The organism is Pseudoalteromonas sp. APC 3358 (assembly GCF_030408075.1).
Classification (GTDB): domain Bacteria; phylum Pseudomonadota; class Gammaproteobacteria; order Enterobacterales; family Alteromonadaceae; genus Pseudoalteromonas; species Pseudoalteromonas arctica.
On record NZ_JASDCE010000009.1, the window covers coordinates 115,344 to 173,014 of the forward strand.

General features: G+C 40.8%; 50 protein-coding genes and 5 tRNA genes (2 of these 55 cut by a window edge). 17 read left to right on the plus strand and 38 right to left on the minus strand.

The features are described from left to right. From tilS to lpxB, 5 genes are all read right to left on the minus strand, one after another. Window positions 1-1,047: the 5' portion of a tRNA lysidine(34) synthetase TilS gene (tilS, locus tag QL995_RS14680; RefSeq protein ID WP_290294474.1), read on the minus strand. The gene continues 258 nt to the left of window position 1, outside the view; 1,047 of the gene's 1,305 nt are visible here — the first part of the coding sequence; the start codon lies at window positions 1,045-1,047; its stop codon lies beyond the left edge, outside the window. An 82-nt stretch (window positions 1,048-1,129) separates the two neighbouring features. Beyond that, entirely contained in the window at window positions 1,130-2,086 is a 957-nt protein-coding gene (gene accA, locus QL995_RS14685; RefSeq protein ID WP_007581016.1) for an acetyl-CoA carboxylase carboxyl transferase subunit alpha, read from the minus strand. A 16-nt stretch (window positions 2,087-2,102) separates the two neighbouring features. Then, window positions 2,103-5,594 carry a DNA polymerase III subunit alpha gene (dnaE, locus tag QL995_RS14690; protein ID WP_010553736.1) on the minus strand — a complete coding sequence of 1,164 codons (3,492 nt, stop codon included), beginning with the start codon at window positions 5,592-5,594 and terminating at the stop codon, window positions 2,103-2,105. Between the two features lie 2 nt (window positions 5,595-5,596). Beyond that, window positions 5,597-6,199 carry a ribonuclease HII gene (gene rnhB, locus QL995_RS14695; protein ID WP_010553737.1) on the minus strand — a complete coding sequence of 201 codons (603 nt, stop codon included), beginning with the start codon at window positions 6,197-6,199 and terminating at the stop codon, window positions 5,597-5,599. Next, window positions 6,189-7,346, minus strand: a complete 1,158-nt coding sequence (lpxB, locus tag QL995_RS14700; RefSeq protein WP_290294475.1) for a lipid-A-disaccharide synthase — start codon at window positions 7,344-7,346, stop codon at window positions 6,189-6,191. The genes rnhB and lpxB overlap by 11 nt, the downstream gene beginning before the upstream one ends. A gap of 301 nt (window positions 7,347-7,647) precedes the next feature. Here lpxB and QL995_RS14705 point away from each other — a divergent pair, with 301 nt between their 5' ends. The 5 genes from QL995_RS14705 to cydC are packed head-to-tail and all read left to right on the plus strand — an operon-like array spanning window position 7,648 to window position 14,065. Beyond that, window positions 7,648-9,231 carry a cytochrome ubiquinol oxidase subunit I gene (locus QL995_RS14705; protein WP_010553739.1) on the plus strand — a complete coding sequence of 528 codons (1,584 nt, stop codon included), beginning with the start codon at window positions 7,648-7,650 and terminating at the stop codon, window positions 9,229-9,231. Continuing rightward, the gene (gene cydB / locus QL995_RS14710) at window positions 9,228-10,367 is read left to right on the plus strand and encodes a cytochrome d ubiquinol oxidase subunit II (RefSeq protein WP_010553740.1); all 1,140 of its coding nucleotides are present in this window, start codon (window positions 9,228-9,230) and stop codon (window positions 10,365-10,367) included. Before QL995_RS14705 ends, cydB begins: the two co-directional genes overlap by 4 nt. Before the next feature lie 12 nt (window positions 10,368-10,379). Beyond that, window positions 10,380-10,544, plus strand: a complete 165-nt coding sequence (gene cydX, locus QL995_RS14715; protein WP_002958303.1) for a cytochrome bd-I oxidase subunit CydX — start codon at window positions 10,380-10,382, stop codon at window positions 10,542-10,544. Then, a complete protein-coding gene (gene cydD / locus QL995_RS14720; RefSeq protein WP_290294476.1) occupies window positions 10,534-12,327 on the plus strand; it encodes a thiol reductant ABC exporter subunit CydD in 1,794 nt (597 codons plus the stop codon). Before cydX ends, cydD begins: the two co-directional genes overlap by 11 nt. Next, window positions 12,320-14,065 carry a thiol reductant ABC exporter subunit CydC gene (gene cydC / locus QL995_RS14725; RefSeq protein WP_290294477.1) on the plus strand — a complete coding sequence of 582 codons (1,746 nt, stop codon included), beginning with the start codon at window positions 12,320-12,322 and terminating at the stop codon, window positions 14,063-14,065. The genes cydD and cydC overlap by 8 nt, the downstream gene beginning before the upstream one ends. Here cydC and QL995_RS14730 read toward each other — a convergent pair. From QL995_RS14730 to rpsB, 14 genes are all read right to left on the minus strand, one after another. Continuing rightward, on the minus strand, window positions 14,048-14,440 hold the full coding sequence (locus tag QL995_RS14730; protein WP_101217233.1) for a septal ring lytic transglycosylase RlpA family protein: 393 nt from the start codon (window positions 14,438-14,440) through the stop codon (window positions 14,048-14,050). The two genes, cydC and QL995_RS14730, sit on opposite strands and share 18 nt — an antisense overlap. 146 nt (window positions 14,441-14,586) lie before the next feature. Then, window positions 14,587-15,357: an acyl-ACP--UDP-N-acetylglucosamine O-acyltransferase gene (gene lpxA, locus QL995_RS14735; protein WP_007580998.1), complete on the minus strand. Its 771-nt coding sequence runs from the start codon at window positions 15,355-15,357 to the stop codon at window positions 14,587-14,589. A gap of 2 nt (window positions 15,358-15,359) precedes the next feature. Then, window positions 15,360-15,812 carry a 3-hydroxyacyl-ACP dehydratase FabZ gene (gene fabZ, locus QL995_RS14740; protein WP_007580997.1) on the minus strand — a complete coding sequence of 151 codons (453 nt, stop codon included), beginning with the start codon at window positions 15,810-15,812 and terminating at the stop codon, window positions 15,360-15,362. 26 nt (window positions 15,813-15,838) lie between these two features. Beyond that, on the minus strand, window positions 15,839-16,861 hold the full coding sequence (gene lpxD / locus QL995_RS14745; RefSeq protein WP_007580995.1) for a UDP-3-O-(3-hydroxymyristoyl)glucosamine N-acyltransferase: 1,023 nt from the start codon (window positions 16,859-16,861) through the stop codon (window positions 15,839-15,841). A 7-nt stretch (window positions 16,862-16,868) separates the two neighbouring features. Next, window positions 16,869-17,387 carry an OmpH family outer membrane protein gene (locus QL995_RS14750; RefSeq protein WP_007580993.1) on the minus strand — a complete coding sequence of 173 codons (519 nt, stop codon included), beginning with the start codon at window positions 17,385-17,387 and terminating at the stop codon, window positions 16,869-16,871. 11 nt (window positions 17,388-17,398) lie between these two features. After that, window positions 17,399-19,870 (minus strand): outer membrane protein assembly factor BamA, encoded by a 2,472-nt coding sequence (gene bamA / locus QL995_RS14755; protein WP_007580991.1) that lies wholly within the window; start codon window positions 19,868-19,870, stop codon window positions 17,399-17,401. Between the two features lie 96 nt (window positions 19,871-19,966). Next, a complete protein-coding gene (gene rseP, locus QL995_RS14760) occupies window positions 19,967-21,319 on the minus strand; it encodes a sigma E protease regulator RseP (RefSeq protein WP_290294478.1) in 1,353 nt (450 codons plus the stop codon). A 1-nt stretch (window position 21,320) separates the two neighbouring features. Beyond that, entirely contained in the window at window positions 21,321-22,526 is a 1,206-nt protein-coding gene (gene ispC, locus QL995_RS14765; RefSeq protein ID WP_024590724.1) for a 1-deoxy-D-xylulose-5-phosphate reductoisomerase, read from the minus strand. Next, the gene (locus QL995_RS14770) at window positions 22,523-23,389 is read right to left on the minus strand and encodes a phosphatidate cytidylyltransferase (protein ID WP_007580986.1); all 867 of its coding nucleotides are present in this window, start codon (window positions 23,387-23,389) and stop codon (window positions 22,523-22,525) included. The genes ispC and QL995_RS14770 overlap by 4 nt, the downstream gene beginning before the upstream one ends. A gap of 19 nt (window positions 23,390-23,408) precedes the next feature. Next, entirely contained in the window at window positions 23,409-24,188 is a 780-nt protein-coding gene (locus QL995_RS14775; protein ID WP_007580985.1) for an isoprenyl transferase, read from the minus strand. Between the two features lie 371 nt (window positions 24,189-24,559). Further along, entirely contained in the window at window positions 24,560-25,117 is a 558-nt protein-coding gene (gene frr, locus QL995_RS14780) for a ribosome recycling factor (protein WP_007580984.1), read from the minus strand. A 13-nt stretch (window positions 25,118-25,130) separates the two neighbouring features. Further along, complete coding sequence (pyrH, locus tag QL995_RS14785) at window positions 25,131-25,880, minus strand: UMP kinase (RefSeq protein WP_007580982.1); 750 nt, start codon at window positions 25,878-25,880, stop codon at window positions 25,131-25,133. A gap of 157 nt (window positions 25,881-26,037) precedes the next feature. After that, the gene (tsf, locus tag QL995_RS14790; RefSeq protein WP_007580981.1) at window positions 26,038-26,889 is read right to left on the minus strand and encodes a translation elongation factor Ts; all 852 of its coding nucleotides are present in this window, start codon (window positions 26,887-26,889) and stop codon (window positions 26,038-26,040) included. 103 nt (window positions 26,890-26,992) lie between these two features. Continuing rightward, window positions 26,993-27,721 carry a 30S ribosomal protein S2 gene (rpsB, locus tag QL995_RS14795; protein WP_007580978.1) on the minus strand — a complete coding sequence of 243 codons (729 nt, stop codon included), beginning with the start codon at window positions 27,719-27,721 and terminating at the stop codon, window positions 26,993-26,995. A 271-nt stretch (window positions 27,722-27,992) separates the two neighbouring features. Here rpsB and map point away from each other — a divergent pair, with 271 nt between their 5' ends. From map to QL995_RS14815, 4 genes are all read left to right on the plus strand, one after another. Further along, on the plus strand, window positions 27,993-28,778 hold the full coding sequence (gene map / locus QL995_RS14800; protein ID WP_007580976.1) for a type I methionyl aminopeptidase: 786 nt from the start codon (window positions 27,993-27,995) through the stop codon (window positions 28,776-28,778). Between the two features lie 66 nt (window positions 28,779-28,844). Beyond that, a complete protein-coding gene (gene glnD / locus QL995_RS14805; protein WP_007580974.1) occupies window positions 28,845-31,463 on the plus strand; it encodes a [protein-PII] uridylyltransferase in 2,619 nt (872 codons plus the stop codon). A gap of 9 nt (window positions 31,464-31,472) precedes the next feature. Continuing rightward, a complete protein-coding gene (gene dapD / locus QL995_RS14810; RefSeq protein ID WP_149606275.1) occupies window positions 31,473-32,300 on the plus strand; it encodes a 2,3,4,5-tetrahydropyridine-2,6-dicarboxylate N-succinyltransferase in 828 nt (275 codons plus the stop codon). Between the two features lie 217 nt (window positions 32,301-32,517). Further along, window positions 32,518-33,150 carry a hypothetical protein gene (locus QL995_RS14815; RefSeq protein ID WP_024590722.1) on the plus strand — a complete coding sequence of 211 codons (633 nt, stop codon included), beginning with the start codon at window positions 32,518-32,520 and terminating at the stop codon, window positions 33,148-33,150. Window positions 33,151-33,387: 237 nt separating this feature from the next. On the opposite strand, the gene QL995_RS14820 is transcribed toward QL995_RS14815, so the two are convergent. The 8 genes from QL995_RS14820 to pspA form a co-directional block, all read right to left on the minus strand. Further along, entirely contained in the window at window positions 33,388-33,732 is a 345-nt protein-coding gene (locus QL995_RS14820) for a 4a-hydroxytetrahydrobiopterin dehydratase (protein ID WP_002958326.1), read from the minus strand. Between the two features lie 37 nt (window positions 33,733-33,769). Next, window positions 33,770-34,567, minus strand: a complete 798-nt coding sequence (phhA, locus tag QL995_RS14825) for a phenylalanine 4-monooxygenase (protein WP_002958327.1) — start codon at window positions 34,565-34,567, stop codon at window positions 33,770-33,772. Window positions 34,568-34,798: 231 nt separating this feature from the next. Then, window positions 34,799-35,986, minus strand: coding sequence for a methionine gamma-lyase (gene megL, locus QL995_RS14830; protein ID WP_290294480.1), 1,188 nt, complete (start codon window positions 35,984-35,986; stop codon window positions 34,799-34,801). A 149-nt stretch (window positions 35,987-36,135) separates the two neighbouring features. Then, on the minus strand, window positions 36,136-37,161 hold the full coding sequence (locus QL995_RS14835) for a TIGR01620 family protein (RefSeq protein ID WP_165721615.1): 1,026 nt from the start codon (window positions 37,159-37,161) through the stop codon (window positions 36,136-36,138). After that, window positions 37,158-38,576 carry a YcjX family protein gene (locus QL995_RS14840; protein WP_290294483.1) on the minus strand — a complete coding sequence of 473 codons (1,419 nt, stop codon included), beginning with the start codon at window positions 38,574-38,576 and terminating at the stop codon, window positions 37,158-37,160. The genes QL995_RS14835 and QL995_RS14840 overlap by 4 nt, the downstream gene beginning before the upstream one ends. Window positions 38,577-38,639: 63 nt before the next feature. Continuing rightward, on the minus strand, window positions 38,640-39,041 hold the full coding sequence (pspC, locus tag QL995_RS14845; protein WP_165721613.1) for an envelope stress response membrane protein PspC: 402 nt from the start codon (window positions 39,039-39,041) through the stop codon (window positions 38,640-38,642). Next, a complete protein-coding gene (gene pspB / locus QL995_RS14850) occupies window positions 39,038-39,271 on the minus strand; it encodes an envelope stress response membrane protein PspB (protein WP_008168589.1) in 234 nt (77 codons plus the stop codon). The genes pspC and pspB overlap by 4 nt, the downstream gene beginning before the upstream one ends. Before the next feature lie 67 nt (window positions 39,272-39,338). Beyond that, window positions 39,339-39,998, minus strand: coding sequence for a phage shock protein PspA (gene pspA, locus QL995_RS14855; RefSeq protein WP_002958333.1), 660 nt, complete (start codon window positions 39,996-39,998; stop codon window positions 39,339-39,341). A 186-nt stretch (window positions 39,999-40,184) separates the two neighbouring features. On the opposite strand from pspA, the gene pspF reads away from it, so the two are divergent. The 7 genes from pspF (at window position 40,185) to QL995_RS14890 (ending at window position 47,117) form a co-directional block, all read left to right on the plus strand. Further along, window positions 40,185-41,249, plus strand: a complete 1,065-nt coding sequence (gene pspF / locus QL995_RS14860) for a phage shock protein operon transcriptional activator (protein WP_002958334.1) — start codon at window positions 40,185-40,187, stop codon at window positions 41,247-41,249. Between the two features lie 15 nt (window positions 41,250-41,264). Continuing rightward, complete coding sequence (locus QL995_RS14865; RefSeq protein ID WP_010553755.1) at window positions 41,265-42,872, plus strand: ABC transporter substrate-binding protein; 1,608 nt, start codon at window positions 41,265-41,267, stop codon at window positions 42,870-42,872. Then, on the plus strand, window positions 42,872-43,906 hold the full coding sequence (locus QL995_RS14870) for an ABC transporter permease (RefSeq protein ID WP_007580956.1): 1,035 nt from the start codon (window positions 42,872-42,874) through the stop codon (window positions 43,904-43,906). The genes QL995_RS14865 and QL995_RS14870 overlap by 1 nt, the downstream gene beginning before the upstream one ends. After that, complete coding sequence (locus tag QL995_RS14875; protein ID WP_007580954.1) at window positions 43,893-44,786, plus strand: ABC transporter permease subunit; 894 nt, start codon at window positions 43,893-43,895, stop codon at window positions 44,784-44,786. The genes QL995_RS14870 and QL995_RS14875 overlap by 14 nt, the downstream gene beginning before the upstream one ends. Then, window positions 44,787-45,779 carry an oligopeptide/dipeptide ABC transporter ATP-binding protein gene (locus QL995_RS14880; protein WP_007580952.1) on the plus strand — a complete coding sequence of 331 codons (993 nt, stop codon included), beginning with the start codon at window positions 44,787-44,789 and terminating at the stop codon, window positions 45,777-45,779. Next, a complete protein-coding gene (locus tag QL995_RS14885) occupies window positions 45,779-46,540 on the plus strand; it encodes an ABC transporter ATP-binding protein (RefSeq protein WP_010553756.1) in 762 nt (253 codons plus the stop codon). Before QL995_RS14880 ends, QL995_RS14885 begins: the two co-directional genes overlap by 1 nt. A gap of 85 nt (window positions 46,541-46,625) precedes the next feature. Next, a complete protein-coding gene (locus tag QL995_RS14890) occupies window positions 46,626-47,117 on the plus strand; it encodes a VOC family protein (protein WP_101217619.1) in 492 nt (163 codons plus the stop codon). A 67-nt stretch (window positions 47,118-47,184) separates the two neighbouring features. Here QL995_RS14890 and QL995_RS14895 read toward each other — a convergent pair whose 3' ends face one another. From QL995_RS14895 to QL995_RS14945, 11 genes are all read right to left on the minus strand, one after another. Beyond that, complete coding sequence (locus QL995_RS14895) at window positions 47,185-49,086, minus strand: SurA N-terminal domain-containing protein (protein WP_290294484.1); 1,902 nt, start codon at window positions 49,084-49,086, stop codon at window positions 47,185-47,187. 171 nt (window positions 49,087-49,257) lie between these two features. After that, complete coding sequence (locus QL995_RS14900; protein WP_157823336.1) at window positions 49,258-49,548, minus strand: HU family DNA-binding protein; 291 nt, start codon at window positions 49,546-49,548, stop codon at window positions 49,258-49,260. Between the two features lie 183 nt (window positions 49,549-49,731). Further along, window positions 49,732-52,101: an endopeptidase La gene (gene lon / locus QL995_RS14905; RefSeq protein WP_024590979.1), complete on the minus strand. Its 2,370-nt coding sequence runs from the start codon at window positions 52,099-52,101 to the stop codon at window positions 49,732-49,734. Between the two features lie 151 nt (window positions 52,102-52,252). After that, the gene (gene clpX / locus QL995_RS14910; RefSeq protein WP_002958344.1) at window positions 52,253-53,536 is read right to left on the minus strand and encodes an ATP-dependent protease ATP-binding subunit ClpX; all 1,284 of its coding nucleotides are present in this window, start codon (window positions 53,534-53,536) and stop codon (window positions 52,253-52,255) included. A gap of 135 nt (window positions 53,537-53,671) precedes the next feature. Next, window positions 53,672-54,289 carry an ATP-dependent Clp endopeptidase proteolytic subunit ClpP gene (gene clpP / locus QL995_RS14915; protein WP_007580937.1) on the minus strand — a complete coding sequence of 206 codons (618 nt, stop codon included), beginning with the start codon at window positions 54,287-54,289 and terminating at the stop codon, window positions 53,672-53,674. A 164-nt stretch (window positions 54,290-54,453) separates the two neighbouring features. Further along, complete coding sequence (gene tig / locus QL995_RS14920) at window positions 54,454-55,758, minus strand: trigger factor (protein WP_007580935.1); 1,305 nt, start codon at window positions 55,756-55,758, stop codon at window positions 54,454-54,456. A 378-nt stretch (window positions 55,759-56,136) separates the two neighbouring features. Further along, window positions 56,137-56,213 (minus strand) — tRNA-Pro (locus QL995_RS14925). Between the two features lie 70 nt (window positions 56,214-56,283). Next, window positions 56,284-56,360, minus strand: a tRNA-Pro gene (locus QL995_RS14930). Window positions 56,361-56,374: 14 nt separating this feature from the next. Continuing rightward, a tRNA-His gene (locus tag QL995_RS14935) sits at window positions 56,375-56,450 on the minus strand. Between the two features lie 23 nt (window positions 56,451-56,473). Beyond that, a tRNA-Arg gene (locus tag QL995_RS14940) sits at window positions 56,474-56,550 on the minus strand. A gap of 55 nt (window positions 56,551-56,605) precedes the next feature. Next, window positions 56,606-56,682 (minus strand) — tRNA-Pro (locus QL995_RS14945). A 352-nt stretch (window positions 56,683-57,034) separates the two neighbouring features. On the opposite strand from QL995_RS14945, the gene folD reads away from it, so the two are divergent. Next, window positions 57,035-57,671 carry the 5' portion of a bifunctional methylenetetrahydrofolate dehydrogenase/methenyltetrahydrofolate cyclohydrolase FolD gene (gene folD / locus QL995_RS14950; protein ID WP_002958348.1) on the plus strand. The gene runs 218 nt beyond the window's last position, so the window shows 637 of its 855 coding nt (coding positions 1-637); it begins with the start codon at window positions 57,035-57,037; its stop codon lies beyond the right edge, outside the window.

The window sequence follows — 57,671 nt, forward strand, 5'->3', positions numbered from 1 at the left end:
GCTTTTAATTAATAAGCGCCCGTCTGCCAGTTTTAGCTGTGAATGATCCAGCTCAATATCTGTTAATACTTCACTTGGTGTTACAAAATACAAATAACCTTGATGACGACGTATTTGCCCATCGAGCAAATCAATACGCATTTGTGCATCGTTTTTTGCGCACATTGCTTGATTAATAATTTGCTCGAGCTGCTTTTGCGATGGCATCACTTGTGTAAATAATGCAAGCCACGCACGTACTATATTTGCAATGCGCGCTGCGCTGTATTCGCTTATCTGGCCAATGCAAAGTGCTTGATGCTCGTTAATACACTTATTTAAATCAAGCTGAGTATATTCATCAAGTAATGTTTGTTGCTGCTGTAGTAGCTCAATACTTCGTGCAGTGCATTGTTCAAACCCATTAAAGCGCTCAGCTAACACAGGTACTATTTTTGAGCGTAAAAAGTTACGATCAAAACTTTCATCTGTATTAGAGTCATCGGTTATGTGGCTAATACTAAACTGCGTTGCAAACGCTTCTATATCGCTGCGAGCTACATTTAGTAATGGTCTAAAACATATACGCCCACTTTGCAGAAAGCGCTCTTTATACATAGAACCAAGCCCTTTTAAACCTGAGCCACGCTTTAAGCGCAATAAAAACGTTTCTACTTGATCGTTTAAGTGTTGGCCCAGTAAAATAATGCTGCCTTGTGGGCTTAGTTCATCAAGTGCTTTATAACGGGCGTCGCGTGCTTGGGCTTCAAGACTTGTGCGCGACTGCTGCTCAATTACAACTTTCGCAGCTTCAAAAGGCACATTAAGCTCAATGCATACGTTTTTGCAAAAGTGTTGCCAGTCATCAGCATACTGGCTCAAGCCATGGTGGACATAAATAGCCGATACATTAATTGCAGGGTTATCTACTTTTAAAGTGCGCATTAAATGCAACAACACCACAGAATCAACGCCACCAGAAAGCGCCACTGTAAAAGCAGTGTTACCTTGCTCAATATAGCTATTTAATGATTTTTTTAATTGCTGATAAATTGCTGATGTATGCATATGGGCGCACTTTTATATAAAAACTCTGAACATTTTAAAGCAAAAAAGCCGCATAAGCGGCTTTTTTTAACATTTAATGTGTTTAGCAATAACCAAACGACATTAAACGTTTGTAACGTTGATCAAGCATTTCTTCAAGCGTAAGCGCTTGTAGGTCTGCTAAGTCACGTTTAAGGCGAACTTTTAAGTTACGTGCCATAGCATCGTAATTGCGGTGCGCGCCACCTAGAGGTTCATCAATTAAGTTACTGATTAAATCTAGTTCTTTAACTCGCTCTGCGGTTACACCCATTGCTTCTGCTGCAAGTGGTGCTTTGTCGGCGCTTTTCCAAAGAATAGACGCACAACCTTCAGGCGAAATTACAGAGTAAGTGCTGTATTGCAACATGTTAACTCTGTCGCCAACACCAATCGCTAATGCACCACCTGAACCGCCTTCACCAATAACCGTACATATTGTCGGCACTTTAAGTGTCGCCATTACTTTTAAGTTACGCGCGATTGCTTCAGATTGACCACGTTCTTCAGCGCCAACACCTGGGTATGCACCCGGCGTGTCGATAAAGGTCATGATTGGCATTTTAAAACGCTCAGCCATTTCCATTAAGCGTAAAGCTTTACGGTAACCTTCTGGCTTTGGCATACCAAAGTTGCGTTTAATTTTTTCAGCAGTGTCACGGCCTTTTTGTTGGCCAATAACCATTACTGGTTCGCCATCTAAACGCGCAACGCCTCCTAAAATAGCCGGATCGTTAGCAAAAGTACGATCGCCAGCAAACTCGTCAAATTCCGTGAAAATGCGCTCGATATAATCTCGAGTGTAAGGACGCAACGGATGACGTGCTAACTGTGATACTTGCCAAGCGCCTAAATTAGAAAAAATCTCCTGTTTTTGTTTGGCACTTTTTTCTTTTAATTTGCTGACTTCCTCTTCTAACTCAAGGTCTAATTCGCCAGCGCGGCTTATATTTTGTAATTCTTCAATTTTTGCTTCTAATTCTGCAATTGGAAGCTCAAAATCAAGATAATTGAGGCTCATGCTCTAAACTACCTAATCAGTTAAATTCTAGTTCTACATCTTGCGCAGCCATTAGTGATAACTTATGAATTAAGTCGTCACTTGGCGTAACACACCATTCGATCCCAAGAGTTAATTGCGCCAACGCATCTGGACGTTGGTAATAAACCTTGATCGGACACGTTCCCATTTTATAGGGTTCGAGTACTTTTTGTAATTTATCGAAGAAACCTGCCTCGACTTGCACCATGTTCAGCGTCATTTTAATCGCTTTAATACGCTTTTCACGCGCTTGAGCAATGGTGTTTATTTCTCTGGCGGTCATTGTAATACCACCGGAGAAGTTATCAAAGCTGACCTGTCCAGATATTACCAAGATATTGTTAACTTGGAGCATATCTTGGTACTTTTCAAACTCGTCTGAATACAAGCGTACATCAATCCGTGCACTCTTGTCATCTAAAGTTACTAAGGCCCAACGATTTCCTTTTTTGTTAATTAATACCCTAGAAGCAATCACCAAACCTGCGGCTGTTGCAAATACATCGCGGTTCGTTGGCTGTAAATCAACTATTTTCCCGCTGGTATAATGCCTAAGCTCACGGCGGTACTGATTTATCGGATGCCCAGTTAAATAAAGGCCTAGGGTTTCTTTTTCACCATCTAACCATTCGTTATCAGTTAGGCCTGTGGCTTTAATAAAGGCTTGTTCTACTTCATCAGGCTCAGTGGCTAATAAACCAAATAAATCACTTTGCCCTAATAGCTCAGCTTTGTTGTGTTGGTCGGCTGCCCGCATTGCACTTTTTAAACTTGCTAGTAATGTAGCACGGCCAGCTTGGGTTTTTTCTGGCCCTAAATTATCGAGTGCACCTGAATAAATTAATTTTTCGGTCACGCGTTTATTTAAGCGTTTTAAATCAACTCGGGCACAAAAATCAAATAAATCTTTAAATGGGCCCCCTTTTGCACGCGCTTCTAATATTGCATCAACCGGTGCTTCACCTACGCCTTTTATCGCGCCAATGCCGTAAACAATCTCGCCTTGCAAGTTTACTGTAAACTTAAACTCACCTGCATTCACATCTGGCGGCAATAAGGTGAGCTTCATGTTTTCACATTCATCCACCAAAATAACGATTTTGTCGGTGTTATCCATATCAGCCGACATTACCGCAGCCATAAACTCTGCAGGATGATGCGTTTTCATCCACAGCGTTTGATACGAAACAAGTGCATACGCCGCCGAGTGAGATTTATTAAAACCGTAACCTGCGAACTTTTCTACCAAGTCGAAGATTTTTATTGCGAGTTCGCCGTCAATGCCGTTATTTCTTGCGCCATCTTCAAACGTTGAACGCTGCTTTGCCATTTCTTCGGGTTTTTTCTTACCCATTGCACGACGCAGCATGTCGGCGCCACCTAGCGTGTAACCTGCTAGTACTTGCGCAATTTGCATTACTTGTTCTTGATACAAGATAATGCCGTACGTTGGATCAAGTATTGGTTTTAAGCTTTCGTGCTGATACTGCGCATCTGGGTATGAGATTTCTTCGCGGCCCAGTTTTCGGTCGATAAAGTTATCTACCATGCCTGATTGCAGCGGACCTGGTCGAAACAAGGCCACTAGTGCAATCATATCTTCAAAGCAGTCGGGCTTAAGTCTGCGTACTAAGTCTTTCATACCGCGCGACTCTAGCTGGAATACAGCAGTCGTTTCAGCGCGAAGTAATAATTCAATACTTTTTTTATCATCCAGTGGGATGGTATTTATATCAACGAGGTCTTTACCTTGGCGCTCCATGCGCACGTTGGTCATTTCGACCGCCCACTGCAATATAGTCAGTGTACGTAAACCCAAGAAATCGAACTTAACTAAGCCTGCAGTTTCTACGTCGTTTTTATCAAATTGCGTGACCGGAAACTTACCTTCGTCATCGCAATAAAGCGCGGCAAAGTCGGTAATAGTGGTTGGCGATATTACTACGCCACCCGCATGTTTACCGGCGTTACGTGTACACCCTTCTAGGATGCGACACATGTCGATTAAGTCTTTTACTTCGTTATCGCCATCGTAGGCTTCTTGCAAGCGCGGTTCTATATCAAACGCTTTGGCAAGTGTCATCCCAGGATCGCCTGGAATCATTTTAGAAATACGATCAACAAACCCGTAAGGGTGCCCAAGCACTCGCCCTACATCGCGTATTACCGCTTTTGCAGCCATGGTGCCAAAGGTAATAATTTGCGATACCGCATTACGCCCATACAAAGCCGACACGTGATCAATTACTTCGTCTCGTCTATCCATACAAAAATCGACGTCGAAATCGGGCATTGATACACGTTCTGGATTCAAAAACCGCTCAAAAAGCAAGTCGAATTCAAGTGGGTCCAAATCGGTAATTTTAAGTGCGTACGCAACTAACGAACCCGCACCTGAACCACGACCAGGCCCAACCGGAATATTGTTATCTTTACTCCACTGAATAAACTCCATTACGATTAAGAAGTAACCTGGGAATCCCATTTGGTTAATTACGCCAAGCTCTATATCAAGTCGCTCATCGTATTCAACACGTTTTACTTTTCGCTCTTCTTCGTCGGGGAATAAAAACTGTAATCGCTCTTCAAGACCGTCTTCTGATACTTTAACTAAAAACTCATCAATCTTGAGTGAGCCAGTTGGGTAATCAGGTAAAAAGTAAGTCCCTAGCTGAACCGTTACATTACAACGTTTAGCTATTTCTACTGTGTTTTGTAGGGCTTCTGGAATGTCGCTAAACAGCTCAGCCATTTGCTCTGATGTTTTTAGGTATTGTTCTTCAGAGAACCGTTTAGGTCTGCGTTTATCGTCAAGCGTGTAGCCGTCAAAAATAGCAACGCGAATTTCGTGCGCTTCAAAGTTTTCAGGCTTTAAAAACACTACTTCGTTGGTTGCTACAACAGGTAACTGCTCTTTGGTAGCAAGCTCTACCGCCATGTGTAAGTAGTCTTCTTCAAGCGGTCGATTAGTGCGAACAAGCTCAAGGTAGTAGTTGTCGCTAAAATGCTGCTTGTAAAAACTAACAACCGACTCAATAACACTCGGGTTATTTTTTAGTAACGCTTTACCTAAGTCACCATCTTTAGCGCCCGAGAGAATAATTAAGCCCGTTTTATGTTCCACCAGCCATTCTCGGTCAATAACGGGGCGATGAAACACATGCCCACGCTGATACGCTTTAGATATTAATAAGGTAATATTTTTATAGCCGTCGTTGTCTTTGGCTAATATGGTTAAGCGGCTTGGCTCGTCAGGAAATTCTGGGCTACGAACCCAAAAGTCAGCACCCACAATAGGCTTAATACCGGCGTTATGTGTTGCGCCATAAAAGCGCACTAAGCCACAAAAGTTCATTTGATCGGTAATCGCAATAGCGGGCATTTGCAGCTCTTGCGCTTTAGCAACTATTGGCTTTGTTTTAGCAAGGCCGTCAACCATCGAAAAATCTGAATGAACTCTTAAATGAACAAAATCAGGAGCAGCCATGCTTAACCCTCACCATTGGCTTGCGCCAATACACGCTGCACAGGTTTAAAGCTTTTACGATGTTCATCAATCGCGCCGTACTGCTCAAGCGCTGCAAAATGTGCTTTTGTTGGATACCCTTTGTGCCCTGCAAAGCCATATTCAGGGTGGCGTTTATCAAGCTCAATCATTTCGTCATCGCGTGCTACTTTAGCTAAAATAGACGCCGCTGAAATTTCGGCCACTAAGCTATCGCCTTTAACAATAGCTTGCGCTGGCATAGTGAGTTTTGGCAAACGATTACCATCTATAAATACAAATTCAGGTTGCGTACTTAATGCCTCTACTGCACGGGTCATGGCAAGCATAGTCGCGTGCAGAATATTTAACTCATCAATTTCTGTTGGATTGCAGCGCCCATAGGCATAACACAATGCTTTTTCTTTTATTTCAATCGCAAGCGCTTGGCGTTTTTTATCTGTTAATTTTTTAGAATCCGCTAAGCCAGCTATTGGTTTAGTGGGATCTAAAATGACGGCGGCAGTAACTACATCACCAACAAGCGGGCCGCGCCCTACTTCATCTACACCGGCAATTAAGGATACATTAGGTCTATCAATTTGCATTTATTAACTCCGCCACAGCGTTGGCTGCTTGTTCGCTGGCATTTAATCTAATTTTTTCGTGAATAGCTAAAAAGCGTGCTTTTAGCTCTTTGTTATCAGTGTTGAGCATAGGAGTAAGCGCATTTGTTAAATTAGCCACATTACACTCACTTTGTAAAAACTCAGGCACTAACTCTTCGTCTGCTAATAAGTTAGGCAACGAAAAATACTTAATATTAAACGTAAATAAAGTTTTAAATATCCAATAGCTCAACGGCTTTATTTTATAACCGACTACCATTGGCTTTTTATAAAGCATACCTTCAAGTGTTGCAGTGCCCGACGCTAATAAAATAGCATCAGCAGCTTGCATCGCTAATTTTGATTGTCCATCAAGCAGGTTAACATTAAGGTTTGGCGCGGTAGCGTTTAATATATCAGTAAACTGCGCTTTGCGTTTTTCGTTAACCAGTGGCACCACAATTTTAAGATTGGGGTTTTTAGCTTGCAGCTCTGCAGCTGTTTTAATGTAAGTTTCGCTTAGTAAACCAACTTCTGAGCCTCGGCTACCAGGAAGTAACGCCAGTACTTTGTCATCAAGGCTTAAGCCGAGTTCTGCACGTGCTTTAGTATCGTCGTGCTCAAGCGCTATATCGTCTGCCAAAGTATGACCCACAAATGTACATGGCACTTGGTGCTTATCGTAAAATTCTTTTTCAAATGGTAATAACGCCAACACTAAATTAGTCGCTGCACTTATTGTATGAATTCGCTTTTCGCGCCACGCCCAAACAGACGGACTTACATACTGTACTGTTTTAATGCCCGCATCTTTAAGTGGCTTTTCAACGCGTAAGTTAAAATCGGGTGCATCAATACCAATAAATACATCAGGTGGGTTATCTACAAAATGCTGCACGAGTTGTTTACGTATTTTAAGCAAACGCGGCAAACGCCCTAGCACCTCAACAAGCCCCATTACCGAAAGCTCATCCATATCGTAAAGTGTTGTACAGCCCTGCGCTTGCATTTTAGGTCCTGCTATTCCTTCAAAAATGGCGTCCGGAAAGTGTTTTTTAAGGGCTTTAATTAAGCCTTCACCTAAAATATCGCCCGACAGTTCACCTGCCACAATACCAATTCGTAGTTGTTTTTTATCTTTATTCATTTGATTTTATTTCACAAGTAAACCAGGCGTTCATGCTTGTTAGTTTACCGTGTTTTACTGTTTGGTTAAACGCTTTAAATAACTGGTTTTTTATCACGTAAGTTAAGGCTTTATGTTGTTTGTTTTTAATACTGATGTAGCATAGGAAATATATATTAAGTTTTACTAATATGTATGTTGACAAAAATTGCACAAAAGTAAATACTATTACAAACTTTCAGTAATTACTGAAAGTTCATTAAACCTTAACTTTGCCAATTAAATGTTGCCCTGTTAATCCGTCACTCTCAAGGAGCCAATAATGATAGATGAAACCTTTGTGGATCTATCGCGATTACAGTTTGCTGTTACCGCTCTCTTTCATTTCTTATTCGTACCGTTAACGATAGGTATGACCTGGATTTTAGTTATTATGGAATCGGTTTATGTTATGACCGGTCGCGAAATTTATCGTGATATGACTAAGTTTTGGGGAAAATTGTTTGGTATTAACTTTGCAATTGGTGTGGCGACAGGCCTTACCATGGAATTTGAGTTTGGTACTAACTGGTCTTATTACTCCCATTACGTAGGTGATGTTTTTGGGGCTCCCCTGGCTATTGAAGGTTTAATGGCATTCTTTTTAGAATCGACCTTTGTAGGTATGTTCTTTTTAGGCTGGGACAGACTCTCTAAACGCCAACATTTAGGTGCAACCTTTTTAATGGCCATTGGTACTAACATGTCGGCGCTGTGGATTTTGATTGCCAACGGTTGGATGCAAAACCCAGTAGGTGCTGAATTTAACTATCAAACCATGCGCATGGAAATGACCAGCTTTGCTGAGCTTGTGTTTAATCCTGTAGCACAAGTTAAGTTTATTCATACCGTATCGGCAGGTTATGTAGCTGCATCTATGTTTGTACTGGGCATAAGTAGTTGGTACATATTAAAAGGTCGTGATTTAGCGTTTGCTAAACGTTCTTTTTCGGTCGCATCGGGCTTTGGTTTAGCATCAATTTTATGTGTAATTTTACTCGGTGACGAATCAGGCTACGAAGTAGGTGAAGTTCAAAAAGTAAAACTTGCCACGATTGAAGCTGAATGGCACACAGAAGAGGCTCCGGCTGCGTTTACCGCATTTGGTTTTCCTGATTCAGAAGAGCAAGTAACACATGCTGCGGTTAAAATACCTTACGCACTTGGGTTAATTGCTACGCGTTCACTTGATGAGCAAGTAACGGGTATTAACGACCTAGAAAAACAACACGAAGTACGTATTCGCAACGGTATGATTGCTTATGAATACCTTACAAAACTCAGAAACGGTGAAGATACGCCAGAAAATGTTGCTAAGTTTAATACCCTAAAAGATGATTTAGGTTATGGCTTGCTACTTAAGCGCTACACACCTGATGTTGTAGATGCTACCGAAGAGCACATTCAAAAAGCCGTTAAAGACTCCTTCCCTAAAGTAGGCCCTATGTTTTGGTCATTTAGGATTATGGTTGCCTGTGGTGTAGCCATGTTGGGTGTATTTATATTGGCATTTTACTATAACGCACATCGCGTTATTGAGCAAAAACGCTGGTTGTTATGGGCTGCCGTATTGAGCATTCCACTACCGTGGATAGCTATTGAATTTGGCTGGATAGTTGCTGAGTATGGACGTCAACCTTGGGCTATATCTGAAATACTGCCGACCTTTTTAGCCACGTCGTCACTAACAGTAAACGATATTTTAATTAGCTTAACTGGATTTATTGTTTTCTATACTGGTTTAGCCATTGTTGAAGGTTGGTTGATGATCCGTTTTGTTAAACAAGGGCCAAGCTCGCTGCATACTGGTAAATATCATTTTGAATTGCCAAATAAAACGGATCAAACTGAAGGAGAGCAGTCATGATTTTTGATTATGAAACATTAAAAATGCTTTGGTGGTTGATCATTGGTGTGCTGCTTATTGGCTTTGCTATTACCGATGGCATGGATATGGGCGTTGCTATGTTGCTTCGCCTCGTTGGTAAAACAGATTCAGAGCGCCGTACGGTAATAAACACTATTGGCCCGCATTGGGATGGTAACCAAGTATGGTTTATTACCGCAGGCGGCGCGTTATTTGCAGCGTGGCCTATGGTTTATGCCGCTGCATTTTCGGGCTTTTACTTTGCCATGATGCTAGTACTATTTGCTCTATTTTTTAGACCACTAGGGTTTGATTACCGCAGTAAAGTAGACTCAAAACGTTGGCGTAATAACTGGGATTGGGGTCTGCTTGCAGGCAGCGCGATTCCAGCATTAGTTTTTGGTGTTGCATTTGGTAACTTATTTTTAGGCGTACCATTTAATATTGATAACTTAATGCGTGTTAGCTACCAAGGTTCATTTTTTGGCTTACTTAACCCGTTTGGTTTGCTTGCTGGTTTAGTGAGTATCACTATGCTAATTGCTCATGCTGGTATGTGGTTACAGCTTCGTACAGCTGATGCAGTAGCAGATCGCTCAGGGCAATATGGTCGTTATTCACTGATTGTGTTTATTATACTGTTTGCAGGCGCTGGTTTTTGGGTTGCTAATTTAACGGGTTACCAAATTGTATCTATGCCTGATACACAAAGTCATGCAGATCCATTAGCTAAAGTAGTAACAACAGCCCAAGGCGCGTGGCTTAGCAATTACAGTGAACGCCCATGGACTATGACCTTTCCTATTTTAGCGTTTGTAATGGCACTAAGTGCGCTATTGTTTTCTAAATTGAACAAACCAGCACTTGGACTTATTTCAACAAGCTTAATGTTAATTGGCGTGATTATGACGGCCGGTGTTTCACTGTTCCCATTTATTATGCCATCAAGCAACAATCCAAATATTAGCTTAACAATTTGGGATGCGGTATCGAGCCATAAAACGCTCAATGTAATGTTTGTTGCAGTGTGTATTTTTGTTCCACTTATTTTAACTTACACCACCTGGTGTTATGTAAAAATGTGGCGCAGAGTAACGGTTGAAGAAATTGAAAACAACACTCACGGTAGCTACTAAGGAGACTAAACTATGTGGTATTTCGCTTGGATTTTAGGTGTACTTTTGGCCTGTACCTTAGGTGTAATAAATGTAATGTGGTACGAATTTCATCAAAATAAAAACAGCATTGCTGATGATGAACAAGCCATGCACGATTTATTAAACGATGCTAACAACACAAAAGATGACGACTAACCCCCGACCAGATCGCGCGCAGCAGCAATCACTGCGCGCTTTTTTAAAGCGTCAAAGTAAACCCGCTGCAGTGTGGTTAAAGTTAAGCATTGCACTGGGTACTTTTAACGCATTACTGATGATTGCAGGTGCTTATTTACTTGCGCAAACTATTCACAACGTTATGTTTGAAGGTAATAATTTAGCCCAAGTTACTCATTTATTATGGCCCTTAGCAGGCATTATTTTATTGCGCGCGGTGTTTTTAGCATTAAGCGAACGCTTGAGTGCATATGCTGCACTTAAAATAAAATCGGCTATGCGCCAAACACTTCTAAATAAGCTCAGCTTACTTGGCCCAAGCTATATAGAACAACACGGCCAAGGCGCTACATTAAATACCCTACATAATGGCGTAGAAGCACTCCACGACTATTATGCTAAATACCTACCTGGTGCTGCTTACAGCGCGCTTATTCCGCTGGCAATATTGGTTGTTATTTTTCCGACAGATTATAAAGCTGGGCTGATATTTTTATTAACCGCCCCGCTCATTCCTTTTTTCATGATTTTAGTAGGCTCAAAGGCCGAAGCTTTAAACCAAAAACGCTGGAAGCAACTTGCTGTACTGGGCAATTACTTTTTTGACCGCGTACAAGGTTTAACTCAACTCAAGCTATTTAATGCAACACGTACCGAGCTTAAACAAATAGCTAAAATTTCAGATGATTTTAGACACGCTACACTCGATGTTTTAAAAATCGCGTTTTTATCATCATTTGCACTTGAGTTTTTAGCCACCATTAGCGTGGCATTAGTCGCAGTAATTATTGGTTTTAGACTGTTTTTTGGCACTCTTGATTTTGCTACTGGCTTTGTGGTGCTACTTTTAGCGCCTGAATTTTATTTACCACTGCGCCAGCTAGGTAGCCATTACCATGCACGTTTACAAGGCATTAGTGCCGCTGCCGATATGGTTGCGATTTTAAATGCACCACTGCCAAGTGACGAAAATGCGTCAGTGACTACAAGCTCGCCTGAAAACAATTTAACTTTAAATGCAATTAACTCCATAAGTATTACCGACCTCAATTTTATATACCCAGATAGTAACGAAGGCATTAAAAATATAAATTTAACACTGCCAAATAAAGGCTTAATTGCCGTTGTGGGCAGTAGTGGCTCAGGTAAAAGTACGTTGTTTGATTGCTTATTAGGGTTTCACCCTGAGGTGATAAACCACCTATCTATTAATGATCAGAGTTTAAGCACAACCGATATTACTTACCTGCAAAATAACATTGCATGGATACCACAAAAAGCGACGCTGTTTTACGACACCATTGCTGCCAACATTAAATTGGCCAAACCAACTGCCACACAGCAAGAGCTTGAACATGCAGCAAAGCAAGCTGGTGTGCTTGAATTTATAAATACCCTACCCGATGGTTTTAACACACTGATAGGTGAGCAAGGGGAAGGGCTTTCTGGCGGACAAAAGCAACGCATCGCACTCGCACGTGCATTCATAAAACAAGCACCAGTTTTAGTGCTTGATGAGCCTACAGCGCACCTTGATAGCCAAACAGAGCTGCTTATTCAAGATGCTATTAATGAATACGCTAAAAACAACTTAGTATTAGTCATTGCTCATCGACTAAATACCGTTAAACATGCCAGCAATATCATTGTTATGCACGATGGGAAAATAGCTGAGCAAGGACACTTTGAAACACTTGCAGCGCAAAATGGTGCATTTGCTAACTTACTAAAAACGGCTAAACAAGGGGTTGCGCATGCATAATTTTATTCGCTTATTAAAGCTTTGTGCTCCTCATTATAAAGCTATGCTATTGGGTACATTTTTAGCAACGATTACGGTATTAGCTAATGTGGGCTTGTTGGCTATTTCTGGCTGGTTTTTAGCGTCAATGGCGGCTGCAGGTCTTGCGGGCGTGCAAATGAACTACTTTACTCCAGCAGGAACGATTCGGTTTTTAGCAATTGTGCGAACAGCATCGCGCTATGGCGAACGCCTAGTTACTCATAACGCCACGTTTTTATTACTAAGTGAAATACGTACCAATGTATTTGCAACGTTAAGTAAGCTTAACAATGTTGATTTAGCAATGAGCCGCAGTGCTGATCTAGTTAACCGATTACAAAACGATGTAGACGCACTCGACAAATTTTATTTAAACGTTTTACTTCCTATGCTAGTCGCTCTTTTAAGTGTGCCAATCATCATGCTGTTTATGTCGGCCTATAATGGCAACGTCGCCCTTATTTGCTTTACTGGCATTATACTTATTGGTGTGGTTATACCTGCCCTACTCAGCGCAAAGCTCACTAAAAACAGCCACAAAGAAACACAACTTAGTGCACAACTTCGCTCTGAGCTTTCAGATACACTTACAGGCCTTAGAGAGCTTAGTATTTATCAAGCCCGTTCGCAGCAGCTTAATAAGTGCGACGAATTAAGCGAGCAGTACAATCAGCAATTATTTATTCGCCACAAAGCACTGGCAAACTCAGATGGGTTAAGCTTGTTGGTTGTTCAATTAGCCATGCTTGCTAGCATAGTAACCATAGTCCCGCTGGTTTACGCAAGCAGTATGGTAAATGTAGAACTTGCTATGTTAAGTTTATTTGTACTGGCAAGCTTTGAAAGCGTATTGCTACTACCCAATGCTTTTATAGAGCTTCCTAGTGTATTAAAAGCTGCAGAGCGGTTGTTTACACTTGAAGATAAAGCAGCTAGCTCACAAGTTAAAGATACACATGTAGACGTTGATAAAAGCTTTAGCGCGCAAAACCACACGCTAGCACTTAACAATATTAGCTACCAATATGGTGAGCAAACAGCACTAACTGATATCAGTTTTGAGTTAATGCCCCAGCAAAAAGTAGCAATTGTAGGTAGAAGCGGCAGCGGTAAAACGACGCTTGTAAATTTACTTACTGGTTTATGGCCTTTACAACAAGGCAGCATAACGCTAAATAATCAAAATAGCGTTGTTGACTTACATTCGTTAAATAATGATATACGCGCAAGTGTGATAAATATATTAGCTCAGCAGCACCATATTTTTGATGGAACACTGAGTGAAAATTTACGTTATGCCGCGCCAAATGCAACTAAAGAGCAAATGATTGAAGCGCTCTCATTAGCGCAATTAAGCCCATGGTTTAATGAACTAAAAGAAGGTTTAAAAACACGATTAGGCACTGGCGGGCGTAATGTGTCGCAAGGTCAGTCTAGACGTATAGCTATTGCACAAGCATTACTTAAAAGTCCGGCTATTTTAGTTCTTGATGAACCAACAGAAGGTCTTGATAATCAGTCTAAGCAAGGGGTAATGCAAGCAATAATGCATGTTATGAATAACGCGAGCGTGCTCACAATTACGCACGATCCCGCTCTACTTGCTCAAATGGATAATGTTGTATGGTTGGAAGGCGGTAAAGTAGTCGCACAAGGCTCTCATAAAGAGCTCAGTGGGGCTTATCCTGGTTATGTTGCGCTAACTACCCGGTTTTAAAACCTTTACTGATACATCAATAACGCCGACCTTAGGGTCGGCTATCTTTTTAAACATACTTTTTGATAAATCAATAATACGACCTCGCACATACGGGCCTCTATCGTTAATTCTTACCGTGACTGATTTGTTATTGGCTAGATTAGTAACAACCACCGTAGTACCAAAATCGAATTCTAAATGGGCTGCCGTGGCGGCTTGTTGACTAAAGCGCTCTCCGTTGGCGGTTGTTCTTCCGTGGTATTTATCAGCATAAAAAGATGCTTTCCCAACTTGAGTGATTTCTCCAGCAGATGATTTAACAATAGGCTGGCTACTACAAGCGGCTAAAACTGAAGTAATAAAAAGAGTGAGAACTAACTTAGGTAAACGCATAGGACGGCTTTTATTATATAAATTACCCGCATACTAACTCAAGTACCCTGAGTATTAACTGAATTAGCTTTAAGCAGGGCAATAAAAAACCACCTTCGATTTATCATCTAGGGTGGTTTTTTTAATGCTTAAAGCAAACCCGCGAATTATCTTACGATGCCGCGCTCTGAGTTTTTAACAAAGTCGACCATCAATTTCACAGCAGGATACTTTGCGGCATCTTCACTAAGCGACTCAATAGCTTCTTCAGCACCTAAGCTTTTACGATAAAATGCTTTGTATGCACGGCGTACAGCCATAATTTCATCACTTTCGAAACCACGACGCTTCATGCCTTCTTTATTGATAGCTGCAGGACCTGCAGGCATACCAATGGTAGTAACAAATGGTGGTACATCTTTGTTAACACCTGAATACATACCAATAAAGGCATGTGCACCAATTTTACAAAACTGATGAACACCCGAATTACCACCAAGGATAACCCAATCGCCTACATGTACATGGCCGGCCACACTTGCGTTGTTAGCAAAAATTACGTTATCGCCAATTACCGCGTCATGTGCAACGTGTGTATAAGCCATAAACAAATTATTACTACCAATTTTAGTAACACCTTGGTCTTGAATCGTACCACGGTGAATAGTGGCACATTCACGGATAACGTTGTTATCACCCATGATTAAAGTGGTTGGCTCGTTGTTGTATTTTTTGTCTTGGCAGGCTTCACCCACAGACGCAAACTGAAAAATATGATTGCCAGAGCCAATAGTTGACGGCCCTTTAACAACAACGTGAGACTCAATAATACAGTTATCACCGATAACAACATCATTGCCAATATAACTATACGGACCAACTGAGACATTGTTGCCTAGTTTAGCGCCAGGTTCGATTATTGCTGTAGAATGGATCACTATTAAAACTCTCTTCTCGCACACATAATTTCGGCACTACACACTATTTTGCCGTCGACTCTAGCTTCTGCAGCAAACTTCCAAATGTTGCGACGTTCTTTTAAAAACTCAACATGAAGATGCATTGTATCACCAGGAATTACAGGTTGTTTAAAACGTGCGTTATCAACAGCAGCAAACAAATACAATTCGTTTTCGCTACGGTTTTCTACTGTTTTAAAACCTAATAAACCCGTTGCTTGCGCCATTGATTCTAATATTAGCACACCAGGAAAAATTGGCTGATTTGGAAAATGTCCAGTAAAAATCGGTTCATTTATAGAAACATTTTTAATAGCATGTAAAGACTTGCCAGGTGTAAAATCAATAACACGATCAATTAATAGCATCGGGTAACGGTGCGGTAATAAACTTAAAATTTCTTGAATATCAAGGCTATTTAATTCGTTTGCCAAAATAGCATCCTTATTAGTGTTCAACGTTATGACTTAGCCAATGCTTCAAGCGCTTTAAGACGAGATTTCATGTCTGAAAGGTTACGCAAGTGAGCTATTGATTTACGCCATTCTTTGTTTGTTGTATGGGGCATACCAGATGAGTAAATACCTGGTTCGGTGATTGATTTTGTCACCATACTCATGCCGGTAATTATAACACCATCACATACAGACATGTGACCATTAATTGCAACCATGCCACCAATTTGACAGTTCTTGCCAATGGTAACGCTTCCTGCAAGTACAGTGCAGCCCGCTATTGCGGTGCCTGAATTAACTTCAACGTTGTGCGCTATTTGACACTGATTATCGATAATAACATTGCTATGAATGATGGTATTGTCCAGTGCACCACGATCAATTGTCGTACTTGCACCAATTTCAACTTTGTTGCCTATGATCACTGAACCAAGCTGAGGTATCTTAACCCACTGCCCGCGCTCATTTGCATAGCCAAACCCATCACTACCTACAACACTATTTGCTTGAAACAAACAATCTGAACCAATTTCAACATCGTGATAAATAGTCACACTAGGCCAAAGCTTAGTGCCAGAACCTATTTTAACACGTTCCCCGATAAAACTGTTCGGACCAATTTGCGCGTTGTCACCTATCACTGCATGAGCTTCAATGACTGCGTTAGCACCAATAGCGGCGCTATCACTAACAATCGCTGTTGAATGAACAGTTGCACTTGGATGAATACCCGTCGAGGCTGAGCGTGGTGTTGTATCCATAAATTGCGCTAATTTTGCGTAACTTACATACGGATTAGCAACAATAATTTTGCTGCCACTAAAGTACTCTGCATCGGCTTGGCTTACTATTACAGCACTAGCTTGGGTAGTTTCAAGTTGCGATCGATATTTTGAGTTCGCTAAAAATGCAATATGCCCAGAATGGGCATTTGCAAGTGTCGCTATTTTTTTTATTTCTAAAGCGCCATCACCCTGAAGTTCGGCGCCTAGAAGTTCCGCAATTTGCGAAAGCGTATAATTTTGCATAGAGTGATTATTTCTTACTAACAGCGGCTACAACTTTAGATGAAAGGTCAGTCACTTCTTTAGGGTTAAAGTAAATAGTAGTGTCTTTTACTTTAACTTCGTCGAAGTCGCCGTCTTTAGCAATCTCTTCAATTGTTTTGATGATTACACCTTGAACTTTAGCAAGCTCTTGGTTTTGACGCGCTTTAATTTCTTGCTCTAAAGGGCGACCTTGTTCAGCAAGATTTTTTTGCATGCCTTGAATTTTTTCACGCAGAGTATCTTTTTGAGCTTGGCTCATCGTTGTACTTTCACGTTTAAATTTTTCAGCTTCAAAACGAATATCGCCTTGTAACTTTTCAAGCTCTTGACGACGTTCAGCAAACTCAGTTTGTAAAGACTGTTCAATTTTAGCCATTTGAGGAATTTGCTTGTAGATTTCCTGCATATCAACAATACCTACTTTGTGTGCAAATGCATTCACAGAAGTACCCATCATTAACGTTGCTAAAACTGCTACAGCTGTTGATTTAAATAATTTTTTCACAAAAAACTCCTTTAGAAAGTGTTACTAATGTTAAAGCTGATGGTTTTCGTATCGTCATCTTCTTCTTTTTGCAATGGATACGCAAAACTGATCAGCATTGGACCCATTGGAGAGATCCATTGTAATGAAAGACCGGTTGAAACCCTAAAACGCATTGGGTCTGAATAGTCATCTAATTTAGCACGTTCATCAACGCCTAAGTTTTGATAGCGGTCTACGTTAAACTCAGTATCCCATACGTTTGCAGCATCAACAAAGAAGCTAGTACGTACAGAGCTGGTATTTTCTTCATCTAAGAATGGTGTAGGAACAATTAGCTCCATACCTGCCACTGCTTTAGCATTACCACCAATACGACCTTGTGGCACTAGAATATCAAATTCTGATGCACCACCAATGCTACCGGTTGTAGTACCGTCTGCACCTGGCGTACCCGGAATAGACTGCGGTATACGCGACACAGCACGTGGTAATATTGTATTACGGTCAAAGCCACGTAGTTCCATTTCCGTTATACGGAAGTACTCTTGGAATGGAAGTGTTTGCTCATACCCGTTTGTAGAACCATAACCATTACCATAACCAAGTGCTGCACGCGTTGAGAATACCCAACGGTGGTCATTTGATATAGGCCAGTAAAAACGCGAATCGTAATTCAGTTTAAAGTACTGAAGATCTGAGTTAGGCGTTGTTGCTGTTAAGTTTAGAGTTTGACGCGAACCCGCTGTTGGGAATAAACCACGGTTAACGGTGATACGCGACCAGCCAACACTCAGCTCATACTTAGTAAAGTCAAAGCCTGCATCTGGGTTATCTGGATCTAAGAATGTTTCACGAAGTACACGCGTTTGCTCGTACTCTGCAATATCCGAAAGCTCTTCTTTAATCCAACGGGCGCCAAAGTTAACACGATTTACAGCATCAATTGGAAAACCAATATTTGTGCCTAAACCATAACTTTTCGATTTATATTCAACAAGACTGAATTTACTTGCATCGTAGTTTCTGTAAAAGATGCTACTGCCTTGCGATACACCATCTGGCGTAAAGTATGGGTCTGTGTACGATAAGCTTAAGCTTTCAGAACCTGTAGACGTATTAAGGTTTAAACCAATTTGGTTACCTGTGCCTAAAAAGTTAGATTCTGTTACACCAATATTAAACTGCAGACCTAAGTAAGAACCATAAGCAAGACCAGCATTAAAGCTACCTGCAGATTGCTCTTTTACAGTAAAGTCTACATCTACTTGGTCATCCACTCCGGGTACAGGCACTACGTTAAAATCAACAGTTTCCATGTAAGGTAGACGTTGAATTTGCAGTTTTGAACGCTCAAGGTTTTGATTAGATAACCATGCGCCTTCAAGTTGTGTCATTTCACGACGAAGTACTTCATCTGCCGTATTTTGGTTACCGCCAACAATAATACGACGAACGTATACACGCTTACCTGGATTAACCGATAGTGTTAATTGTACTTCTTGCTTTTCGTCGTCAATTTCTGGAATTGTACGCACTTCAGCATTAGCGTAACCAAAACGTGCTAAGTAGCTTTTAATAAACTCTTCAGATGAAGTAACTACAGAACCGTTATAAAGCTCACCCGCTCTAAGTGGGATAACACTTTTAATTAAGTCTTCACGGCCAAGCAAGTCACCAATAAAGTCAAAACCTTTAACTTTATATTTTACGCCTTCAGTTAAGTTAGCTGTAACGTAAACTGATTCACGTTCAGGGCTCACTGAAACTTGCGTTGAGTCGATATTAAAACGTAGGTAACCACGGTCTAAATAATAACTACGAATTTTTTCTAAATCGCCTTCAATGGTTTGCTTTTGGTAACGGTCGCTACCCATAAACTGCCACCAAGGTAAATCTTGCTGCGATTCAGCAAGTTTAAGAAGCTCTTCATTAGAAAAAAGTTCATTACCCACTAAGTTAATTTGGCGGATAGAAGCAGCATCACCTTCATCAAACTCTAACTTAAGTTTAACGCGGTTACGTGGCAGCTTAGTAATACTGATGTCTACTTTAGCGTTGTATTTACCAATGCTGTGGAAAAACTCAACTAAGCCTTTTTCGATACTATCGATAACGGTTTTATCAAGTGGTTCACCTTGGCGAATATCTTGCTGATCAAGAGACTCATTAAGCTGCTCGTCTTTAATGTCTTTATTGCCTTCAAACTCAATAAAGCTGATGGTAGGACGTTCCGTTACTTTAAAAATAACGTTGTTGCCATCACGAAGTGCTTTTATGTTATCAAAGTGCCCAGAACGATAAAGTGACTTTATTGTTTTTGAAATCGTATAGTCATCAACATTATCGCCTACGTTAATAGGAATATGTGTTAGCGCTGCACCAAGTGCTACGCGCTGCAAACCTTCAACTTTCAGGTCTTCAACAATAAAGGAGTTTTGGCCTAGGGCTGCAAAACTTGCACCCAATAAACTTGTTATTGCCAAATGTTTTTTTATAGCCATTTTATTATCTTTATCCTTTACAACTGTATTACCGCATAACACCTTACTAGTGGTGCTTTACAATCGTGTTCTAATTAGTAATTTGCCACGCTGTAACTACAAACGCGATACATCATTGAACAAAGCGAAACATGTTAGAAAAATGAGCAACAAGGCACCCACTTTAAAACCAAACTCTTGTGTCTTTTCAGAGACCGGCTTTTTACGAAAAAGTTCAATTATGTAATACATTAAGTGTCCGCCATCAAGCACTGGTAAGGGTAATAAATTAAATACACCCAAGTTAACGCTTATTAAGGCTAAAAAGCTTAAAAAGGCCACTAACCCATAGCTTACGCTAGTTCCAGCGCCTACTGCAATGCCCACAGGACCACTTAAATTTTTAACCGAAACCTGGCCTGTAATTAAATTACCAATCATGTCGAAACTGAGTGTAATTAAGCGCCACGTTTCTTTTGTGCCTCGCACAATACTATCGAGCGGGCCGTAATGCCTTGTCTCTACATAGCCATCAGGCCATTGCTGTACAACAGGAGCAACACCTAAAAAGCCTTGCTCAATACCGTTATTATCAATGCGCCCTTTAGGGGTAACTGTAATAGCTTGTATAGTATCTTGTCTTTTTACACTAAATTGTAAAGATTTGTTAGCTGATTGCGTAATAAGATTAACTAATTGCTGCCAATTGCTTGTTGTTTCACCGTTTACAGCCAGAATTGTGTCGTTAACTTGTAAATTAGCGTGTTCTGCGGCTGAGTCTTTAGTTACGGCGGCAATTGTTAAAGTTGCTTGAGGTCTAAATGGCACAATACCTAACGAACTTAATGGTGGCACGTCTCGCTGGTCAAGCTTCCACCCCTCTAAATTAAGCGTTTTAACGCGTGGTTGAAGGTTTTTATCACGAACAATAACTTCAACGCTTTCTTCGCCTAAGTTAGACATAAGCGCAAACGTGGCATCTTGCCATGTCGTTATGTCATCATTACCAATTTTTATAATATGTTGAGAAGGCATAATGCCCGCCTGCTCTGCGCGACTGCCTTCGGTTATGCTGCCAACAACTGGCTTAACCGATTGCACTCCTACCATATACATCACCGCAAGAGCAAAAATGGCAAACAAAAAGTTAGCCATTGGTCCCGCAGCAACAATAGCAATACGCGCTTGTACAGATTTAGAGTTAAACGACAAGTGGCGTTGATTTGCTGGTACGTCATCAACTCGCTCATCAAGCATTTTTACATAACCACCTAATGGAATAGCGGCAATCACGTATTCGGTATTATATTTGTCATGCCATTTTAACAGTGGCTTACCAAAACCAATTGAAAAACGCAGCACTTTAACGCCCATTTTTCGTGCAACCCAAAAATGGCCATATTCATGTATGGCCACTAAAATACCAAGCGCTAAAATAAATGAGCCAAGATTCCAAAAAAAATCAAACATATTAATGCGCCACTTTTGTTATAAATTCTGAAGCGCTAATACGCGCTAATTTATCACACTCTAAAATTTCATCTAGGCTTTGCACATTGGTGTAAGTTGCAGCTTCTAGCGTCTGTGCATTTATTTTGTATATATCGGTAAAACCAATTTTACCGTTTAAGAATGCGCCCACAGCTATTTCATTTGCTGCGTTAACCGTTGTTGTCGCGCCCTGCCCTGCACTACACGCATCAATCGCTAATTGTAAATTTGGATAACGAGAAAAATCAGGTTTAGTAAACGAAAAATCACAAATGTCAGAGAAATTTAACGGTTTAACACCCGCATTAATTCGCTCAGGATACGCAAGTGCATGGGCAATTGGCGTGCGCATATCGGGGTTACCCATTTGCGCTAAAATAGAACCATCGTGGTACTGCACCATTGAATGAATGATACTTTGTGGATGAATAACCACATCAATATCACTCGCATCACAATTGAATAACCACTTAGCTTCAATAAACTCTAAGCCTTTGTTCATCATAGTTGCGGAATCTACTGATATTTTTTGACCCATCGACCAGTTAGGGTGTGCAACGGCTTCACTTACGGTTACATCTTTTAACGTATTTATATCACGCGTTAAAAATGGGCCACCAGAGCCGGTAAGTAAAATTTTACTTACGCCATGTTGCTGTAGTTTTTGATCGCCTTTGGCATTTTGTAACGAAGAAGGTAGACATTGAAAAATTGCATTATGTTCGCTATCTATTGGCAGCAAAGTGGCTTTATGTTGTTTAACTTTATCAATAAACAACTGACCTGACATAACTAAAGATTCTTTATTAGCTAGTAGTACTTTTTTACCCGCTTCAACAGCACTTAATGTGGGTAGTAAACCAGCTGCACCTACAATTGCCGACATTACAATGTCAACATCAGGATGAGCACATAAGTCACTCATTGCTTGCTCACCGTGCATAACAAGAGTTTGGCACTGAGTATTAGCTAAATACGCAGATAATTGCTCTGCGGCCTGCTGGTTAGCCATAATCGCATAAAGCGGTTCATGTTCAATACACAACTCCGCCATTTTCTTTGCATTTTGTCCTGCAGCCAAAACAAAAACATCAAATAACTCTTTATTGCGCGACACAACATCAAGTGTACTTAAACCAATTGAGCCCGTTGCGCCTAAAATAACCAGCAATTGCTTTTGGCTCATAAACTAAGAGTCCACGCATAGCACATAACAAACATTGGAGCAGCAGCCGTTAAGCTGTCAATTCTATCTAAAATACCGCCGTGTCCTGGTAAACATCGACCGCTATCTTTTAAACCAGCTTCACGTTTAAACATGCTTTCCAGTAAATCACCTACCGCAGAAAACAACGCAATAAATGCTGTCATTATCGCGTACACAGGCCATACAACTAAATCAACATCGGTAAAGTGACAAAATGCTAATACAAAAATAATAGAAGCGACTACACCGCCTGCTAACCCTTCAATTGTTTTATTAGGGCTTACTTTAGGCATTAACTTATGTTTACCAAAACTTTTACCCGTAAAGTAAGCACCCACATCTGCGCTCCATACAATACCGAGTACCACTAAAATTAGCACCGAACCAAAATGAGTTGATTCAGCATATTGCGCGCTACGTAGTGTATTTAGTGCAAGCCATAACGGCACAAGCGTTAATAATCCTGCAATGCCGCGCATAACTAGGCCTTCATTCCACGCTTTAGCCATTTCTGGGTAGCGCCAAATTAAATAGCTAGCAACAATCCACCAAGCAAACGAAAGCGTAAATACGTAATTTGCATCACCGACTAGCTTGCCATTTTCCCATAATGATTCAATAGGCCAATGTAAATTAAGCAAGGCAAGTAAAGCGCCAATAAACACAACAAAGGCAGCACGTTTAAGCTTGTCGCAAAGGCCCATAAATGCAGACCATTCCCATGCGCCTAATAATACAATTGCACCAGCAAAGTAACTAAATAACGTAAGCGGTGTATAAAAAACCAAAGCCAATGCTAATGGAGCTAGCACTAGAGAGGTTAAAATTCGTTGTTTTAACAAAATGTGACCCTTATTCTATTTAGGTTTGAGCGAGTAATTGTTTTATTTGTTCGCCCGTACAACCAAAACGTCGCTCTCTGGCAACGTAACACGCAATGGCCTCAGCAAATGCTGCTTCATTAAAATCTGGCCAAAGTGTCTCGGTAAAGTAAAGTTCTGCATAAGCAACTTGCCATAGTAAAAAATTACTAATACGAACATCGCCACCAGTGCGAATAAGTAAATCAGGTTCAGCCTGATCTGCCATGCTCATATGCTGTGCTAAGCGCTCTTCTGTAATATCTTCTGCGTTTAGTGTGCCCTGCGCAACTTGCAAAGCAAGTTGTTTTGCCGCATTGGCAACATCCCAACGACCACCGTAATTAGCTGCAACATTTAAACGCAACCCGGTGTTATTTTCAGTCAGCTTATGCGCAGCGTCTACCTTGCTACGTAATCCTTCAGAAAATCGTGATAAGTCTCCAATAATGGTCAGTTTTACATTGTTTTTATGAAGCTTTTTAACTTCCTTTGTTAAAACAAATAAGAAAAGCTCCATTAAAGTGTTTACTTCGTCTTCAGGGCGGCGCCAGTTTTCACTACTAAAAGCAAATAAGGTTAACGATTGTATCCCTAATTTAGTACAAAACTGAACAGATTGACGAACTGCGTCTACGCCTTTTTTATGCCCATACACACGAGGTCTATTTCTAGCTTGCGCCCAACGTCCGTTCCCATCCATGATGATAGCAACATGTTTGGGTAAACATTGCTGTGAAATTGTGTCAGCATCTAGAACCATAAATATCGAGTATTCCATAAAAAAACGCCGCCTAGTATACCCTAGACGGCGTTTCAAAACTAATAATTTTAATAGGTCCTGTCGACCTTTCAGGATTGTAATTTGTTCAATCTAGGGGCGACTTAATCGCGGCGCGAGATTTGTAACCTAGTGGACTAAGCAAAAATCGAGTAAAGCTTCCGCGTCCTGCTCACGCCCCTTACCTACATCCATGTAGGCAACAAAGAGTTAATCGCCCCTAGGCAGAACCCTTTGGGTAGCGCGTGTTTGGATTTTATGCATCGTTATCGCCTAATTATGGGGAATAACCACACTACATAGGCTCTGCCTTGCCTAAAAACCAAACACACTGCTGCAAATTCAACCTCGAAAGATAAACAGGACCTTACTTAGATTTCCATCAATTCTGTTTCTTTAGCAGCTAATAAAGTATCCATTTCTTTAATAAACTTATCAGTAAGCTTTTGAATCGCATCATCTGATTGACGCGCTTCATCTTCAGATATGTCTTTATCTTTTAATAAACCCTTTACATCGCCATTAGCATCACGACGAATGTTACGAATAGCAACACGACCGCCTTCAACTTCGCCACGTACAATTTTGATTAGGTCTTTACGACGCTCTTCTGTAAGTGGAGGAAGTGGTACGCGAATAACAGTACCTGCCGACATAGGGTTTAAACCTAAGTCAGATGCCATAATTGCTTTTTCAACAGCTTGCGCTAAAGACTTATCAAATACACCAATAGCAAGTGTACGAGAATCTTCAATTGTTACGTTAGCAACTTGGTTTAAAGGCGTTGGTGCACCGTAGTACGACACCATAATGCCATCTAGGATTGCAGGATGTGCACGGCCAGTACGAATTTTAGATAATTGGCTACCTAGTGCAGTTACACTTTTTTGCATGCGCGCTTGCGCGTCTTTTTGAATATCGTTAATCACGGTTTAATCCTAATTATTTGATTATTTCATCTGAGGCTTGTGAAGAAATAAGTGTACCTTCTTCTTCACCCATAATTACGCGTTTTAGCGCGCCTGATTTATTCATGTTAAATACGCTCAATGGCATATTGTGATCGCGGGCTAGAGTAAATGCCGCTAAATCCATAACTTTTAATTCTTTTTCAATGATTTCATTGTAGCTTAAGTGGGTATAAAGCGTCGCATCTGGGTTTTTAACAGGGTCATCACTGTATACGCCATCAACCTTAGTCGCTTTAATTACTGTATCCGCTTCAATTTCGATACCGCGTAAACATGCTGCAGAATCGGTAGTAAAAAATGGGTTACCAGTACCCGCTGCAAAAATGACTACGCGACCAGTTTTCAATAAACTAATTGCTTCAGCCCAGTTATAAGCGTCACATACACCATTAAGCGGAATAGCCGACATAAGACGACAGTTTACAAATGCACGGTGTAGCGCATCACGCATTGCAAGGCCGTTCATAACCGTTGCAAGCATACCCATGTGATCGCCTACTACGCGATTCATACCTGCTTCTGCAAGTGATCCACCGCGTAAAAAGTTACCTCCACCAATAACTAAACCCACTTCTACGTCGAGCTCTACTAGCTCTTTAATTTCTTGTGCCATACGGTCTAAAACTTTAGGATCGATGCCGAAGCCTTCGTCTCCCATTAAAGCTTCACCACTTAATTTGAGAAGAACACGTCTAAAAATAGGTTTGCGATTGATAGTCATAGTATTGGGGCCAACTTTTATTGAATTATGGATAAAAAATAACCGCGCTTATGTTAAACATAAAAGCGCGGTTATTTTAAAGAATTTCTAGCTGCGAAGCAAAACCAAATAGTACTTTAATTGCATCTAATTTCATTATCCTTCACAAATAGTAATCTTACTTAGCTTTAGCAGCAGCAATTTGAGCAGCAACTTCAGCAGCAAAATCTTCTTCTTTCTTCTCGATACCTTCACCAACTTCTACACGTACGAAGCTAGTAACTGTTGCGTTTTTCTCTTTAAGAATATCGCCAACAGTTTTCTTAGGCTCCATGATGAAAGCTTGACCAGTAAGAGAAACCTCACCAGTGAATTTTTTCATGCGGCCAACAACCATCTTCTCAGCGATTTCAGCAGGCTTGCCTTCATTCATCGCGATTTCGATTTGTACTTGCTTTTCTTTAGCAACAACATCGGCTGGTACATCTGAAGGTGTTAAGTATTCAGGGCTAGATGCAGCAACGTGCATTGCAACGTGCTTAAGTGTTTCTTCATCAGCAACACCCGCAACAACAACACCGATACGATCGCCATGACGGTACTCAACTAGGTTTTCACCAGTTACGTACTGCAGACGACGTACATTGATGTTTTCGCCAATTTTAGTAACTAGCTCAACACGGTCTTCTTCAAACTTAGCTTGTAAGTCTTCGATAGAGATAGTGTCAGCAATTGCAGCGTCAGCAACTTTGTTAGCAAATGCTAAGAAGCTTACGTCTTTTGCAACGAAATCTGTTTGACAGTTAACTTCTACTAGTACTGCAACACCCGCGTTTTGCTTGATGATGATAGTACCTTCAGCAGCAATGTTACCTGCTTTTTTAGCAGCTTTAGCAGCGCCACTTTTACGCATGTTTTCAATCGCTAACTCGATGTCGCCATCAGTCTCAGTTAACGCTTTTTTACAATCCATCATGCCAGCGCCTGTGCGCTCGCGTAATTCTTTAACTAGGGCAGTAGTTACAGCCATTAGTAAATCCTCAAATCTGAAATCAGGTTAGATAAGCGGGTTACCCGCTCGACAAGAATAGCAAGTCTTCACCTTAAAAAGATGAAGACTTGATGACAGCTAATTACTCAGCTTCAACGAAATCGTCTTTCTCAGCTTGAGCAACGATGTTATTCTCGCGACCTTCAGTAATAGCAGCTGCAACAGCGCTAGTGTAAAGGCTTACAGCACGGATAGCATCATCGTTACCAGGTACGATGTAATCAACACCGTCTGGGTTAGAGTTAGTATCTACGATTGCAACAACTGGAATACCTAGGTTGTTTGCTTCACGGATAGCAATGTGCTCGTGGTCAGCATCGATAACGAAAAGCGCGTCTGGAAGACCGCCCATGTTTTTGATACCACCAAGGCTCTTTTCAAGCTTTTCCATTTCGCGGTTAAGCGTTAACGTTTCTTTCTTAGTTAATTTCTCGAAAGTTCCGTCTTGGCTTTGTGCTTCAAGGTCTTTAAGACGCTTGATTGATTGACGTACAGTTTTCCAGTTAGTCAACATACCACCTAACCAACGGTGATTTACGAAGAACTGGTCGCTTTCTAAAGCAGCTGATTTAACTGCGTCGCTTGCTGCGCGCTTAGTACCAACGAAAAGAACTTTACCTTTGTTTGCTGCAGCACTTGATAAAAACTTAAGTGCGTCGTTGAACATTGGTACAGTTTGCTCAAGGTTGATGATATGTACACGGTTACGTGTGCCGAAGATGAAAGGCTTCATCTTAGGGTTCCAGTAACGTGCTTGGTGACCAAAGTGAACACCAGCTTGAAGCATATCGCGCATTGAAACGTTTGCCATTTTATAGATCCTCTATAGTTGTTTAGGGTTAGGCCTCCACATATCCCATAGCACCAACACCGAAGTAATTAAACTTCAAATGCACCCAAGTGTATGTGACGATACGTGTGTGTGTTAAAATAAAATTGTGTTTGCCTTAAATACAAAAAATCATTTAAGAATTTATTTGTAAAAAGACGGCGCGCTTTATACCATATTAAAATTAAATACTCAACGTCGCGTGCAAAATTTGTTCGACGATAAATGTTAAAAACTCAACTTTGGAGCCTCAATGAGCGCTATTATCAAGACCCCTGAAGAAATAGAGAAAATGCGCGTAGCTGGGCGCTTAGCGGCCGATGTACTTGAAATGATCGGCCCTCATGTAGTGCCAGGTGTTACCACCGATGAGCTAAATACACTTTGTCATGATTATATTGTTAATGTGCAACAAGCAATCCCTGCTCCGTTAAATTATCATGGCTTTCCAAAATCAGTTTGTACGTCAGTTAATCATGTTATTTGTCACGGAATTCCAAATGACAAAGCATTAAAAGAAGGCGACAGTGTAAATATCGACGTAACTGTCATTAAAGATGGTTACCACGGCGACACATCTAAAATGTTCCACGTTGGTACACCAAACATTCAAGCTAAGCGTCTTGCAGAAGTAACACAAGAAAGCTTATACCTTGCTATTAAAATGGTAAAACCAGGTGTGCGCTTGGGTGATATTGGCTCAGCAATTCAAAAATATGCAGAGAGCTTTAACTACTCAATTGTACGTGAATATTGCGGCCACGGTATCGGCGCAGGATTTCATGAAGAACCACAAATAATGCATTACGGTAAAGCCGGTACTGGCGAGGCCTTAAAAGCAGGTATGTGTTTAACTATTGAACCTATGGTTAATGCGGGTAAACGCCAATGTAAGCTTCTTAAAGATGATTGGACAGTAGTAACACGCGACCGTAGTTTGTCTGCACAGTGGGAACATACTTTATTAGTGACTGAAAATGGTGTTGAAATTTTAACGCTACGATCAGATGATACTATCGAGCGGATCATAGAACACTAATAAAACCGAAACACTTGATAAGAAAATTCTTATCCGTGTGAAAGGTTCAACAAGGAGCCAGCCCACGTGGCATTACCCAACAAAGTAAAAAAGTTGCTTAGCGATGCAGAGCAACTTAGTGATTATCGCGATTGTTCTAGCTATTTTTATAAATGGTTACATAACGAATTTTCTAAACAACCGGTTGGGAATTTAATTAATGCCCGGGCTGAGTTTATTGACCGCCTACTCATTAAGCTTTTTCATGTTTACGACTTAGCGCGCGAACCTGATTTAGCATTAATAGCGGTAGGCGGATACGGACGTGGTGAGCTACATCCCTACTCCGACATCGACTTTTTATTGCTTGTAACTAAACCGCCAAGCGAAGAAATATGCGAAAAAATAGGCCAGTTTGTCACCATGCTATGGGATCTCAACTTAGAGATTGGTCACAGCGTGCGTACGATAGAACAAGCCATTGAGCAAAAACGTGAAGACGTTACTTTTGCCACCAGCTTGCTCGAAAGCCGCCTTATTTTTGGTAACCACATTGAGTTTGAAAAACTCAAAATGCATATTCTTGAAACGCCAGTATGGCGCTCAGGTGAATTTTTTACTGCCAAAGTTCAAGAACAAAACTTACGCCACAGAAAGTGCCACGGCACCGCGTATAATCTTGAGCCAAACATTAAAGAAAACCCCGGTGGTCTGCGCGACTTACAAACCATTATTTGGGTGGCAAAAAAGCATTTTAGAACCGAAACCCTGCAAGAGTTAATAAGCCACGGATACTTAACTCACGAAGAGTTTCAAGAGCTTTCTGAGTGCCTAGAAAACCTATGGAACATTCGCTTTGCACTGCATTTAGCTGCAGGTAGAGCTGAAAACCGCTTATTGTTTGATCATCAACCGCAAGCCGCCGAAATTTTAGGTTTTGGTAGCGACGGCAAAGCATCGGTTGAGCGTATGATGAAACGCTTATTTAGAATAATGAGCCGCGTGCGCGAACTTAACCAAATGCTACTTTCATACTTTGAACAAAGCATAATGCCCGAAAGTAGTGCTGTGGCAGCAATTGAACTCGACAGAAACTTTGAGCAAGTAGGTCATCAAATACGCGTAAAAGATCCGTCGGTATTTTTTAGACGCGACCAACTTTTTGTATTGTTTGAGCACATAGCCGATAACCCAGCAATAACGCATATTTACCCAAGTACTATTCGTACTATTCGCCAAGTGCGCCGTCGTTTATTGGGCGATTTGCAAGATTACGCAGCCTGTCGCGAAGCCTTTTTACGCTTAGTTAAACATCCTAACGGCATGGGCCGCGCATTTACGCTCATGCACAAGCACGGCATGCTTGCCGCCTACTTACCGCAGTGGCGTAATATATTTGGGCAAATGCAGTTCGATTTGTTTCACGCCTACACCGTAGATGAGCATACTCACAAATTAATCAAAAACATTTACGAATATTTTGATAAAACAGGCATTAGCGAGTTTCCTATTTGTAGTGAAATAGTCACTCGAATGGACAAACCAGAGCTACTTTATTTAGCCGGTATATTTCACGACATTGCTAAAGGCCGAGGTGGCGACCACTCAGAACTTGGCGCTGTTGACGCAATAGCATTTGCTAAATTACATGGTTTTTCATCGGTGGATGCAAAGCTCGTTGCATGGCTTGTAAGTAACCATTTACTTATGTCGGTTACCGCACAGCGTAAAGACATTAACGATCCTGCTGTAATAAAAGACTTCGCTACACGCGTTAAAACAGAGCGCCAACTCGACTACTTATATTGTTTAACCGTTGCCGACATACGTGCAACCAACGACAACTTATGGAACGATTGGAAAAACACCCTACTGCGTGAGCTATACTTACACACGCAGCGCGCTTTGCGCCTAGGGCTCGAAAACCCAATGGATCAACGCGACCAAATTCGCGACAAAAAGCACCAAGCTAAACAACGCTTAATAAATCTGGGTTATCAAGAGGAAAAAATTGATTTAATTTGGAGCCGCTTTAAAGCCAACTACTTTACCGCCTTTAGCGAACAACAAATATCATGGCAAAGTGAGCATTTATTAAGTAGCACAGACTTAAGCCAGCCAAGTGTTGTTGTATCTAACAAAGCTATGCATGGTGGCACACAAGTATTTGTATACAGTCCCTACTCTGGCCCACTGTTTGCCCGATTAGTAAGTGTGATTGGCTCTAAAAAAGCGCAAATACAACACGCGCAAGTACTTACCACAAAAGACGGTTACGTCTTGTTTAGCTTTGTAATACTTGAAGTAAGTGGCGACCCTATTGCAAGTGGTCGAGCGCAATCAATTAAACGCGGGCTTGAGCAGGCACTAAGCGATCCGCGTAAAAAGATTCGCTTTAAAAAGAGCCGCTCTCAACGCTTTAAAGATTTTAATATTAAACCTAAAATTGTGTTGCGCCCACATGCACGCAAAGACCGTAGCTTAATAGAAATTCAAGCCGTCGATATACAAGGTTTACTAACCAAAATAGCCGAAGTTTTCCAAGCGCATTTACTACACATTCACGCTGCCCGTATTACAACGGTAGGTGAACGTGCCGAGGATTTCTTTGTCGTATCTAATAACGAATACCAAGCGCTGACTGATGAAGAGCAAGCAAAAATTCATCAGGCATTACGTAAAAAATTCAACGCCGAAACAGAATAGAGGACACACATGTCAGATTTAAAAACGATGATCGAAAACGCATGGGACAACCGCGATAGCATTAGCCCAAGCACAGTATCAAGCGACGTAAAACAAGCCATTATCGACGCACTTGATTTACTTGATAGCGGCGCAGCACGCGTTGCTGAAAAAATATCAGGTGAATGGGTTGTACACCAGTGGCTTAAAAAAGCAGTATTACTGTCGTTTCGTATTCGCGACAACCAACCAATGAACGACGGCGTAAACCAGTTTTACGACAAAGTACCACTTAAATTTAGCGACTACACGCCAGAGCAATTTCAGCAAGGCGGTATGCGCGTAGTACCAAACGCTGTAGCACGTAAAGGCAGCTTTGTAGGTAAAAACGTCGTACTTATGCCATCGTACGTAAACATTGGCGCATACGTTGACGACGGCACCATGGTTGATACATGGGCGACTGTAGGCTCATGTGCACAAATTGGTAAGAACGTACATTTATCAGGTGGCGTAGGCATAGGCGGCGTTTTAGAGCCTCTACAAGCTAACCCAACTATCATTGAAGACAACTGCTTTATTGGCGCACGTTCTGAAATTGTGGAAGGCGTAATTGTTGAAGAAGGCGCAGTTATTTCAATGGGCGTTTACATCAGCCAAAGCACCCGTATTTACGACCGTGAAACTGGCGAAATTCACTACGGCCGCGTACCAGCAGGTGCTGTAGTTGTACCAGGCGCACTACCGTCAAAAGATGGCACTCACAGCCTATACGCTGCGATCATCGTGAAAAAAGTAGATAAGCAAACACGTGAAAAAGTAGGCATTAACGCCCTACTACGCTCAATTGATGATTAAAAAGAAGCGATAAGCTTTTAGCTGTAAGCGTTTAGCTGATTTGTGTTAAACGTAGGTTGGGTTGAGAGAAACGAAACCCAACGATACGTTGAAGTTAAGTGTTTTAGCAAAAGTGTGATTGTATATTAAAAGCTCTAGGCCGTTGGTTTGGAGCTTTTATTATATAAATAACTCGATTGAAATATTTACTTATAAAAAAACATTAATTAGAGCATGCATGGAAAAACTAACGAAAAGATTAATAATTTTCTTACTAATAGGAATTATTCTAACTGTCGCTCCTTTAATTTATTCTTTTAAACCTCAGCTTTCTAGCAATGTAGAACACTGGGCTTTTATCGCTTCTTATTTTGGTGGAATAATGTCGCCTTATATAGCGGCACTAGCTTTGATTGCTTTACTTTCTACACTGAAACAACAATCAGACCAAATAGCCCTATTGAAAAAACAAACTCAATCTAATCAAATTGAAACTATGCTTAGCAAAATAGAATGTGACTTTGCAACACCTTTAAAAGAAACTTTATTAAACCTCAAGATTCGTGGAAAAGAGATCAATTACACTTTCTTAGACCCTATCACTGCTTTGGCCTTTCCAAGATGGGAGGAAGTAATTCCAAATATTGATGATTTAGATCCAAGCAAAGAATATGATTATTTGAGTCAAGAAATTATGCAATTAGATTTATATACTTCCGCAAGTTCATATTTGAAGTTAATTAAAGTTTATGCAGAAAAGCATGAGGCTATAACTGGCTCTAATATATTATCTGCTTATTATAAAAAAAAGTATAAAATCCCTTACAAAAGGCTTCATCAGAAAGGTTTTTTAAAAGAGCCTTGGGAGTAGTAATATAACTATGCTCAAGATACTAACGTTATAAACAACGAGCCTTTTACATTACCTTTAAACACAAAGCCTTTCAAATGACCGTTGGGTTTCGTTTCACTCAACCCAACCTACGGCGATAAATTTAACTTCGAGTTGCTCGTCACTGATAGCTGACAACTAATAACTTTTATTGCTTAAATAAAAAAGCACTTATAAAAATAAGTGCTTTTGGGTTTGCTCAATTAATACTTTTAATTACAGCGCGTTAAATACGTCGTCTGTTTTAGCTGCGCAAATAAAATCGTTTTTGTGTAGGCCTTTAATTGAATGGCTCCACCATGTAACCGTTACTTTGCCCCACTCGGTTAATAAACCGGGGTGATGGCCTTCGTCTTCTGCCATGTCGCCTACTTTGTTAGTAAACGCGATAGCCTGTTTGAAGTTTTTAAATTTATAAACACGCTCTAGCTGCATAATGCCGTCGCGTACTTCTGGTACCCAGTCTGGGATTTTAGTAATTAATTGCGCTAACTCTTCGTCAGATACTTTTGGCGCATCTACATGACAGGCTTCGCATTTTTGTGCACTTAATGAAGACATTCTAAATCCTTACTTTTAGCTTTTTTAGCATTAATATTTAACTGGCTAATTTTTCTTTTGGTGGAAATTTTGGGTCATGCAAACCAAGCTCTTTAGCTCGCTCAACCAAAGTCATAATATCCATTTGCGATATATCAAACAGATCATGAATCGAATTTATGGTGTAGTACTGTGGTTGCATAATATCAATACGGTACGGCGTACGCAGTACATCAAGCACATTCATTGGGCTGATTTCTGGCGTATTTGAGTATACGTACTGAGTTTCACCTGGGCTTGATAAAATGCCGCCGCCGTAAATACGCAGACCGTCTTCGGTTTGCATTAAACCAAATTCGACTGTAAACCAGTATATACGCGCAAGGTATACACGGTCCTTTTTCTGCGCTGCGTAACCTAATTGCCCGTACTTATGTGTAAACTCGGCAAAGTCAGGATTAGTTAGCATGGCGCAGTGGCCAAATATTTCATGAAAAATATCTGGCTCTTGTAGGTAGTCAAATTCTTCGCGGCTACGAATAAATGTAGCTACCGGAAACTGCTTGTTTGCCAGTAATCTAAAAAACTCATCAAAGTCGATAAGCGCAGGTACTGGTGCAACTTGCCAACCGGTAGTGGCTAGTAACACTTCGTTTAGTTCGCTTAACTGCGGAATACGATCGTGCGGCAGGTTAATCTTTTTTAACCCTTGCATGTACTCGTTGCAGGCTTTGCCTTCAATGCATGCAAGTTGGCGCGCTACAAGCTCAGACCAAATTTTATTTTCTTCATCACTCCAGTGTATAACACCATTTTCGTCTGGTGTTTTGGATGTGTATTTACTTGCTTTAGCCATAAGTACCTTCTTGGGTGTGAGCCCTAAATCGGTGTCAGTGTGATACTCAAACCTATTGAATATCGAATGACCCCATACTATGCAAAAGTGAAGAAAAGTTTAATAGATAGGCTAACATCAGTATTTGGCGCGATCACCCCAATCGTAAAGTTAAAATTACACTTGTGGCACACTAAAAATACAGACCTTTAAATAAAGGCCTGTAGCTTGTTTTTATGTGTATACAATTAATTACACCCAACCAATCTTAGTAAAAGCTTGGTTTAAATCACTAATAATGTCGTTAACATCTTCAAGCCCAACCGAGAGTCTGATCAGCCCATCACTTATTCCAGCGGCGGCTCGCTCCTCTGGCGTATAAGGCGAGTGAGTCATAGATGCAGGATGCTGAATCAGTGTTTCAGCGTCGCCTAGGCTTACTGCAAGTGTACAAAGTTTCATACTATCAATAAATTGTGCGCCATCTTGTAGCGTGCCTTTTATTTCAAACGCAATAACACCACCAGCGGCTTTCATTTGATTACCAATAAACTTATAACCTGGGTGCGATTTAAGCCCCGGGTAATATACGGTGCTTACTTGTGGGTGCGCTTCTAGATATTCGGCTATTGTTTGTGCGCTTTGACAATGGCGCTCTATTCTAATAGCGAGTGTTTTTAGGCCTCGATTAATTAGCCATGCATCGTGCGGGCTTATAGTTGCACCAATGTCTTTTAGTACGGTCATTTTAATGTGTGTTATGTGCTCAAGCGATCCACATACAATACCGGCAACTACGTCTCCGTGGCCGTTTAAGTACTTGGTCGCACTGTGTATTATAATGTCGATACCGTATTTTTTAGGCGATTGCAGTAGCGGCGTTAAAAAGGTGTTGTCGACCACACTAATTAAGTTGTGCTCTTTAGCAACTGCGCCAATGAGTGCCAAATCAATAACCGCCATAGTGGGATTAATTGGCGTTTCTACAAATATCATTTTTGAATTAGGTTTGATGGCAGCGCGTAGTTCGTCCTCGTTGGTCATATCAACAAAAGTGACTTCGATTCCCCAGCGCGGCAACATATGCGAGAAAAACGCAAAGGTACAACCATACAAAGCACTTGAGGCAACAAGGTGATCTCCCTGCGATAAAAAGCTCAGTACTGAGGCTGATACAGCTCCCATACCTGTTGCGGTTGCAGCAGCTGCTTCACAGCTCTCTAGTTGAGCAACTTTTTGCTCAAGCTCTGTGGTTGTAGGGTTTCCTAAGCGCGTATAAATATAGCCAGGTTCGTCGCCTGCAAAACGCGCAGCACCTTGTGCGGCATTTTCAAAATGAAAGGTAGAGGTTTGATACAAAGGAGAAGTGAGTGCGCCGTGCGGGTCGTTTGCTTTTTGTGGTCCATGAATACACTGGGTGTTTATATGATGCTTGCTCATTGTAGGCTCATTTTTTGATTATTATGTTTTTGCGATTCAACAATCAAAACGTATGCGCTTACAAACAGCAAGCATGCCGGATGCTCAGATGGCTATTTGTGTAAAAACCGTGCAGCGCACGTTTGTACACAAATATTGCCACTGCTAATCTAGTGTGTTGGTTCCGCCTTTTTACGGCTCATAATTTTACCTGCGATGCTTTGCACAGTGCCTTTTAGTAAGCTGCGTTTGTTTTCAAGCCGTGGTAATGGGCGACTAAGCTCCATTGCTTTGTAACCAATACGCGCTGTAAAAATACCGGCACTGACACCTTGCGCAGCCCGCCCCGAAAGCTTACCTAAAAGCTCAGCACTCAATGCAGTTGCAGCAAGGTCAGACACAAGCTCAGCACTGCCTACAAACATTACTTGTTTTATCAGCATACGGTATAACTTTATACGGCTCGCGTAGCCAAAACCAATGCCATAAATTTTACCAATTTGTTCTATTAACTTAGTACCGCGCCAAAGCACAGCCATCATATCCACCAGCGCAAGTGGGCTTAGGGCAACTAGCAGTGCAGATTCAGTCGCAAAACGATTTATAAGCTTTTTAGCTTTGGTGTCTTGGGTTATTAATAAACTATTGGCGTACAGCGTCATTATTTCTTTGTCGCTGTGATGCGTCGCTACTTGGTTTTTAAAGGTTTCAAAGTTATCAAGCTCTTGGTGTTTATTAAGCTTTTCAAGCCAAGGTAATGCACCGCCTACTTGCTCGCTGTTTAAAAGCCTGTCGGCTTCAACTCGGTGCAATTGGTTACGCTTTAAACTGCGCAGCATTCGGTACTCTCGCCACAATAAGCGCCCTATTAGCAGCACGCCACTTACAACCGCGGTTAAATAAACGCTGCCTAAAATAATTGACTGCTCGAAAGCAAATACTAACGAGTACGCAAACTCTAAAAGCACCAGTACTATAAAACTAATAGCAAAAACACCTTTAAGCGTTTGCCACTTTGACTTTTTGTACACAGGTTCTAGATCTATTTCTGGCTCTAGTGCTTCATCTTCAAGTTCTTCGTAATCACTTTGTCCGTGCTGAATAATTTTTGCAGGTGCTAAAACGGGTTCGTTTTGCTCAATGCTTTGCGTATCTATGCGACGCCCTGCTTGAAATGGTTGGTTTGACTCACTCATGTTAATTTGTCTCCTAGCAGGTACTGCATGACATGATCTAATCGAATATGTTTTAGTTGTTTATCGGGGCTCGGCATTGGAGAGAACGATAAAAACTCAAATCCCTGTGCTGGCCACTCACTTTTATTAAGCATCCGCGAGGGAGGTTGCGGCGGTAAATAGGTAAGCCAATCAGGCTCGTGTAATGGTTTACCGTAAATGCAGTCAAGTGTTTGACCTTTGTCGGTAATTTGGCGCGGCTGCGTTGCTGTAATTGACGACATAGCCATGGTTTCTATTTTTACACCATCAAACTTTAAGTGATTACTTTGCTCATGCACGAGCGAATCAAGTAGCAGTGCTAAATCTTTATGGTGCTTAGCACTTATATGATCTGACTTATTAGCTGCAAATAATATTTTGTCTATGTTGGGCTTAAATAAACGTTTAAAAAAGCCCGATTCACCATAGTTAAAGTGTGCGAGTAATTGGTTTATTACACTGCTTTGCTCTTGGAGTGTTTCGTGCCCTTCGTTTAATGCACTAAGTACATCTACAAGTACGATTTGGCGATCGAAGTGTCTAAAATGCTCATTATAAAATGGTTTTACAACTTCTTTTATATAAGCGTTAAAGCGCTTAATTAAATGCGCTAAATTAGAACCCGCAACGACATCGTCACTATTTACTTTACCCGATACCGGAAAAAACAATAACAATGGCGCGCCTTGTAAGTCGCCAGGCATTAGCATGCGCCCAGGTTGTAACATGGCAAGTTTGGTGTCTTTTTTAAGCCCTACTAACATGCTTTGATAAAGCTGAGCAATATGAGCAAGTGCGTTTTCATCAACGGGAGCGTTTAAGTCAAGTTGCTCAACGGCCATTAAGAAATCACTTGATGTGTTTACGCGTGAAGGCTGAGTTAATAACGGGTATTGCTGCTCGCACCATTGAGAATAGCTTTGCTCAAGCATAGGTAAATCAAGGAGCCATTCACCGGGGTAGTCAATAATATCTAAATAAAGCGTTGATTGCGGCGAAAAGTGGCCGCGCAGCCCTGCATTACTCTGATACTTTATTGCCAAGCGCAGCGTATTAATCCGCTCGGTTGATGCAGGCCATGTAGGCATCCCATCGCTTGGTAATAATGAATTTAGCGCGCGCGTATAATTAAACGTAGGAACTCTTAACGCCTCTTGCGGCACAACTTTAGTGGCCACATGGCGGTGCTCGCGCATTACATCAAAAAAAGGTAAGTTTTTATCGTCAGCTTGGGTTGTTAAGTGTTTAACAAGTGCGGTAATAAAGGCTGTTTTACCACTACCACTTAGGCCAGTTACGGCAAGTTTTACGTGTTGGTCTAAACTGCGATGAAGGGCTTTTTGTGCTTTGCCTTTAATACTTTTAAAGGTCTTTTTTGCAAATGATTGGCTCATAAAGTGTCTTGCACCTAATTTGCCGTAATTTATCACGCTGCAAATAAGGTGCTATTAAATCCTTTAAAGTTTATTAATTTCACGGCTCACCGTAAACTCGCTTGAAGTTACATGGCGCTCCATATCTTGAAGGCGAGTATCTACACGCGTTAAACGCTCTTTTAAATCTTGCAATGCGCGGCGCGGTGGCTCGCCTTTTTGCCATACTTTAAATTTTACTTCTAGCGGATCGTCATGTTTAGTTGAGCTGTTAGTTTGCACTGTTGCGGGCTCTTTTTTATCTAAAATGAACCAGGCTGCAATATACGCTACCACAAATAATGGGCCACCCGTTAGCAGTACCGCACTAACAAATATAATGCGAACTAACCATAACTCCATATTAAAGTAGTCACTTAATCCCGCACATACTCCGGCTATTTTACCGCGTTGTGGGTCTCTTAATAATTCGCGTTTGGCACTCATACTTTGCGTCTCCATTGTGGTGACTCTTGATCAAGCAATGCTTCAAGTGTTTCAACTCTGTCTGCCATTTTTTCGGCTTTATGTGCAAGCTCAAGTAACTGGCGATGTTCGTGTTCACTTAAACCTTGGCTTACTTGTTTTTTGCTACGGTAGTGCAAAATTAGCCACAGCGGGGCAACAAAAATCATAAACATAACAAATGGAACAATTATTACATCTGAATCAAACATAATTCTCTCCTGACAATCCGTTTTGATGTTTTTAAGCTGTGGGGCACTTTGAGTGCCCCTTTATAAATTATTTATCAGCTAGCTTCTTTTTAAGTTCGGCTAGCTCATCATCTATCTTTTCATTTTTTTGTAAATTAGCAATTTCGTCCGCTAACGTCTTTTTACCTAAATCGTAAGACTCAATTTGAGATTCTAGTCCATCAATTTTAGTTTCGTAACGTTCAAAGCGATTAAGTGCGTCTTCTACTTTTGAGCTATCAAGTGTCTTTTTCACTTCAAGGCGCGACTCAGCCGAACGTTGGCGAAGTATAATTGCTTTTTGACGAGATTTCGCATCTGCTAGCTTTTCTTGTAGTGTCGTTACTTCTTGCTGTAATTTCTCAATATGAGACTCTACATGTTCAAGTTCACTAGCGACTGAAGCAACGGCATCTGCCGACTTTTGCTTTTCAAGTAGGGCTGAACGCGCTAAATCATCTCGGTCTTTACTTAAAGCCAGTTCGGCTTTATCTTGCCAATCGCTTACCTGTGCTTTAAGCGTATCTAAGCGGCGTACAATTTCTTTTTTCTCAGCCAATGTTTTAGCTGATGTAGAACGTACTTCAACAAGCGTGTCTTCCATTTCTTGAATAATCAGACGAACCATTTTTTCTGGGTCTTCTGCTTTATCTAAAATGGCGTTGATATTAGAATTAACAATATCTGCAAAACGTGAAAAAATTCCCATAACATTTACCTCTGTAATTAAAACTTAGTTAGTCTGCTATAACTAGTATCAATATGCTTGCCAACTTTTTAAAAGTTAAAATACACTTTATTTTCATTACGTTAAACTAAATATACAAATTTCTTTAGTTATCCCTACTTATGAAATACACTAACTGTTAGTAAAAATGACCAAGAGTTAGGAAATATGAGCCAATATCGCCAACAGGATAATTTACTCGGCCAATCAGATAGCTTTCTGTCTGTATTAGATCAGGTATCGCAACTGGCTAATTTAGATAAACCGGTACTTATTATTGGTGAACGCGGCACAGGTAAAGAGCTAATAGCAGCACGCTTACACTTTTTATCAAAGCGTTGGGATCAAAACTACGTAAAACTTAACTGTGCAGCACTTAACGAAAACTTACTCGAAAGTGAATTGTTTGGCCACGAAAGCGGTGCTTTTACGGGGGCAAGCAAACGCCACGAAGGTCGTTTTGAACGCGCCAACAGCGGCACACTGTTTTTAGATGAATTAGCTAATACCTCAGCTATGGTACAAGAAAAACTGCTGCGCGTTATAGAATACGGTGAGTTTGAACGTGTTGGCGGCAAACAAACTGTAAAAGTAGATACACGCTTAGTGTGTGCCACAAACGAAGACCTCCCTTATTTGGCTGAGCAAGGTGAATTTAGAAGTGATTTACTCGATCGCCTTGCCTTTGATGTAATTACCCTGCCACCACTGCGCGAACGCCAAGACGATATTATGCTTCTTGCTGAGCAGTTTGCGATGAATATGGCGCGCGATTTAGAGTGGGAACTGTTTAGCGGTTTTACCCGAAGCGCAACAGAAACACTGCTTAGTTATGATTGGCCTGGTAATATTCGTGAACTTAAAAATGTGGTTGAACGCAGTTTGTATCGCCACGGTAGTGAACATATCCCCGTTCACCAGATTATTTTAGACCCATTCGATAGCCCATTTAGACCAAAAGCGCGCATTAAAGCACCTATAGCGGCTCAAACTGTTAATGCCGAGCCTATTGTTGTTGCGCCGCCGATTGCTCAGGCAAGCAGTAATATAGCCGTCGATATTCAATTTCCGTGCAGCTTAAAAGAGCGCTCAAACGACTTTGAAATAAACATGATTAATAAAGCGCTCGAACATAGCCAATTTAATCAAAAGAAAACTGCAGAAGTACTTGGTTTAACGTATCATCAATTACGTGGTTATCTTAAAAAATACAACTTGTTGGATCAACAATAGTCAGAGGTTATGCGGGTGCATAAATTATTACTTGTTTTGCTTGCCACCACTTTAGTTGGTTGCCTTGATAGCAAAGAAGAAATCATAGAAGAAAAAAACCAAGGCTTAGTTTATTGCGCTGAAGCTAACCCTGTGTCGTTTAATCCGCAAGTCACGACCACCGGTTCAACTATTGATATAATTGCTAACCAATTATACGACCGTTTAATTAGCATTGACCCTGTTACGGCAGAATTTCAAAGTGAGCTGGCGACCGATTGGAAAATTAGTAAAGATGGTAAATCGGTTACCTTTACCTTGCGTAAAGATGTAAAGTTTCATACAACTTCTTATTTTACCCCATCGCGGGATTTTAACGCCGACGACGTTATATTCACCTTTAGCCGATTATTCGATGTATACAATCCATATCACTTTGTGGGCGATGCCAATTACCCGTATTTTCAAAGTGTGGGGATTGATCAACTTATTCGTAAAATTGTGCGTGTGTCTGACTACCAAGTGCGTTTTGAATTGTTTAATCCTGAAAGCAGCTTTTTAGCTAATATGGCCACCGACTTTGCCGTGGTGCTTTCAGAAGAATACGCCATGGAACTTAAGAAAAAAAACGAAGAAAACTTATTTGATCAGTACCCTATTGGCACTGGTCCCTATATTTATAAAGAATACCGCCGAGATCACCTTGTACGCTTTTACCGTAACCCACTTTATTGGAAGCACGACGTTGCACTTGAACAATTGGTTTACGACATAACCCCTAACGGCACTACGCGTATAGCAAAAATGCTGACTAAAGAGTGCGATGTAACGGCTCATCCAAGTAGTGCGCAATTAAGTATTTTAGCGCAACGTGATGATATAAACGTTGAAAAAGAAACGAACTTAAACATAGGTTATTGGGCATTTAATACAGAACGTGCCCCGTTTGACGACTTACGCGTACGCCAAGCACTCGCACATGCAATAGATGTAGATAAAATAATGCAGGCGGTTTATTACGGTAACGGTACTCGCGCACAATCTATTTTGCCGCCAACCTCTTGGGCGTTTGAGCCACAAGAAGATATACCTACGTTTGACCCAGAACTTGCTAAAAAGTTACTAATTGAAGCTGGCTTACCTGATGGCTTTGATATGACGATATGGGCTATGCCTGTGAGTCGTATTTATAACCCTAACGCGCGAAAAATGGCTGAGCTTATGCAAAGTGATTTACGCAAAGTGGGCGTTAATGTAAGCATTGTAGAATATGAGTGGAACACGTTTATTCAACGTATTGGCGAGCATAGGCACGACAGTGTATTACTTGGTTGGGCCGCAGATACCCCCGATCCTGATAACTTTTTTAGCCCACTGCTGAGTTGTACCGCTACTTTTAGTGGTAAAAACCCAGCAAACTGGTGTAATCCCCAATTTGACTTATTGCTTACTCAAGCACTAGACACCACTGATTTAAACAAACGTAAAAAATACTACGAAGACGCACAAAGCTTAATTATTCAAGAGCTGCCGTTATTACCGATTGCTCATGGCCTGCGCTTTCAAGCGAGTAGCGCCGATGTGGAAGGCATAACACTTGGCCCGTTTGGCGCTATTTCGCTTGCCAATGCGAGGAAGAAATAATGATCTTAGATTATATTTTACGTCGCCTTGGTTTGTTCTTTTTTATGATACTGATGCTCAGCGTATTTACGTTTTCACTGGCGTATTTATTTCCCGGTGACCCGCTAAGTAATTTAAGTGGCATACCAAGTAGTAACTTTGCACAGCATAGTGAGCTTGAAGACAAATATTTATATAACAGCAATTACTTTATGCAATACATTGCCTTTTTAGGGCGAATATTTCAGGGTGATTGGGGGCTTTCGTTTGCCTCTGGTAATAGTGTGTTTAGCCATATTGTTGATTTGCTACCGGCTACTTTAGAGCTAAGCGTATACGCATTAATTGTATCGGTTGTTATTGGTGTACCAACTGGCATTTTAGGCTCTGGATATCATAAACGTTGGCCCGACAAGCTTATAAACTCTACCACTATGGTGGGTTATTCAATGCCTGTATTTTGGCTCGCATTGTTATTAATAATGGTTTTTTCATTAAAGCTTGGCTGGTTTCCTATGTCGGGCAGAATGGGGCTCCTTTACGAAATACCCGCCAGTACTGGATTTATTTTAATTGATATTGCACTGGCTGGCTTTCCATATAAAGGAATGGCCTTTGTTGATGCGCTGCGCCATTTAACACTTCCGACTATTGTACTGGCTATGTATCCAACCACTGTATTAGTGCGCTTTACTCGCGAGTCTATGCTTAAGGTAATGGATCAAAACTTTATTAAAACAGCTAGGGCAAAAGGCCTTAACCGCCGCCAACTTATCATGCACCATGCACTGCGTAATGCATTACTGCCGGTAATTAAGCAAATTGGTTTGCAATTTAGTACGCTAATAACGCTTGCGATGATTACCGAAGTTATTTTTTCGTGGCCGGGTATTGGCCGATGGTTAATCGATAGTATTTATCAGCGTGACTTTCCTGCAATTCAAGGCGGGTTAATGGCAGTGTCTTTATTTGTTATTTTAGCTTCTATTACAGCTGAGCTTACTTACACTTTATTCGATCCACTCTCGCGGAATCAGGCCCATGGCAAAGTTTAATTTATTTTCTGAAGAGTCGAATAAATCGCCACTGGCGCGATTTTGGCGAAAGTTTAAAAATAACCACCCTGCTTTGGTTGGTTTATGGATATTTATGGCGTTTGCACTATTAGCCGCCACCGCTCCTTTTTTAGCCCCGTATGGTGTAAACCAACAACACACTGATGCACTGCTTATTCCGCCATCGTGGCGAGAAATGGGCGATGTACGCTTTCTTTTAGGTACCGATGATTTAGGCCGTGATGTACTCTCGCGCTTAATGAATGGTGCTACGTATACGTTTGGCCTCTCTGTTGTAGCCGCCCTAATCACGACTATTTTTGGTGTGTTAGTGGGTACTTTTGCAGGGATTAGTAAAGGGCTGCGTTCAAGCTTTTTAAATCACTTGCTTGATATAACGCTTTCTATTCCTTCTTTGTTACTGGCAATAATAATAATCGCCATACTCGGCCCGGGTTTAATGAATACCGTATGGGCAATTATTTTAGCATTACTGCCGCAGTTTATTCACTCAGTGCGTAACCTGATTGTTGATGAATTAAGTAAAGATTACATTACTGCGTTTAGACTAGATGGTGCGTCTAATTGGCATATTATATCGCGTGGTATTTTTCCTAATATTTATGAGCATATTGTGGTTATATTCACGATGGCGCTTTCTACCGCTATATTAGATATTTCAGCACTGGGATTTTTAAAATTAGGGGCTCAGCCACCGACGACCGAATGGGGCGCAATATTAGCCGAAAACCTAGGCCTCATTTATTTAGCACCGTGGACTGTAGCGCTACCTGGTATACTGTTATTTTTAGCCGTGTTATCTACTAATTTAGTAGGCGATGGCCTGCGACAAGTGCTAAAAGCACGTAAGGCTGATTAAATGCAATTACTCGATGTTCGTAACTTAACAATTGAACTACGTACCTCTGAAACTGTAATTAGAGCCGTAGACAGAGTGAGTTTTAGCTTAAAAGAAGGCGAAGTACATGCGCTTGTAGGCGAGTCTGGCTCTGGTAAAAGCCTAATAGCAAAAGCGATTATTGGTGTATTGAACGAACGCTGGGACATTACTGCCGACCGTATTCATTGGCGCGGCGTAGACTTAATGCGTTTAAGTCCAGAGAAACGCCGTAAAATAGTAAGCCAAGATATAGCGATGATCTATCAAGATCCAAGTCGCTGCCTTGATCCAACCGCTAAAATATTTGACCAAATTGCCGAAACATTGCCAGAGATCGCAACTAAAGGTTTCTTTTTAAAGCGCAACCGCGAGAGAAAAGACAGAGTAAAAGCGCTTATTCATAAAGTGGGCATTAAAAACCACGAAGCAGTACTAAGTAGTTACCCTCATGAGCTCTCAGAAGGCGTATGTCAAAAAGTAATGATTGCGATGGCCATTGCCCGCACTCCAAAGCTATTGATAGCAGATGAGCCAACTACAGCACTTGAGAGCACAACTCGCGCACAAGTATTTAGACTACTAAAAAGCTTAAACCAACTTAAAAACATGTCTATTTTGATGATCTCTCATGAACTTGAAGAGATTGCACATTGGTCGCATGGCATTCATGTTTTATATTGCGGGCAAATGGTTGAAGCAGGCCCAACCCATGAAATATTTAAACAGCCTCGCCATCCATACACGCAAGCATTACTAAAAAGCTTGCCAGACTACGAACAAGGTTTAGCGCATAAAGAACCTTTTTATGCACTTAAAGGGACTATCCCTACTCTGCAACATTTGCCTATTGGCTGCCGCCTAGGGCCGCGTTGTCCGCAAGCACAAAAAGCCTGCGTGGTAACTCCCACCCTTACTAAGCATCATGGTCATAGTTATGCGTGCCATTTTCCGTTAATTAAGGACATGAAATAATGCAGCCGCTACTAAAAGTACAAGCACTATCTAAAACATTCAATGTGCGAGCTGGGCTTTTTTCACGTAAAAAGTTTGAAGTACTTAAAAATATTTCGTTTTGTGTCGGTAAAGGCGAAAGTATTGCCATAATTGGTGAAACAGGTGCAGGTAAAAGTACATTAGCAAAACTACTTTCTGGAGCTGATACTGCTGATAGCGGGCAAATTTTGCTCGAGAATAATATTATCGAAGATAATGGCGTACGCGATAATCAATGTCGCCATATTCGTATGATTTTTCAAGATTCAGCTGCATCGCTCAACCCGGGGTTAACCATTGGCGAAATGCTTGATGATTGCCTGCAATATAATACTGAACTTGATGCTAGTGAACGCACTGAAAAGATTGATGCAACGCTTTCAAAGGTGGGTTTGTTAATCGATCATAAACACTACTACCCGCATATGTTTAGTGTGGGGCAACTACAGCGTGTTGCGTTTGCTCGTGCATTAATTTTAGATCCTAAGGTGATTGTGCTTGATGAAGCCGTTTCGTCTTTAGACCCTTCTATACGCGCTCAAATAGTGAATTTATTACTTAAGCTGCAGCGCGACACAGGCCTTACGTATGTGATGATCACCCATCATTTAAGTCTAGTGCGCCACATCAGTGATTATGTGGTTGTACTCGATAAAGGCGAAGTGGTTGAATATGGCCCTACTGAAGACGTTTTCCAAAATCCCCAATCAAAAGTAACGCAGCGATTACTTAGCTGCTAAACGCAACCTAGCGTGTAATGTAATCTCCTTTATGAAGGTCTTTGTTAAATGCGCAATTTAACAACTAAAACCATAAAGAGGATCTATGCTAAAAAAAACATTACTAACAGGCATTTCATCGTTAGCGTTACTACTGCTATCAACAACCTCAATAGCTGACGAAAACTCTACCTCAAAAAGTTGGGTTGGTGGCGTTGATCATTTAGGTTTAACCGTATCAAACTTAAATGCATCCAAAGCATTTTTTACTGATGTACTTGGTTTTAAAACGCTAGGAAGTGATCCAACCTACCCCGCTTATTTTTTATCAAACAATAAAATAACCATTACATTATGGCGCGTAAAAAATGATGAAAAACGTGTGGAGTTTAATCGGGCAGAAAATGTGGGCTTACATCATTTAGCACTCAGTGTTGAAAGTATCAAAAAGTTAAGCGAGCTACATACACACTTAGAAATGCAAAATAATATTACTATAGAGTTTGCACCAGAAAACTTAGGTAACGGACCAACCCAACATATGATGATAAGAGAGCCTAGCGGCAATCGGATTGAGTTTATTGCCAGAGGTAATTAATACCAACTTTATTTAAGACAATAAAAAAGGCGCTTTAAAAGCGCCTTTCTTTATGAGCTAAAATTAATTATTCAACAGTTTGTGTAGCCGTTGGTAAGTTAAGTTCAGCATTTGCTTTAAGCGCTTCAATAAATACCATGTAGTTTTTATTAGCTTGCGCCATAGTAATGCTTTGCTTTGCTTGAGGGTCAATATTAGCTGCAACTTGTGCATCTGTTACCGACTTAAGCGCAACAATTGCTGCATCACCATTATTTAAATTAACAAGCTCAACTACCGCAGAACCTGCTGGGTGAGCCATTTTAAATGCTTGAGTCACAATAGCAGGTGAAACAGTGTAGCTTTGACGTGTTAACTGCGCTTCTTGACGAACCGTCAAGCTTTGCTCGTTTGCTACATCGTTTAAGCTCTTACCTGCTTGTACTTCTGCAAATAAGCTACGCGCTTTTTCTTTAGCAAGCTCAGATGATTTTTCATTAACTAAACGCGCTTTAATTTGCTCGCTTACTTCATCCAGCGCTTTAGTAGCAGCAGGTTTATGCTCGTTAATACGAACAATAATTGCATGCTCCTCACCAAGCTCAATAACTTCAGAGTTTACTTTATCTTCAAGTAAATCAACTGATGTTAGTGCTGTTACAACTGCAGGGCTGTTTAAAGGCTCTGGTAGAGCATTAAGTGCTAAAAGAGGTGTAGATTTAACTTCCACTTCAGCAACTTCTGCAGCGTCGTCTAAGCGGTCTGAAATTTCAAATGCAAGTGCGCCCATTTCTGTTTGCTTTTCGTAAAACGCATCTACTTTTTCAGCTTGTTCTAATTCAGCACGTAAGTCAGCTTTAACATCGTCATACGCTTTAACTTGTTGTGGTTGAATGTCTGTAAGTTTAATTATGTGATAACCAAACTCAGAAGCAACAACCTCAGAAATGTCACCTTTGTTTTGCAGTGCGAAAGTCGCGTCTTCAAATGCAGGGTCCATTACGTCACGTTCAATCCATTCAAGGTCGCCGCCCATTTCGCCACTAACGATATCGTCAGATGATGATTGCGCTAACTCAGCAAAGTCTGCACCTTGCTCTAGTTGTGCATGAAGTGCATTGGCTTTTTCTTTTGCTGCATCATCGTCTTCACTGTTATCAATTAAGATATGTGATACACGACGCTTTTCAGGTTCTATGTACTGCGCTTTGTTTTGCTCGTAATACGCTTTAACGTCATCCTCGGTTACCGATTCAACATTAATATCTGCTGCTTTAAGCTCAATATAACTTACTGAAATAAGCTCTGGAGATAAAAATTGTGATGCGTTTAGCTCGTAGTAATCAGACACTTCTTGCTCCGATACTTCTACGTCCGCGGCAAGCGCTTCTTTATTAATGACTAAGTAGTCAATACTACGAGTTTGCTGCTGCAGAGCAATTGCGCTTTTAAGCTCGCTCTCTAGGGCAAAGTCTGTACCTGCAACAGCAGATACTACCTGACTACGTGTCATATCTTTACGTAAGTATTCACGAAAAGCATCTGGTTGAAAGTTCATTTGACGAATTACTTGTAAGTAACGATCGTTATTAAACTTTTCACCAATTTGAAAGTACGGTAGTTCTAAAATTGTTTTACGTACACTTTCGTCGCTTACGCGAAGGCCTAAATCAGCCGCTAGCTGTGATTGCAATTCTTGTTGTACTAAGCGGTCAACTACACCTTGGCGAATTTGCGCCATGTAATTTGGATCAGCGGCAATTTGTGTAAAATATTCACCAAATTGTTGCTCTAAACGGCTACGTTCATTTTGGTAAGCACGGTTAAAATCGGTTTGACTAATTTTAATTCCATTTACTTCAGCAACGGGTTGTTCTGTGGTTTGACCTAAGTAACTACCGATCCCTGCTAAGGCAAAAGATAAAATCACCGCGCCTAAAATTATTTTGGCTACAGGTCCTTGCGAACCTTCTCTGATTTTCTCAAGCATTTGTTTATCTCTTTTTGATCAAGGTATTTTACCTTGTCACATGTAAAAAAAGCGTATCTTACCAGATACGCTTTTTCACTTGAAGTAACTGGCGGTAAAGTTACTTAATTCATCTGTTGTGGTGAATCAGTAACTTTACACTCGCCATAACTAATGTGTTTAAAACAGTGATTAGTTTACTGCGTCTTTAAGCGCTTTACCGGCTTTAAAAGCTGGAATAGTTGCAGCAGCAATTTGGATTGTTTCACCAGTTTGCGGGTTACGGCCTGAACGTGCAGCACGGTCACGTACTGAGAAAGTACCAAAACCAACAAGTGCAACTGAGTCGCCTTCTTTTAGCGCGCCAGATACAGATTCGATGAATGAATCTAGTGCACGACCTGCAGCCGCTTTAGAAATGTCAGCATCAGCTGCGATTTGATCGATTAATTGAGATTTATTCACAATATCATCCTCTTTCATTGTTATTATCAAGAGCGATGGTTTTTTAAACTAACATCACTTTTTTGAAAATTGTAGAGCAAACTTTTAATGCTCACATGATTATATTTTTCTTAAGCCTACGCCCCATAAGGGCTAGGCTTGAAAACCAGTGCTTAACTTATCATACCGTTTAGATTTGAAAAGCCCTAAAAAGCACTTTTTTTAGCTTTTTTCTTGGTTTTTAGGTGTTTCGACCGAAAAACTCTCAACAGGATGCACTAAAGCAAGCTTTAACACCTCGTCAATCCAAGTAACTGGGTGAATATCAAGACCTGCCAGCACATTCTCTGGAATCTCTTTTAAGTCACGTTCGTTAATTTTTGGAATGATTACTGTTTTAATTCCACCACGATGCGCCGCCAATAATTTCTCTTTTAAGCCACCAATAGGAAGTACTTCACCACGTAGCGTAATTTCACCGGTCATTGCAACATCTGCTCGTACAGGGTTACCCGTTAAGCTAGATACAAGACCTGTTACCATTGCTGCGCCCGCACTAGGACCATCTTTCGGTGTTGCGCCCTCAGGTACGTGAACGTGAATATCACGTTTTTCGTAAAAATCGCTATTAATACGAAATGTATCTGCGCGATTACGTACTACCGTCATTGCCGCTTGAATCGACTCTTGCATCACATCACCCAGTGAACCGGTATAAGTAAGTTTACCTTTACCTGGTACAGCCGCACATTCGATTGTTAGCAAATCACCGCCAACTTCTGTCCATGCTAAACCTGTAACTTGACCAATACGGTCGCCATCTTCAGCTTTACCATAATCAAAGCGTTGCACACCTAAAAAGTCTTCTAGGTTATCTTGATTGATAGTCACTGTTTTAGTGTCTTTTTCAAGTAAGATATTTTTAACTGCTTTACGGCATAGTTTTGAAATTTCGCGCTCTAGGTTACGTACGCCCGCTTCACGTGTGTAGTAACGAATAATGCCAATAATTGCACTATCTTCGATAACTATTTCAGACTCTTTTAAGCCGTTACGTTTTACTTGTTTAGTAATTAAGTGCTCTTTTGCAATGTTTAGCTTTTCATCTTCGGTGTAACCCGATAAACGAATAACTTCCATACGGTCCAATAATGGGCCAGGAATGTTAAAGCTGTTTGATGTTGCTACAAACATAACATCAGATAAATCGTAATCTACTTCAAGGTAATGATCGGCAAAGTGGCTGTTTTGCTCAGGATCAAGCACTTCTAATAGTGCTGATGCTGGGTCGCCACGCATGTCTGATGACATTTTATCGATTTCATCTAACAAAAATAATGGATTTTTAACGCCCACTTTTGTCATGTTTTGAATTAGCTTACCTGGCATTGAACCAATGTATGTACGACGATGACCACGGATCTCAGCTTCATCACGTACGCCGCCAAGCGCCATACGAACATACTTACGACCAGTTGAACGCGCTATAGATTGCCCAAGCGATGTTTTACCAACACCTGGTGGCCCAACTAAACATAAAATTGGCCCTTTAAGCTTATTAGTACGCTGTTGTACCGCGAGGTACTCAATAATGCGTTCTTTTACTTTATCTAAGCCGTGGTGATCGCTATCAAGAATTTTTTGCGCGCCCGCTAAGTCTTTTTTCACTTTAGAGCGTTTTTTCCATGGCACATTAATTAATGTGTCAATGTATGAACGCACTACAGTCGCTTCTGCAGACATTGGCGACATCATCTTAAGCTTATTAAGCTCTGTCGTCGCTTTGTCTTGTGCTTCTGTTGGCATACCCGATTCTTCGATGCGTTTTTTAAGTGCTTCAAATTCGTCAGGTACATCGTCAAGCTCACCCAGCTCTTTTTGAATAGCTTTCATTTGCTCATTGAGGTAATACTCGCGCTGAGACTTTTCCATCTGCTTTTTAACGCGGGTACGAATTTTCTTCTCAACTTGCAGTAAGTCTATTTCGCCTTCCATTAATGCCATTAAATATTCAAGACGTTCTGTAACGCTTGAAATTTCTAGCACTTTTTGCTTTTCAGGTACTTTAAGCGGCATATGGGCTGCCATTGTATCGGCAAGGCGTGCTGGCTCATCAATACCTGAAACTGAAGTTAGTACTTCAGGTGGAATTTTTTTGTTTAGCTTTACATAGCCTTCAAACTGGCTAATTGCGCTACGAATAAAAATATCTTGTTCTTTCTCATCTACTGAATCAGATTCAATAAATTGAGCATTAGCAACAAAAAAGTCATCGTTATCTACAAATTCTTCAATTTGTGCGCGCTGTGTACCTTCAACTAAAACTTTAACTGTACCGTCTGGTAATTTTAATAACTGAAGTACAGTGGCAATAGTACCGATACGATAAATATCATCTTGCTCTGGTTCATCTACAGTTGCATCTTTTTGTGCAACCAAGAAAATTTGTTTGTCTTTGTCCATTGCCGCTTCTAGGCATTTTATTGATTTTTCACGGCCAACAAAAAGCGGGATCACCATGTGCGGGTATACCACAACATCGCGCAGTGCAAGGACTGGGATTTCGACTCGGTCGGTTCTCTCAAGCGTCATTATAGTTTCTCTTCGCACTTCATTTATTTTAAAGATTACTCAAGTATATGGGGATAACCTAATTAAAGTTCAACAATTTTCCCATACTCGATTAAATTAATTATAAAAAAAGGAGCCTAAGGCTCCTTTTTTCATTCAAATAGCTTAAAAACTATTCTGATGCAGCTTTATCTTGTTTATTATTTTCATAAATCAAGATTGGGTCTGACTCACCTTTAATAACGGTTTCATCAATAACCACTTTGCTTACGTCATCCATTGAAGGAAGTTCGTACATAGTATCAAGTAACACACCTTCAACGATTGAACGAAGACCACGTGCACCTGTTTTACGCTCCATTGCTTTGTGGGCAATCGCAGCTAAGGCATCATCGCGAAACTCAAGTTCAACGTCTTCCATACCAAACAATACTGAGAACTGTTTAGTAATCGCGTTTTTAGGTTCACTCAATATTTGCACAAGAGCAGCTTCGTCAAGTTCTGTTAACGTAGCAACTACTGGCAAACGACCTATAAACTCAGGAATTAAGCCGTATTTAACTAAATCTTCTGGTTCTACGTCTTTAAATGTTTCACTTAAAGAACGACTCGCCGCAGATTCTTTTACGCTAACGCCAAAACCGATACCGGTATTTTTATGGCTACGTTGCTCAATTACTTTATCTAGGCCTGAAAATGCACCACCACAAATAAACAAGATTTTAGACGTATCTACTTGTAAAAACTCTTGTTGTGGATGTTTACGACCACCTTGCGGTGGAACAGAAGCAACGGTGCCTTCAATCAGTTTAAGTAGCGCCTGTTGAACGCCCTCACCCGATACATCACGTGTAATTGACGGGTTATCTGATTTACGAGAAATTTTGTCAATTTCATCAATGTAAACAATGCCACGTTGCGCTTTTTCAACATCGTAATCGCATTTTTGTAAAAGCTTTTGAATGATGTTTTCAACATCTTCACCTACATAACCTGCTTCGGTTAATGTAGTGGCATCGGCCATAGTAAACGGCACATCAAGTAGACGCGCTAATGTTTCTGCCAGTAATGTTTTACCACTACCTGTTGGGCCGATAAGCAAAATATTACTTTTACTTAATTCAATATCTTGCTTAGTCGATTGGTTACGTAGGCGTTTATAATGGTTATAAACGGCAACAGACAATACTTTTTTAGCATGATCTTGACCAATAACATAATCGTCTAAGTGTTTACGAATTTCTTTTGGTACAGGTAGTTTGTCAGACGTATCATGCTTAGGAGCAATGTCTTTGATCTCTTCCCTGATAATATCGTTACACAACTCTACACATTCATCACAAACGTATACTGAAGGGCCTGCAATTAATTTACGCACTTCATGTTGGCTTTTGCCACAAAAAGAGCAGTATAACAATTTATTACTTTTGTCGCCGTCTGTAGGAGTGTCAGACATTCAGCTACCTCATTTTATTACGTTGGCCACCAAAACTGTTGGCGGCTATTTCAATACGCTTTAACTATACCAAAATTTATTGGTTTTCGCATAGTAACTCAAAGTGGCAAACAGGCAATCCTGCTCGCCAAGCGCTTACTTTTTGTCGCGATTTGTAAACACAGAGTCTACCAAGCCGTAATCTACAGCTTGCGTGGCACTCATAAAGTTATCACGATCTGTGTCTTTAGAGATAATATCTAATGGTTGGCCTGTATGCTCAGCCATTAAGCGGTTAAGCTTATCTTTAATAGACAGAATTTCTTTAGCATGTATTTCAAAGTCAGATGCTTGACCTTGGAAACCACCTAATGGTTGGTGAATCATCACACGTGAGTTTGGTAGGCAAAAACGCTTACCTTTAGCGCCAGCAGTAAGTAAAAAAGCACCCATGCTTGCAGCTTGACCTACACATATTGTACTTACATCTGGTTTGATGAAGTTCATTGTGTCGTAAATAGCCATACCCGCAGTTACTGAACCACCTGGTGAGTTGATGTATAAAAAGATATCTTTATCAGGATTTTCTGATTCTAAAAATAGCATTTGCGCTAAAATCAGATTTGCCATGTTGTCTTCAACTTGACCTGTTAAAAAGATAATACGCTCTTTTAATAATCTCGAATAAATATCATACGAGCGCTCGCCTTTCGGTGTTTGTTCAACAACCATTGGGACCAATGCATTTAGGGGATCTGTAATACCAGTATTCATACTTATTTAATTCCTTATGCGCTTATACTTATCCTTATTATAAGGAAGCATAGTTATCGTTTTTCGCAAATTTAGAGCCAAAAACTAAAATGGCCCGGGCACGCTGTATAAACAGAGTAGCACGAGCCATTTAATCGTTAGCGAGAGCTTAAGTCAATGACTTATTAAGCACCTTGCTGTGGATTCATGATGTCATCAAATGCTTTTTCAACATCAGTAACAACTGCTTTAGCTAAAATAGCTTCAACAGCTTGCTCTTCCATTGCTACATTACGCATTTGCTGCATAAGTTGATCATTACCTTTGTAGTATTCTACTACTTCAGTTGGATCTTCGTATGCAGAAGCTACCGTTGCGATTAATGCTTCAACTTTAGCGTCATCAACTTTAATCTCGTTAGCTTTAATCACTTCACCTAATAAAAGGCCAGTTTTAACACGCGTTACAGCTTGCTCGTGGAACAATTCAGCTGGAAGCTCTGGCATGTTTTGAGCGTCGCCGCCAAAACGTTGAGCTGCTTGCTGACGTAGAGCATCAACTTCTTGATCAACAAGTGCTTTAGGCACTTCGATTTCGTTGTTAGCTAAAAGACCTTTGATTGCTTGGTCTTTAACGCTTGCTTTAACCGCTTGGTCTAGCTCACGTGTCATGTTCTTTTTAACTTCTTCTTTAAGCGCGTCTACGCCGCCTTCGGTAACACCGAATTTAGTTGCAAACTCTTCGCTTAATTCTGGTAATTCTTGCGCTTCAACTTTTTTCACTGTGATAGTGAATTGAGCCGCTTTACCTTTTAAGTTTTCAGCGTGGTAATCATCAGGGAAAGTTACATCAGCAACTACTTCTTCGCCTGCTTTTTTACCTACGATGTTATCTTCAAAACCTGGGATCATACGACCTTGGCCAAGTTCTAATGGGAAGTCTTCAGCTTTGCCGCCTTCAAATACTTCACCGTCGATAGTACCTACGAAATCAACTGTTACACGGTCGTTTTCGCCAGCAGCTGCATCAACATCAGCCCAAGCTGCGTGTTGCTTACGAAGTGTTTCTAGCATGTTAGCTAAATCTTCGTCAGTCACTGTTACCGCTGGTTTCTCAACAGTAATTTTATCTAAACCTTGAACTTCAACTTCAGGGTAAACTTCAAACGTTGCTGAGAATTCTAAATCTTTACCTGCTTCAAGTGATTTAGGTGCGAATGTAGGCGCGCCAGCTGGATTGATTTTTTCAGAAACGATTGCTTCAATGTAATTACGTTGCATTACTTCGCCAGCAACTTCTTGACGAACTGCAGGGCCAAAACGCTTGTTAATTACAGATACTGGAACTTTACCAGCACGGAAACCATCTATACGCTGTGTTTTTGACAGTTGTTGTAGGCGTTTTTTTACTTCGGTCTCAACGTTCTCTGAAGGAACGGTGATAGTTATACGGCGCTCAAGGCCTTGGGTCGTCTCAACAGAAACTTGCATGATTTACCTCAATATTCAATTTTGGCGACTGTTCGCCTTCCTTTACAAACAAAGTGATCTGCATGAGTCTTGATAAAGTTTAAGCGGTTTTTCACACTTAAAAGCATCCGTCGCTACCATGAGATACCATTGCTGCTTTGCCCTTCGGGCACTATGTTAAACAATAGACGCGGCATTATAACCTAATATTTATGATAGTCGAGTATAGGGGGCAATTATTTGGACTAGATAAGGGACTATAGAGACTAACTGAATAAAAAACAGGCTAACTAGGCATTGAATGGATTAAAGTAGAAATTATTTAATAGAATTATAGGCTAACAGATTTAGATTTATAACTTAGAGGAATTTATTTATTATTCTTATTAGATAAGAAAATGGTCGGCGATGCAGGATTTGAACCTGCGACCCCTTGGACCCAAACCAAGTGCGCTACCAAACTGCGCTAATCGCCGACATTGAAGAGTTAACTTCTTTTTTCATACTGAACACTTAAACTGAGAGTTTAAGACCATTTTAAGAAAATGGTCGGCGATGCAGGATTTGAACCTGCGACCCCTTGGACCCAAACCAAGTGCGCTACCAAACTGCGCTAATCGCCGATATTCGTTGTAAATGGGGTGACTGATGGGGCTCGAACCCACGACAACCGGAATCACAATCCGGGGCTCTACCAACTGAGCTACAATCACCGCTATATTTACATGTTTTCAAATGGTGCACCCAGAAGGATTCGAACCTTCGACCCACGCCTTAGAAGGGCGTTGCTCTATCCAGCTGAGCTATGGGCGCATCGAAAACTTCATAGTTTACCAATAAGCTATTCGATTATAATAAATTATAAAAATGGTCGGCGATGCAGGATTTGAACCTGCGACCCCTTGGACCCAAACCAAGTGCGCTACCAAACTGCGCTAATCGCCGAAACTTATTATTGTTAGCGAGTGACCTCGTTGACAACGGGGTGCATAATAGTGATTTGATGGGGTTAGGTCAAACGTTTTTTTAATAAAACCAATCAAGTGCTCATTTTTAGTGCACAATGGTTAAATATTACAATAGTAGGCTGAAATTTAAACTATTTAATAACTCAAATGTTATATACATTAAAAGCAACTTGGCGCTGCTATGCTTTTCTGCGAAAATAGTAGGCACATTATAAAACGAGTTAAATAAAGAGTACGTTTTCTTTATTAGCATTTTTACCCCTATTTTATTATGCATTCGTTTTTAGAGTATCGGTATCTAGTTAATTAACCCCAATTAAAGGTCACCCATGACGGCAAACATCATTGATGGTAAGGCAATCGCAAAACAAGTACGTAGCGCTGTAGCAGAACGCGTAAGTGAACGTGTAGCAAATGGTTTACGTGCACCAGGACTTGCAGTAGTACTTGTTGGACTTGATCCAGCAAGCCAAGTTTATGTTGGTTCAAAACGTAAAGCCTGTGAAGAAGTAGGTTTTATCTCCAAATCATTTGATTTACCAGCAGACACGCAAGAGCAAACTCTTTTAGATTTAATTGACGAGCTAAATAATGATGCCGAAGTTGATGGAATTTTAGTGCAGTTACCACTGCCAAAAGGTCTTGATGCTGAAAAGATTTTAGAACGCATTACCCCACATAAAGATGTTGATGGATTTCATCCATATAACATTGGTCGATTAGCACAGCGTATGCCTGCCCTTCGCCCATGTACCCCTAAAGGTATTATTACATTACTTGATTCAACGGGTGTACGTTATAAAGGGATGCATGCAGTTGTCGTTGGCGCGTCAAATATTGTTGGTCGTCCAATGTCGCTAGAGCTTTTATTAGCGGGTTGTACTACCACAGTATGCCATAAGTTTACTCAAGACTTAGAAACGCATGTTCGCCGCGCTGACTTATTAGTTGTGGCTGTAGGTAAAC

Coding starts and splice junctions, on each gene's coding strand:
- accA (WP_007581016.1), bottom strand. CDS start 2,086: ATGAGCCTCAATTATCTTGATTTTGAGCTTCCAATTGCAGAATTAGAA.
- dnaE (WP_010553736.1), bottom strand. CDS start 5,594: ATGGCTGCTCCTGATTTTGTTCATTTAAGAGTTCATTCAGATTTTTCG.
- rnhB (WP_010553737.1), bottom strand. CDS start 6,199: ATGCAAATTGATAGACCTAATGTATCCTTAATTGCCGGTGTAGATGAA.
- lpxB (WP_290294475.1), bottom strand. CDS start 7,346: ATGAATAAAGATAAAAAACAACTACGAATTGGTATTGTGGCAGGTGAA.
- QL995_RS14705 (WP_010553739.1), top strand. CDS start 7,648: ATGATAGATGAAACCTTTGTGGATCTATCGCGATTACAGTTTGCTGTT.
- cydB (WP_010553740.1), top strand. CDS start 9,228: ATGATTTTTGATTATGAAACATTAAAAATGCTTTGGTGGTTGATCATT.
- cydX (WP_002958303.1), top strand. CDS start 10,380: ATGTGGTATTTCGCTTGGATTTTAGGTGTACTTTTGGCCTGTACCTTA.
- cydD (WP_290294476.1), top strand. CDS start 10,534: ATGACGACTAACCCCCGACCAGATCGCGCGCAGCAGCAATCACTGCGC.
- cydC (WP_290294477.1), top strand. CDS start 12,320: ATGCATAATTTTATTCGCTTATTAAAGCTTTGTGCTCCTCATTATAAA.
- QL995_RS14730 (WP_101217233.1), bottom strand. CDS start 14,440: ATGCGTTTACCTAAGTTAGTTCTCACTCTTTTTATTACTTCAGTTTTA.
- lpxD (WP_007580995.1), bottom strand. CDS start 16,861: ATGCAAAATTATACGCTTTCGCAAATTGCGGAACTTCTAGGCGCCGAA.
- bamA (WP_007580991.1), bottom strand. CDS start 19,870: ATGGCTATAAAAAAACATTTGGCAATAACAAGTTTATTGGGTGCAAGT.
- rseP (WP_290294478.1), bottom strand. CDS start 21,319: ATGTTTGATTTTTTTTGGAATCTTGGCTCATTTATTTTAGCGCTTGGT.
- ispC (WP_024590724.1), bottom strand. CDS start 22,526: ATGAGCCAAAAGCAATTGCTGGTTATTTTAGGCGCAACGGGCTCAATT.
- QL995_RS14775 (WP_007580985.1), bottom strand. CDS start 24,188: ATGGAATACTCGATATTTATGGTTCTAGATGCTGACACAATTTCACAG.
- pyrH (WP_007580982.1), bottom strand. CDS start 25,880: ATGACTATCAATCGCAAACCTATTTTTAGACGTGTTCTTCTCAAATTA.
- tsf (WP_007580981.1), bottom strand. CDS start 26,889: ATGGCTGTAACTACTGCCCTAGTTAAAGAATTACGCGAGCGCACAGGC.
- rpsB (WP_007580978.1), bottom strand. CDS start 27,721: ATGGCAAACGTTTCAATGCGCGATATGCTTCAAGCTGGTGTTCACTTT.
- map (WP_007580976.1), top strand. CDS start 27,993: ATGAGCGCTATTATCAAGACCCCTGAAGAAATAGAGAAAATGCGCGTA.
- dapD (WP_149606275.1), top strand. CDS start 31,473: ATGTCAGATTTAAAAACGATGATCGAAAACGCATGGGACAACCGCGAT.
- QL995_RS14815 (WP_024590722.1), top strand. CDS start 32,518: ATGGAAAAACTAACGAAAAGATTAATAATTTTCTTACTAATAGGAATT.
- QL995_RS14820 (WP_002958326.1), bottom strand. CDS start 33,732: ATGTCTTCATTAAGTGCACAAAAATGCGAAGCCTGTCATGTAGATGCG.
- phhA (WP_002958327.1), bottom strand. CDS start 34,567: ATGGCTAAAGCAAGTAAATACACATCCAAAACACCAGACGAAAATGGT.
- megL (WP_290294480.1), bottom strand. CDS start 35,986: ATGAGCAAGCATCATATAAACACCCAGTGTATTCATGGACCACAAAAA.
- QL995_RS14835 (WP_165721615.1), bottom strand. CDS start 37,161: ATGAGTGAGTCAAACCAACCATTTCAAGCAGGGCGTCGCATAGATACG.
- QL995_RS14840 (WP_290294483.1), bottom strand. CDS start 38,576: ATGAGCCAATCATTTGCAAAAAAGACCTTTAAAAGTATTAAAGGCAAA.
- pspC (WP_165721613.1), bottom strand. CDS start 39,041: ATGAGTGCCAAACGCGAATTATTAAGAGACCCACAACGCGGTAAAATA.
- pspB (WP_008168589.1), bottom strand. CDS start 39,271: ATGTTTGATTCAGATGTAATAATTGTTCCATTTGTTATGTTTATGATT.
- pspA (WP_002958333.1), bottom strand. CDS start 39,998: ATGGGAATTTTTTCACGTTTTGCAGATATTGTTAATTCTAATATCAAC.
- pspF (WP_002958334.1), top strand. CDS start 40,185: ATGAGCCAATATCGCCAACAGGATAATTTACTCGGCCAATCAGATAGC.
- QL995_RS14870 (WP_007580956.1), top strand. CDS start 42,872: ATGATCTTAGATTATATTTTACGTCGCCTTGGTTTGTTCTTTTTTATG.
- QL995_RS14875 (WP_007580954.1), top strand. CDS start 43,893: ATGGCAAAGTTTAATTTATTTTCTGAAGAGTCGAATAAATCGCCACTG.
- QL995_RS14880 (WP_007580952.1), top strand. CDS start 44,787: ATGCAATTACTCGATGTTCGTAACTTAACAATTGAACTACGTACCTCT.
- QL995_RS14885 (WP_010553756.1), top strand. CDS start 45,779: ATGCAGCCGCTACTAAAAGTACAAGCACTATCTAAAACATTCAATGTG.
- QL995_RS14890 (WP_101217619.1), top strand. CDS start 46,626: ATGCTAAAAAAAACATTACTAACAGGCATTTCATCGTTAGCGTTACTA.
- QL995_RS14895 (WP_290294484.1), bottom strand. CDS start 49,086: ATGCTTGAGAAAATCAGAGAAGGTTCGCAAGGACCTGTAGCCAAAATA.
- QL995_RS14900 (WP_157823336.1), bottom strand. CDS start 49,548: ATGAAAGAGGATGATATTGTGAATAAATCTCAATTAATCGATCAAATC.
- lon (WP_024590979.1), bottom strand. CDS start 52,101: ATGACGCTTGAGAGAACCGACCGAGTCGAAATCCCAGTCCTTGCACTG.
- clpX (WP_002958344.1), bottom strand. CDS start 53,536: ATGTCTGACACTCCTACAGACGGCGACAAAAGTAATAAATTGTTATAC.
- clpP (WP_007580937.1), bottom strand. CDS start 54,289: ATGAATACTGGTATTACAGATCCCCTAAATGCATTGGTCCCAATGGTT.
- tig (WP_007580935.1), bottom strand. CDS start 55,758: ATGCAAGTTTCTGTTGAGACGACCCAAGGCCTTGAGCGCCGTATAACT.